Origin of the sequence: Flavobacterium microcysteis (genome assembly GCF_006385255.1) — a bacterium.
GTDB lineage: Bacteria > Bacteroidota > Bacteroidia > Flavobacteriales > Flavobacteriaceae > Flavobacterium > Flavobacterium microcysteis.
The window spans coordinates 1-57671 of the sequence record NZ_VFJE01000050.1 but is presented as its reverse complement, the minus strand read 5'-3'; the positions used below and the strand labels follow the sequence as shown (position 1 = coordinate 57671).

Genomic DNA, 57671 nt, shown 5'->3' with positions numbered 1-57671 from the left:
CGCCTATTTCCAGCATCAGTTGTAGTTATATGGGATATGAGAATTTTTCTACTCCGGTTTTAAAAAAGGACAGCGAGATAGTAATTGCTATGGTTCGCTCCAAATTTGATTTAAACGAAGTCGTCATTGAATCAGGAGAGAATCCTGCCAATGCTATAATGCGGAAAGTAATTGCCAACAAAGAATCCAATAATCCGGAAAACATCAATTCCTTTAAATACAGATGTTATAACAAACTGATTTATGATTTTAAGTCGGATTCGCCCGATAAAAAAGACAGTTTGGTAATCCGGCAAAAACTAAAAGGAAGTCACCTTTTTATGATGGAGTCGGTAACAAATAGAAAATTCATAAAACCCGATATTAGCGAAGAAGTTGTAATTGGCACTAAAGTTTCAGGATTCCAAAATCCAACCTTTGCTTCGTTAGCAACCGATTTTCAACCCTTTTCTTTTTACAAAGACAATATTAAGTTGTTTAATATCAATTACCTGAACCCGATTAGTAAGGGAAGCTTGAAGAAATACAAATTCCGTATTGAAGATACACTCTATCAGCAAAAAGACACGGTGTATATCTTGTCATTCCGGCCACAGGCAAACAAAAATTTTGATGGACTAAAAGGCTTTTTGTATATCAATACCAATAAATATGCGGTGCAGAATGTTATCGCTTCGCCTTTCGAGAAAGGAAAAATAGACATCAGGATACAACAGCAGTATGTTTTTGTAGACAATAAATACTGGTTTCCGCAGCAGCTCAACTATGCGCTGATTTTTAATGAATTTCCATCGAAAACCATCGGAATGATTATCGATGGGAAAAGCTATATCGATCAGGTTGAAGTCGATATACCGCTAAACAAAAAAGAATTTTCATTAGAAGCCATCCGCATGGATCCGGAAGCCGCAAAAAAAGATAGCCTCTTTTGGGATAGTTCGCGTGCCGAAAAACTGAACAGTGCCGAAATAACAACATACAGGGTTATTGACAGCATTGGGAAGAAAGCCAATTTTGACGGCTTCTTGACGTTTATGGAGAAATTTGCACAAGGACGTATTCCTGTTGGTCCAATCGACATCGACTTGTCAAAAACATTTAGCTATAATAAATACGAAAAATTAAGATTAGGGACCGGTTTTTATACCAATGAAAAGCTTTTCAAGGATTTGACTTTGGGTGGTTTTTTCGGATACGGAATGGAAGATCATGATTGGAAATATGGAGGCGAAATACTATATAGAATTTCCAAAGAAAACGAAATGATTGTGGGGGCAAAGCACCAGCAAAACCTGATGGAAACCGGAAATTATGGTTTGAATACCTATGAGCCGAGTCTTTATAATTTCAGAAACTATATTGGCTACCAATACGACATGATCCGACAAAACAACCTGAATTTTAGCTTTAGGACAATGCGGTATTTAAAATTCAAAGTCGATTTCAACCATACGAAAATTACACCTAAATATGAATATCTTTTCCACGATGGAAATCGGGATTTTCGTAATTATACAACATCTGACCTGACATTTCATCTACGGTTTGCCTACAAAGAAAAATTTATAAACAGCATGAACCAGCGCTATTCCATGGGTACAAAATATCCGGTCTTTAATTTGGCATATACCAAAGGAATCAAGGATTTTATAGATAGTGATTTTGATTACAATCGAGTTGAAGCTAGCGTGCAACAGTCCTTTTTTACAAAGAATTTTGGACAGACGGATTATCGTTTGGAAGCTGGTTTTATAGATAAGCCGCTTCCCTACGGACTTTTGTTTACAGGTGAAGGAAGTTATGATAGCAAATCAGCGATTATTATGAAAAACACTTTCCAAACACTGCGTCCGTATGAGTTTTTATCGAATAGTTATGCCAACTTATTTCTTTCGCACAATTTTGGTGGTTTGCTTTTCAAAACGGGCAAATTCCAACCTGGCGTGACCTGGCATAATAATTTTGGTTGGGGAAATTTGTCTGATAAAGGCGCCCATCAGCTCATCGGTTTCAAGACAAAAGATAAGATTTTTACAGAAACAGGTTTGCAGATTGACAATATCTTGAAGCTTAATTATATGAATGTTGCCTATCTCGGTCTTGGGTTTGGTGTCTATTACCGTTATGGAGCCTATTCGCATCCTGAATTTAATGACAATCTTGCGTTTAAATTCTCAATGTCAATGTCAATCAAGTGATGTGTCGTATTTCATCTTTCGCAAAATACGCATGGCTTCCTTAAAACTGACATAAACCGTAGGATTCTCAAAACTTTTCAGCAAAGGTTTGGCGTCAATAAGTTTTTGTTTTGCTTCTTCAAAACCGTTGAGGTAGCAAATCATAAAAGTAGAGGGAAGATTTTCCAAATCCTTTTTTTCTCTTTCAGAGAGGAAAAGCCCTTTGTCTAGTTTAGAAAGTAGGGACAGATTAGAATTGTAGATATGGAAAAGCATTTTACGATTGTATTGTGGAGGTTCAAACAGAAACAGCGTTTCGATTTTATAATAACCGTTGTCATAAAAGGAGATAGTCTGTTTTTCTAACGGATAATAAGTGGTCTTATCGTTTAACCCTAATGACAGGTATTCTGTTATGGAAAAAGTATGGTTGTCGTATTCAATAGAAACTTCATCCAATGCCGAATAAAAAAGTTTGACCTGTTCATTAACCAGCTCGATGTCAACACGGGAAAGATAAGTCATGTCTTTAACCTTTTTCTTATGTCCGGCCCAGCAAACCACAAACAGCTCTTTGAAGACTTTGTACTTTGGTGACATATCCTTATGTCGGTTGTTCATGAAATCGATAACGCCTTCCAAAGTATGCTCGATACTGTTCCGGGAATTGTTTTCAATGCTGATAACGGTTTCTACATTTTGGTAGTTTCGGCCAATATCACTTGGAATTTCATCAACGGGGACAGAGTTACTCCCAATGCGTATAAATATGGATTTAGCCAGGATGGTATGAATTCCTTTTTTGAAAAAAGAAACTTTCTTGCTAGGTTTGATGGTTACCAGTCCAATGACTTTATCTTTTGGAAGATTTGGAAAAGGGACATTCTCGTATTGGATTTTTGGCGGATTTTCCAGAAATGCATTAACAAGGTTCTGGATTCTGCTGTCGTCAAAAAAATCGTCACCTATAATTTCATTGTCATGATCTTCAACACCCACAACAATATAGGAGTTATTAGCGGGATTGGAATTTGACAAAGCGCAAATGTGTTTTAAAAACTTGCCTTTGCCTTCCCGGGTATGGAGATTCAACTGTCGCTTTTTGTCATAAAAGCTGCTCTCGTCATTATGAGCAAGTAGGTTTTTTATGAGCAGGCGCTTGTTGATCATGGAATAGAAAGTTAAAAGGCCGGGTTTTTAGTTCTTCGAACCAAAACCCGGCCATGCATCAATTTAGAGTATACGGTTTACTATGGTTGAGGAAGCCTGCGCCGTCGACATTACCATCAGGTCGGCAATGTTGACATGATAAGGCCTCGTAATTACAAATCGTATAATATCGGCTATGTCTTCCGGTTTTAAAGGTTCAAAACCTTTGTAAACATTAGAAGCTCTTTCCGCATCGCCTTTAAAGCGTACTTGCGAAAATTCGGTTTCTACCATGCCCGGATGAATACCACCAACCCGTATGCCGTATTGGTTGAGGTCCATTCGCATGCCCTGATTGATAGCATCAACAGCATGTTTTGTGGCGCAATACACATTTCCGTTTGGATAGACTTCTTTTGCGGCTGTCGACCCAATGTTGATAATATGGCCGCTTCTTCTTTCAACCATTTTCGGGATAACGGCATTCGAAACATACAAAAGCCCTTTGATATTGATGTCTATCATAGCGTCCCAATCTTCCAGGTCGCCATTTTGAATAGGATCAAGGCCATGTGCATTTCCTGCATTATTGATAAGGATATCGATCTCAGCAAATTCTTTGGGCAGCGAATCGATAGATTCTTGTACGGCTTTTTTCTTTCTTACGTCAAAATTAAGCGTGTGTACTTTGGTGCGGTGTTCCAGTTCAATTTGTAACTCAGCCAAACGATCTTCTCGTCTTCCGCAGAGAATCAATTTGAAATTGTGTTTTGCCAACTCAATAGCCGTAGCTCTTCCTATGCCGCTGGTAGCACCTGTTATTAATACTGTTTTCATTAATTTCTTGTCAGAATTTATAATTCATCCTATAATAGTTGACTTTTAAGGCACTTTGGTTCCCATGCTTTCCGTCCAGATAGCAAACCATTCTTCATTTTCTAATTTGAATTCGGTTGCCTTATAAAGTTGCTGGATTCTGGAAACATTCACAGTTCCTGCAATCGGAATGACTTTAGCTGGATGTTGCAATACCCATGACAATAGTATAGTATCTGAACCTACATGGTATTTTCCAACCAATTCAGCCAAAAGCGTTTTTAAACGTCGGGTCTGGTCAGTCTTTTCTCTGAAAACAGTTCCAAGCGGATTCCATGCCATAGGACGAATGTTATGTACCTGCATATGGTCGAGACTTCCGTCAGTCATAGCTTTAAAGTCGGTTGCAGAAAACTGTACCTGGTTATAGCTGACTTCTGTTTTGGAACGGATCAGATCCGTTTGTGAAGGCGTAAAATTAGACAGTCCGAAATCAAGAATTTTTCCTTCCGATTTTAATTTTTCTACAGCTTCTGCAATTTCATCGGCATTCATAAGCGGACTTGGACGGTGAAGCAAGAAAACATCCAGATAATCTGAATGTAAATTTTTCAGCGAATTTTCTACAGACCAGATAATATACTCTTTCGAGTAGTCATAATGCTTGATCTTATTATTCCTGTTTCCAAGCACATGTTGTATACCGCATTTTGAAATCAGCTGTATTTTTTTCCTGTCAATCTTGCTTTCGGAAAAAGCTTTTCCAAACTCAGCCTCAGTCGTATAGCCGCCATAAATATCGGCATGATCAAAAGTTGTGATTTTATTTTCAGAGCAAACGTGTATCAGGTTCGCCATTTCAGAAGTTGTGAGATTTTTGTCCCAGACTCCCCAGCTCATAGTTCCCGCAATAATGGGAGATAATGTTGTTTTCACGATGATTAGTTTTGAGATTTTAAATTTATGAAAACAAAATCATAAATCATCCTTAAAACCAAGGCATTCAACCATATTTTAACGTAACGTTAACAACTTGCATTTAAATAAATTTTCAATTTGCACTGTTAAAATTAAATACTAATTTCACGGCTTTTAAATTTTAGATTATGGAAGAAAATGCTACTGCATTAGACATTAGAGCAATTAATGAAAAAATAGAAAGAGAAAGTGCTTTTATCGACTTGCTGATGATGGAGATGAATAAAGTCATCGTAGGTCAGAAACACATGGTGGAGCGTTTATTGATTGGGCTTTTGGGACAAGGACATATTTTGCTGGAAGGTGTTCCCGGATTGGCAAAAACATTAGCGATTAATACACTTTCGCAAGCAGTTCAAGGATCTTTCAGTCGTATCCAGTTTACTCCGGATTTACTTCCTGCCGACGTTGTAGGTACCATGATCTATAATATTAAAGACAACGCATTTTCAATCAAGAAAGGGCCAATCTTCGCTAATTTCGTTTTGGCAGATGAGATCAACCGTGCTCCTGCAAAAGTGCAGTCGGCATTGCTTGAAGCCATGCAGGAAAAACAAGTTACAATTGGAGATACTACTTTCAAGTTAGATAAGCCATTTTTAGTATTGGCTACACAAAACCCAGTAGAGCAGGAAGGAACTTATCCGTTGCCGGAAGCTCAGGTAGACCGTTTTATGTTGAAAACAGTTATCGATTATCCAAAAATCGACGAAGAAAGAATGGTCATCCGCCAGAACCTGAAAGGATCTTATGAAAAAGTAAATGCGGTTGTTTCTACAGACCAGATTCTTCGTGCTCAGGAAGCGGTTCGTGAAGTATATATGGATGAGAAAATCGAAAAATACATCCTGGATATTATTTTCGCAACCCGTTATCCGGAAAAATACAAACTGGAAAGCCTGAAACCATTAATCAGTTTTGGAGCGTCGCCTCGTGGAAGTATCAATTTGGCTAATGCAGCTAAATGTTATGCCTTCATCAAACGCAGAGGTTATGTAATTCCTGAAGACGTACGTGCTGTTGTTCACGATGTACTTCGCCACAGAATTGGAATTACGTATGAAGCAGAAGCCGAAAACGTAACTTCTGTTGATATCATAAACAAAATCGTAAACGAAGTTGAAGTACCTTAGAAAGTTGATAGTTGACAGTGAATAGTTGATAGTTTATCGATAGTTCAAACTAACTATCCACTATCCACTAAAAACTATCCATTGTCATTGTCCACTAAAAATTATCAACTCACAAAAATGGATACAAAGGAATTACTCAAGAAAGTACGGAAAATAGAAATCAAGACCCGAAGATTGAGCGATCATATTTTTTCGGGTGAATATCATACATCGTTCAAAGGGCGAGGGATGACGTTTAGCGAAGTTCGTCAGTACCAATTTGGAGACGATGTGCGTGCTATTGACTGGAATGTTACGGCAAGATATAATGAGCCCTATATCAAGGTTTTCGAAGAAGAACGCGAACTGACCATGATGCTTATGGTAGACGTCAGCGGTTCGGAAAGCTTTGGAACGCAAAACGGTTTTAAAAAAGATATCGTTACTGAAATAGCCGCAACCATGGCTTTTTCTGCAACGCAGAATAATGATAAAATAGGCTTGATTTTATTTTCGGATGAAATAGAATTGTTTATTCCGCCTAAAAAAGGAAGATCACACGTTTTGAGAATCATCCGTGAACTGATAGAATTCAAACCGAAAAGCCATAAGACTAACCTTTCTCAGGCCTTACGGTTTTTATCTGGAGTCATGAAAAAGAAAGCTATCGTTTTTGTGATTTCTGATTTTATGGCAGATGATAATTATGAGCATACGCTGAAAATTGCAGGAAAAAAACACGACCTTACCGGAATACGTGTTTATGATGTAAGGGAAGAAAAAATGCCGAATATCGGGATGGTTAATATGCTGGATGCCGAAACAGGAGAGACCTTATTGGTCAACACCGGTTCAAAAGCGGTGCGTCTGGGATATGAAAAATACTATCAGGAAAAAATGAAATATTTTAAGGAAACGTTTAGCAGATGCGGTTCTGGAACAGTAAACACCAGAGTTGATGAAAGCTACGTGACAAAACTATTGGGCTATTTTAAATCGAGAGGATAATCTTTTTTCCCCTTTCATGAATTAAGATTAGGAACTAAAAATGAAAAACAACAAGCTTTACATACTATTTTTTTTATTGGTTGGAACGGTTGCTTTTGGTCAGCAGAAACGCGTAACCACAGCTGTAGATTCGACTAAGATAAAAATAGGAGCACAGATAAATCTTACGCTAAAAACTTCAGTAGATACTTTATCCAATGTAGTATTTCCTGAAAGCACCAATTTCGGACAATTAGAAGTTTTGGAATCCTATCCAACAGATACGGTCAAGCAAAAAGACCGCTATCTGCTTACCAAAAGATATGGACTTACTCAGTTTGATTCCGGAAAATACATGATCCCGAGCCTAAAAGTGCTCATCAACGACAAGCCTTTTTCTACAGACTCTATTTTTGTTTCCGTTGCTGGAATCAAGGTTGATACATTAAAACAAAAAATGTACGACATCAAAGGAATAGTCGAAGTCAAGCAATCCATGGGCAATTGGTGGAAATACCTTCTAGGGCTATTTCTTTTGGGCGGAATCGGATACCTGATTTACTACTTTTCTAAAAAATATAAAAAGAAAGAAAAACCGGAAGCAGTTGTATATGCAACACCAATAGAAAAAGCGGTAAGCCTTCTAAAAAGCCTGGAACAAAAGGAACTTTGGCAAAAAGGAGAAGTTAAAAATTACTATTCGGAACTGACCGATATTGCAAGAACGTATATTGAAGAAGAAATTCAGGTTCCGGCAATGGAAAGTACGACTTCCGAAGTTATTATAGGATTGAGAAATGCGGCTGTCCGCAAAAAAATGAAGATTTCTCAGGAAACGGTCGAAAATCTGGAGCGTGTTTTACGCCAGGCCGACTTGGTGAAATTTGCCAAATCGAAACCGCTTGATTTTGAAATCGCTGAAGACAGAAAAAAAATCGAAAAAACCATTTTCACGCTGCACAAAGCTGTACCTGAAGTAGAAGAAGAGGATGAAGAACTGTTACTACTTGATGCGCAGAAAAAAGAATTACTGTTAAAGAAAAAACGCAAACGTAAGATAGCAATTGCAACCTTTATTGGAGCATTTTTGGTAGTAGGAACATTAACTTATTTTATTACGACCAAAGGATTAGATTCAATTTTGGGCAATCCTACAAAAGAAATGTATGAGGGTGAATGGATTAAGAGTGATTACGGAAACCCGGCTGTGACTATAGAAACGCCAAAAGTATTAAAGAGAACACAACTTCCAAATGGCAGAAAAGAGGCAAGCGTAAAAGAAAGCCAGGCTTTTTCGTATGGAGATATGTTTGATGACCTTTCCGTAAATATTTCTACAACATCGTTTAAAGATACATTAAGCCGACCGTTGGAAAAAGTAATCGAAAAAGAAATCAAGTCGTTTGAGAAGAAATACAAAGCCAAAGATGTTTTTGTAAAGCAGGATCAATTTGACACCAAAGAAGGCATTTCAGGAATAAAAGCCTATGGAACGATGGTGATTTTCAAAGAAGACAGCGATAAAGGGATCAAAATCGGGTATGAGATTTTGGTATTTGCACAAGAAGGAGGTCTTCAGGAAATAATCATCACATACCGTGATAGTGATGAATATGGTTCCAAGATTTCAGATAGAATAGTAAACTCGGTCGAACTTAAAAAAGTAAACTAAGATGAAAAATGTTACCTTTTTAAATCCTGAGTTTTTCTGGCTGTTTATACTAATTCCGATTGCTATTGCGTGGCACATCTGGAAAGGAAGAAAACAAGCCTCGTTAAAAATAAGCTCATTAAAAGGATTCAAAGCCAAGCCCTCTTTTTGGTCGAAATTGAAACCGCTATTGTTTGTTTTCAGAATTCTTGCTTTAGGTTTTCTGATTGTTGCTATGGCAAGACCGCAAACCGTAGACATCAGCAATAAGACCAACATAACCAACGGAATTGACATCGTAATGTCTATTGACGTTTCGGGAAGTATGCTAACACGCGATTTAAAGCCAAACCGATTGGAAGCATTAAAACGTGTAGCTTCTGAATTCGTTGAAGCACGTCCAAACGACAGAATCGGATTAGTAGTTTATGCAGCAGAAAGTTATACGAAAACGCCGGTGACTAGTGACAAAGCAGTAGTGCTTGATGCTTTAAATAGCGTAAAATACGACCAGCTTTTGCAGGACGGAACAGGAATTGGTATGGGATTGGCAACAGCCGTTAACCGATTAAAAGACAGCAAGGCAAAAAGTAAGGTAATTATATTGCTGACGGACGGAGTCAATAACTCAGGTTTTATCGATCCGAGAATGGCTTCGGAAATAGCAAAAGAATACGGAATAAAAGTATATACGATTGGTATTGGAACAACAGGAATGGCGGAGTCTCCATATGCCATAGCTCCTAACGGAGAATTCGTTTACAGAATGATGCAGGTGGAAATCGATGAACAATTGATGAAAGAAATTGCAAGAAATACGGATGGGAAATATTTCAGAGCTAAAAATAACCAGAGCCTGAAAGCCATCTATGATGAAATCAACAAGCTGGAAACCACTGAAATTGAAGAACAGAAATTCTACAATTATGATGAAAGGTTTAGACCTTTTGCAATAGCAGCAGGAATACTTCTGCTACTGGAAGTTTTATTGAAAAATACGGTTTTTAGAAGCTTTATTTAAAAGATTATGTACGACGAATTAGACGAAAAAAAATATTTATACCTACTGATTGTCATACCAATTCTGGTACTGATTTTCCTATTCAATCTCTATTGGAAACGAAAAAAACAGAAAGAATTTGGGGACCTGAAACTGGTTAGAAAACTAACTCCGGAAAAATCGGTTTTTAAATCGACTCTGAAGATTACCGTTTTTCTTTTGGCATTGGCCTGCCTGATTTTAGGTTTGGTTAATCCTAAATTGGGAACCAAGGTAGAAACAGTTAAGAGGGAAGGTATTGATATTGTTTTTGCTATTGACGTTTCAAAATCAATGCTGGCAGAAGATGTAGCGCCAAACCGTCTTGAAAAAACCAAGCAGATTGTTTCGCAAATCATCAATCAGTTGGGCAGTGACAGAATTGGGATTGTAGCCTATGCTGGAAGTGCTTTTCCGGTATTGCCAATTACAACAGATTACAGCGTGGCCAAAATGTTTTTGCAAAGCATGAATCCGGGAATGGTGTCATCGCAAGGAACTTCGCTTGACGAGGCCATTCATTTGTCGTCAACTTTTTTTAGCGAAGACAGCAAAGTAAGCAAATTGGTGATCATGATTTCTGACGGTGAAGATCATTCTGAAGGAATTGAAGCAGCAACGGAAGAAGCGAATAAAAACGGATTAAAGATTATAACAATTGGTGTCGGTACTGAAAAAGGTGGCCCTATTCCGTTAAAAAGAAATGGTGTAGTTGAAAGTTTCCAGCGTGACCAAAACGGAGAAGTTGTAGTGACCAAACTCAATGAAGCTACTTTGAAAGAAATCGCAAAGAACACCAAAGGAGGTTATATAAACGGAAATAATACCAAAGAAGTAGTTGACTATGTAAAACACGCTTTGGAGAACATTGAAAAAAGTGAATTTGAAACCAAGCAATTTGCCAATTACCAATCGCAGTTTCAATGGCTTTTAGGAATAGCATTCTTTTTGTTTTTTATCGATATTTTCTTTTTGGAGAAAAAGACAAACTGGGTGAAAAAGATGAATTTATTTAATGAAAAGGAATAATATGAGACAGCTATTTATATATGCACTTCTACTTTTTTCCTTTGCAGCAATCGCACAGGAGAAAGATAAAAATCTGCCAAGAGGGAACAAAGAGTTTAAAGAAAAAAACTATGCAGATGCTGAAACTGACTACAGAATTTCATTATCCAAATCACCAACGAAGGCAATAGCATCGTATAATTTAGGAAATACTATTTATAGACAAAAACAACCAAGCGAAGCAAAGCTGGCGTATGTCAATACCATAGAAAATGCCAAAACCAAAGCTGAAAAACACAAGGCTTTTCATAATTTGGGCAATATTTTCATGACCGAAAAAAAATACACGGAAGCTGTTGACGCTTATAAAAATGCATTGCGAAACAATCCAAGCGATGAGCAGACCCGATACAATTATGCTCTGGCTAAAGAATATTTGAAAAACAATCCTCCGAAACCGCCAAAAGACGATAAGAAAAAAGACAAAAACGAGAAAGAAAAGGACAAGGATAAGCAGAATCAGAAGAAAGACGGAGATAAGGACGACAAAGACGATAAGAAAGACGACAAAGGCAAAGGCGACGATAAAAAAGACAAGCAGGACGGTAAAAATGATGAGGGAAAAAATAATAAAAATCCTGATCAGAAAGGCGAGCCAAAACCACAGCCAGGCAACAGTCCGTCTAAACAGCGAATCGAGAACTTACTCGATGCAGTAAACAATGAAGAAAAGAAAATTCAAGAAAAGGTCAATGCCAAAAAAGTAAAAGGCAAGCCGGTTCAAACAGAAAAAGACTGGTAAGATGTTGATTGCAATGAGAAAATATATAGTAGCATTAATTTTAATCTGTTTCCAGGGCCTTTCCGCTCAGGTACAATTTGAAGCGAAAGTCAGTAAACAGACACTCGGACTGAACGAAAGGCTCCGTATCGACTTCATCATGAATGAAGACGGCGATAACTTTACTCCACCTTCTTTTGAAGGTTTCCGTGTGGTTGGCGGGCCAAGCCAACAGGTGAGCCAGACCTGGATTAATGGCAGGGCGACTTTTAATAAATCCTATATCTATATACTGCTTCCATTGCAAAGAGGAACCGTTACCATCAAGCAGGCAACAATAGAAATCAAAGGGCAGACTTATAAAACAGCGCCCATAAAAATAAACGTAACAGCTCCGATTGACGAATCTAAAGATCCAAGTAGTCCGGATTATGTGCCAAGTGGAGGAATCCATCTTATTGCTGAAATATCGAATACCAATCCGTATCTCAACCAGCCAATCACGGTTGTCTACAAACTGTATGTCAGCAATAATGTGAGCGTTAGGAACTGGAAAGAAATAGACAGCCCAAAATTCAACGATTTCTGGAGCCAGAATATCGATATCAAGAATCTTGTCGTTGAAAATGGGAAATACAATGGCGAAGATTATCGCTATGTAGTGCTGCGAAAAACAGTATTATATCCTCAAAAATCGGGTAAGCTGACCATTGAGCCGCTTTCATTGGATATTGTTGTTGACCAGCCAACTAACAGGAGAGATATTTTTGGAAGAGTTCAATTTGTTACGACCAATAAAACCGTTTCGGCAGGAAGCAAGGCCATTGCCGTGAAGCCGTTACCGGAAGCTGGAAAACCACAAGATTTTACTGGAGCTGTAGGAAAGTTTGATTTCGTTGTCAAGCCATCTAAAACCGAATTAAAACACGGAGAGTCGCTTGATTTGGATATCAGCGTTTCCGGAAATGGAAACCTAAAACTATTTACCTTGCCAAAACCAATTGTGCCAAGTGCCTTGGAAATGTATGATCCGGTACACAGCGAACAGGTTACGACACCGCTTTCAGGAATGCAAGGAAAAATAGCGGATAAATACACTATCATCCCGCAATATCAAGGTAATTATACCATTAAGGGATTAACGTTCTCATATTTCGACCTGACTACAAAAACTTATAAGACGATAACTTCAAACGACATCGTCATTAAAGTTTTGGACGGACCAACATCTTCAGATTCTGCCTTAGCAGCAACTCCGGGAACTACAACAAACAAGCAGGCAGTAAAAAGCACAAATCAATTCCGATTTATTGCTCTTAAAACGCAGTTACATTCCACACATAAAGAACATTTCTTTGGTTCGGGATTATTCTATACGTTGTTATTCTTGCCGTTCCTTTTTATCCCGATAATTATTTTGGTTAAAAAGAGAAAAGAAGCGATTGATAGCGATGTTGTTGGAAACAAGAGAAAGATGTCTAACAGGCTGGCTAAAAAATACCTGTCTGAAGCTAAAAAACAAATCAATAACAAAGAGCCGTTTTATATTGCTCTTGAAAAGGCATTACACAACTTCCTGAAAGCCAAATTGCATATTGAAACCTCAGAAATGAGCAAAGACAAGATTCGTGAGATTCTTTTGGAGAGAAATGCAAGACCGGAAACGATAAATGATTTTATAAACCTTACGGAAAACTGCGAATTTGCAAGATATGCGCCTTATTCAAGCGTAGCCATCCAGCAGGATTTTGACAAGGCCGTGACCGTTATTTCCGAATTGGAAAAACAAATCTAACCATTGATAATTCACGTAAGGATTGAAAATTGAACAAAAAATGAAAAACATAGTCTACATACTGTTGCTTTTTACCCAGGTTTTTTGGGCTCAGGACAATTTTGAGGCAGGAAACAAGTTCTACCGCCAGGATAAGTTTGAAGATGCTGTAAAAGCCTATGAAAACGTTCTGAAAACAAAACAGCATTCGGCAGAATTGTATTATAATCTAGGGAATGCATATTACAAGCTGAATAAGACGGCTCCTGCGATTTATAATTATGAAAAAGCATTATTGCTTAATCCAGACTATTCTGATGCTAAAAACAACCTGCAGTTTGCCCAAAATATGACAATTGACGATATCAAGCCTGTACAGCAGGTAGGATTCGGAAAAATCATTCATGATTTTACTTCTTCCTATACTTATGACGGCTGGGCAAAAATCGCTATTGGTTTTTCAATACTATTCCTGTTGTTTTTTATTGGGTATTATTTTTCGGCCACAACTCTGCTCAAACGTATTTTCTTTGTTGGGTTGTTCGTAGCATTAATTGCATTGGTCGTAAGTGTGGTTTCTGCTATTGCTGAAAAAGCCAGCTATGAAAACGATAGACCGGCTATTATTTTTGCCGATTCAGTAGGCATTAAAAATGAACCGAAAGAAAATGCAGACAATGCCTTTATGCTTCACGAAGGAACAAAAGTCCAGATTATTGAAACGTTAGATAACTGGAGAAAAATTCAACTAGCCGATGAAAAAGAAGGCTGGGTGAATAAGGATGCCTTAAAGGAGATAAAGTAGATTTAGGATCTAAGATTTGAGATTTATGATTTGAGATTTATGATTTGAGTTTGGAGTTTGCAATCTGAAATTCGGCATCCTACTTTTTTAATGCATATATAAGATTTATGATTTTAGATTTAAGGTTTTTGTCTAGGGTTCGCAAACTAAAATCAAAAATCAAAAATCAAAAATCAAAAATTCTCTATTTTTTAGAAATAAAAACTTTTGATTTGCGGTCTAAATCTGCTAAGCACAGAAATCATAAATCTTAGATCCTAATCAAAAATTATTTCTTCAACTCCTCAAACCATTCTTCAAAAATAGGAAAGACAAATTCTGAAATTTTTAGAATCGGGTTGTAAAACAGTGAATCATCAAGTGTTTTCTTTTCTGCAAAAGTGTTGCTGGAATTTATTTTTTGGAATAGGGACAAGGCAAAACTCAGGATCAGGCACATTTTTAAGACACCAAAAATTCCGCCGACAATTTTGTTCAGCAATCCCAAGCTTGCAAAATTAGCAATAGAAGTAAAGAATTTTGCCAGCAGCGAAATAGCGATAACTACGCCAATAAAAGTCAGTACAAATGCCCAGATAGCAATGGTTTTTGGATTCCAGGAAAATGCATTTGCAAGGAATTCAGCGGTAACGAAAGAAAACTTTATAGCAATATAAATTCCTAAAAGCAGCGAAACCAAGGAAGCAAATTCTACAAAAAGGCCATTCCACAGCCCGCGAACCAATCCATAGACAAGGAAAATGCCTAAAATAATATCTAAAAATCCCATCAAAAAATAATAAGCAGCCAAGATAGATGACTTTGCATAGAAAAACAAAAATCAACAATGTATCTTTGCAGATTAAATTTACAGTTTGTGAGAGGAAATCCTCTAATCATAACTTAAAAAACTAAGATTCAAATGTCTAGAGATATACAATTAAAAGAACGATGGGAAAAGGTTGTCAGCCAATTATCCCATCAATTTGCCGAAGGCGATGATAACCTCGATTTAGATTCGATCATCTACCTTATAGGCGTGCAGGAACTGGGTAAGGTTCATAATAAATTCAAAAAAGACGAAAAGCTAAACCTGATGCATATTGCGATATGCCGCTTGCTTGAGCCATATGGTTTCTATGAATTTGATTATTTTGATAATGAAGGATGGCCGCATTATAAGGTTAAAGAAGAATTGCCGCCTTTGAAAGCAGGTGAACAATCAGTACTGATGAAAGAAGCAATCGTAAATTATTTTCTGGAAAGAGAATTTATCGATTAGAGACTGAAACGTTCGTTTAGAACGGGCTATTTTCATGGAAAAATATTAAATTTGCACCTTTACTAAAGAAGATGATAGACAAGATTAAAGAATATATTGGCGAAGTAGAAGCGTTTCAAACCCAAAATAAAGAGGAACTAGAAGCATTCAGGATAAAATTCCTGGGAAGCAAAGGCCTTATAAAAGATTTTTTTGCAGAATTCAAGAACGTTCCTAACGAACAGAAAAAAGAATTCGGGCAGGTTATCAATCAATTGAAAACTACTGCTGAAGATAAGCTAAAATCAATTCAGGAACTATTTGAAAGCAAAGAAGAAACCGTAGGTATATATGGTGATTTGACGCGTCCGGCAGAACCTGTGAAAATAGGTTCACGCCATCCAATTTCTTTGGTCAAAAACCAGATTATAGATATTTTCTCAAATATTGGTTTCAATGTTTCTGAAGGTCCGGAAATCGAAGATGACTGGCATAACTTCACGGCATTAAACCTTCCGGAATACCATCCGGCAAGAGACATGCAGGATACATTTTTTATCCAAACCAATCCGGATATACTGTTGAGAACGCATACATCATCAGTTCAGGTACGTTATATGGAAGAAAACAAGCCGCCAATCCGAACGATTTCTCCAGGACGTGTTTTTAGAAATGAAGCTGTTTCTTCACGTTCGCACTGTATTTTCCATCAGGTGGAAGGTTTGTATATTGACAAAGATGTTTCGTTTGCGGACTTAAAGCAGACGCTTTTATATTTCACAAAAGAAATGTTCGGAAAATCAAAAATCCGTTTGCGTCCGTCGTATTTCCCATTTACAGAACCAAGTGCTGAAATAGATATTTATTGGGGATTAAAAACAGAAACCGATTATAGAATTACCAAAGGAACTGGTTGGTTAGAAATTGGTGGTTGCGGAATGGTTGACCCAAATGTATTGAAAAACTGCGGTATCAACGCAGATGAATTTACAGGTTTTGCCTTCGGAATGGGTGTTGAAAGAATAGCAATGTTGTTGCACCAAATTGGCGACATCAGAATGTTCTATGAAAACGACGTACGTTTCCTGGAGCAATTTAAATCTTCTATCTAAGTCGTAAAGTCAATAAAGACAAAAGTCATAAAGTGATAAAGTCGAAAGTTGGAAAGTAAGTAGTCTTATTTTAGACGATTACTTTCCAACTATCCACTTTCAACTATCCACTATAAATTATCCCTTTCCATTATGAAAAAAGATATCGTTATCCCAAAAGTAGAAAACGTGTTTCTAGCTGCTGTCCAGGAATGGAACGACGACTTTATGGAAAAGGTATGGTATGTCTATCTGGTCAATGACAGCGATTTTGATCTGGATAGCGTCATGGTGGTGTCAAAGGCTTTCGGAACGATAGATGGTGAGATGAAAAAAACCTCACTTTTACGCCATGCATTTACGCAGGTTCCGGCAGTTTCTGTAGTAAAAGTAGAAATGGTTGAAAAGAGCGTTTTGGCCCTTAACAACGAATTCATGGTTACTTATTTTATAGGAAACACGCTGTATGACAAGAAATTCGTTTTCCGTACGAATACCATCAATGAGCGTGCTACAGAAGAAGTGCCTATTTTATTTGTAAACGGAGTTATCGTCAGATAAATCAGCCTTTCAAAATCTTAGTCTTTTCAGTATCGAACTCTTCCTGAGATAATATCCCGGCATCCAAAAGTTCCTTCAAATCCAACAAAGCTTGTTTTTTTGAAGCCATGTCTACAGGAGCAGAAGTTGGCGCAGTTTCCGTTTTTGAACTGTTTGGATTAGCAATATTCGATGGACTGTATTTCAGCAACAACTCTGTAATTTCATTAAATCCTTTAATATTCGAATAGTCAATTGCTTTTTGCTCTTTTGCATTTACTATCGAAGCATCTGCTTCTTTTTCCAATAGCAGCTTCACCATATCTTTTTTACCATTGGCTGCGGCATAATGCAAGGCAGTATTGCCACTTTCATCCTGAATATTGATATTGGCACCTTTATCTAAAAGTAGTTTGACCATACTAACATGGCCACTTTTAGCAGCAACATGTAACAAGCTTTCACCGCCATAACCATACGTAGTGTCTAAAGAAAAACTGCTGGAAATACTAAGGCTGTCTGCCGTTTCAACCCAATCCAGATAAGAATACATAGAAGTTTCGTTTCCGGTTACTGGTTTGGAATAATTGACATCAACACCATTTTCGATAAAAAGGTCGACGATTTCTTTTTGGTTATTGGAACAGGCATACCAAACAGGTGACAATCCGTTTTTTGAAGAAACAAAAAGATCAGCCCCTTTTTCTGCCAAAAGTTTGGTCAGCATTCGGTTACTGTCATAACAAGCCAGAAGCAAAGCACTTTCTCCAGAATGGTTGGTATGATTAATAGCCGCTCCATTTTCCAAAAGCAATTCAACCATAGGTTGGTTTTTGGATTTTACGGCAAACAACAAAGGCGAATTACCCTGCTTGTTAGTTGTATTGATATCGGCTCCGTTTTCTAATAATTTTTTGACAATTGCTGCATTTCTCCAACTAGCAGCTATAAGAAGCGGAGTTTCTGCTTCGTTATTTTCTAAATCGGCATCCAAGCCTTGTTCAAGTAGTTTTTCCAAAACCTCAATTTGTCCGGTTTGGGCTGTAAGATGCAAAAGACTATTGCCTTTGAAATCTTTACTGTCTGTTTTAGCTCCTTTTTCTAATAAGAATAATGCAGTCTGCTTTTGTTTTTGCAGGCAGGCAAAATAGAAAGGCGTTTCACCGGCATGGTCTCCATAATCAATGTCTGAGCCTTCATCAACGAGTATTTTTACCAGGTCGAGATAACCATGATGGGCAGCATAATGCAGTGCTGTCCGACCTTTTTCATCGGTATAGGTTACATCAACTTCTTTGTTGGCTAATAAAAGTTCGGCTATTTTTCTTTTTCCGCTTTCGCAGGCGATTATAAATGACATTGACATGATTCTTCTTTTTTGGATTAGGATTGCTTCATCAGCAGTTCGACAGTTTTTATTTTCAGGTTATCATCAGATGCCAGATCTAGCGCTTTCTGGTCTTTATCATTTGTGATTGATACATCAGCACCGTTTTCAAGAAGAAGCTTTACTTTTCGGTACATTTCCTTTGCTTTTTCAGTATCATAATTCACATTGTAGGCACAAACTTTATGCAATAGTGTATTTCCGCTATCATCTTGACGATTAATATCTGAGATTCCGATGTCCAATAGAGCCTGCAAGACTTCCGGTTTTTTTTCGGCAACCAAGTCAATTGGAGTAACATCTCGGCTATAATAGCTGCTGGTCTGATAAATATCAGCACCATCTTCAATCAGCTTTCGCAATAGTTCCAGGCTTTTTTCTGAAGTGTCGTACATCATTCTCATGTATTCGAACAACAGGGTAACCTGGTCTTTGTTGAGGATATCCAATTGCGGCATATCATAATTACGCAGCAGGTCGTATAGCCTTACATCTAGTTTATGGGCGACAGCATAGAAAAAGGCTGTATTTCCGTTTTTGTCTGCATGGTTAGGATTTGCTCCGTTTTGCAGAAGAAGATCGATATATTCGTTTCTATTGAATTCTATAGCTGTAATCAAAGGCGTTTTTTGAACGATATCCTGAGCATTGACATCTAAACCTTCTCCAATCAGAAATTCGAGGTAAGAAAGAGAAAGCTCCGGTTTCATCAGGTTGGTTTTAATAACCTGCTGCAGGAAATTTTCTTCGGCGTTGTTCTTAAAGTTTACATCGCATCCTGCTTCGACTAATATTTTGATGCTTTCAAGACTAGCACCCTTTTCGAAAAAGTAGCCCAATAAGGTTTTGGCACCGACTTCATCATTGATATTGTCAAATTTTGAAATAAATTCTCTGAAAAAGGCAAGTGATTCGTCATCTGTCTGCAAACCTCTGGTAACGCTTTGGAAAATGCTTTTATCAAAACTGTCGAATTCATAGACATCAGTCTCGATAACACCATTTTCTAAAAAGAGTCGGATGATTTCAAATTGTTTCTGTTGGAATAGTCGGTCGAAGATGCTCGACTTGCTGTATTCGTTTAGTGTTTTTGGAAGTTTTTCGCCATTGGCGATCTGATCTAAAACCTCAGAGAATTTTCCCGAGTTTAAAAGTTGTTCTAACATAGGTTGGATGGTTATTATTTATCATAATTACGAAAAATAATAACACCAGCCGAGAACTTTCACTTTATTTTCACAAATAGACTATTTTTCTTCTTTTACCGGAAAAGCCAAAGAAGCGAATACAGATAAAATCAACACACTTCCTACTACAGTTAAAGAAGCAGGCGAAGAAATGTGATAGAAAGGCTGTATAAGCATTTTTACACCTATAAAAGCCAGGATAATTGCTAATCCATATTTTAGTCTGCTGAACATATACATAAAGTTGGCCAACAAGAAATATAAAGCTCTTAGTCCTAAGATGGCAAAAATATTTGAAGTATACAGGATAAAAGGATCATTAGGTGCGATGGCAAAAATTGCTGGAATAGAATCGACTGCAAAAATCAAATCCGTAAATTCGATAACAGCTACAACAACCAAAAGTGGAGTTGCCATTTTGATTCCGTTTTCTACCGTAAAGAATTTGTCACCGTCATAATTCTCAGAGACCTTGAAGAAACGGTGTACCAATTTGGCTCCCGGACTTTTTGTAAAATCTTTGTTTTCGTCGTTGTCTTCTTTTGAGAACCACGATTTGAATCCGGCAAATACCAGGAAAAATCCAAATACAGATAAAACAACATTGATGCTAACCAATTTTCCAAAGATTTCCATTTCTGGAAGATAGGTCATGTTGATAAGCTCAACTCCGGAGAAAATAAAAATGGCCCTGAAAACCAAAGCCCCAATGATTCCCCAAAATAAAACTTTATGGTGTAAATGCTTTGGAACATTAAAAAATCCAAAGACAAGAATAAAAACAAAAAGGTTGTCAACAGAAAGCGCTTTTTCAATCCAGTAAGCCGATTGGAATTGCGTAAACTGTTCTATTCCCATCAAATAATAAATCACGCCGCTGAAGCCCATGGCTAGCGAAATCCACACGATTGACCAGATAGCTGCTTCTTTGTTAGAAACTACGTGGCTTTTTTTGTTGAACACTCCTAAATCAAGAAGCAACATAATGATGATTACAACAGAAAATGCGGTTAGGATTCCGGGATGGTTAATCAGGTGATCGACGTGGTTGTCTTGCATGACTGGAATTAATTAAGTTTTTCAGTTAATTTTTTAAATACTTTTTTAGGCTCTTTTCCTTCATATAAAATACTGTAAACAGCATCGATAATTGGCGTTTTGGCACGCAAACCTTGATTGAGTTTATAAGCACTGTTTGTAGCATAATACCCTTCCGCAACCATGCTCATTTCCATCATAGCCGATTTTACGGTATAGCCTTTTCCAATCATGTTTCCAAACATCCTGTTTCTGGAAAATATAGAATATCCGGTTACCAATAAATCGCCCAGATAGGCAGAATCATTGATGTTTCGTTTCATTTTATGGACTTTTCGGATGAATTTCTTCATCTCGCGTATTGCATTACTCATCAGCAGTGCCTGGAAGTTGTCGCCATAGCCTAAACCATGCGCCATTCCGGCTGCGATAGCATAAATGTTTTTTAGCATGGCAGCATATTCTGTTCCGATAATATCATCAGAAATCTTCGCTTTGATATAGTTACCGCTAAGATTGTTTGCCATGATTTTTGCTTTTTGCGAATCGCCGCAAGCAATGGTCAGATAAGAAAGACGCTCCATAGCAACTTCTTCAGCGTGACATGGTCCGGTTATGACTCCGATACTGTCATAAGGAATATTGTATTTTTCATGGAAATGTTCTCCAACAATCAGGCTGGTTTCCGGAACAATACCTTTGATGGCAGAAAAAATAATTTTCCCATCCAAGCTTTCTGTAAGGTGCTCCAGTTCGCCGCTTAAAAAAGCAGAAGGAATAGCGAAAATAATATAATCGGCATACTGTACCGCCTCGTTTATATTGCTGGTAAGTTTTAGTTTTTTGGTATCAAATTCAACAGAACTCAAATAATTAGGGTTGTGTTTGAATTTTTTGATGTGTTCAATCGCGCTTTCATTTCTCATATACCACGCAATCTCAGTGAGATTAACGCAAAGCATTTTTGCAATTGCTGTCGCCCAGCTTCCGCCGCCAATTACGGCAAATTTTGGATGTTCATTCATTTCGCTTCGTTTGTTTGCCAAAAATACTCAAATTAGTGGTAATCGGAAATTAATTTCGACCCTGTCACCTCTTTTTTGTCAGAAACCTACACCATAAAACAAACACGCTTATAATTTTAACTTAAAATTATGATTATCAATACAATGCAATGCCTGTGTTGCCGTTATTGATATTGAGTTGGTTAGATTACAATACACGTTGAATGATAATACGTCCTCGTATTATTAAGTTAGTTAAGATTTGTTTTTGGTGTTTTGAAAAAGGCACTCTTGAAAATTGTTTTCAGGAGTGCCTTTTGACTTTAAAATGAGTTGCTATTAGTAGCTCAGTTCAACAATGTTTTTTACTTTTTCAGGAGTAATATTCTTCTTCTCTCCTAAGCCTTTCCAACCTCTTTCTTCAAATCGCTTGGCTATGAAATCGGCAGTTTTTTCGTAGTCTTGGGTATATTCAGACAGTTTAGTCTGCATTCCCATACGGTGGAAAAATTCGACCGTTTTTTCGATGGCTTCGATAGCCATTTCTTCAACTCCCGCATCGGCAACATTCCAAACCCTTTTGCCATATTGTGCCAGCTTATCTTTTTTGGTTTCAAACATAACACGGTAAAGATTTGGGCCAATAATAGCTAGTGTTCTGGCATGATCGATTTCGAACAAAGCAGTCAGTTCATGGCCAATCATGTGTGTTGCCCAATCCGTAGGAACACCTTTTTGGATTAGTCCGTTCAGTGCCATTGTACAGCTCCACATATAGTTAGAGGCCAACTTATAGTCGGTTGGATTTTCTACTACTTCCGGTCCGATTTCGATTAGGGTTTGCAAAATTCCTTCAGAAATCCTGTCCTGTAACAAAGCATCGTGCGGATAAGTAAGATATTGTTCCAGTACGTGTGTATAGGCATCAATGATACCGTTTTGGATTTGTCTTTTTGGTAACGAAGCGACAACTTCCGGGTCACAGATTGAAAATTTAGGGAATAAGGCCGGACCTCCAAACGAAAGCTTCTCTTGAGTTTCATTAATGGTGATTACAGCTCCTGAATTCATTTCGCTTGCTGTTGCCGGAAGTGTAAGAACGGTCCCAAATGGAACGGTATTTTCAAGAATCCGTATTCCTTTTTGCAGGATATCCATCGGCTTCCCGTCAAATTTTACGGCAGCAGAAATAAACTTTGTTCCGTCAATTACAGATCCTCCACCTACAGCCAATATAAAATCCAGCTGTTTTTCATGGATGATTTCAACGGCTTTCATTAAGGTTTCATAACGAGGATTGGGTTCAATTCCTCCAAATTCGGTGATATCATAGCCATGAAGTGCTTTTCGCACCTGATCATAAACACCATTTTTGAAGATACTACCGCCACCATAAGTAATTAATACTTTGGCCTCTTTTGGGATGAGGTCTGAAATTTTTGCGATTTGTCCTTTGCCAAAAACAAGTTGGGTAGGGTTATATAATTCGAAGTTCAGCATGATTTTAAAATTTTATGTAAAATTACGAATCCGTCAGGCGAAAAGTGGTAAAGGTCTGTTAAGAAAATAACCTGAAAACGATATAAGAATGCTGCTTTATGGCAAACAATTTTTATATTTGTGTAAAAATTACGCATTTATTATGTCGCCAATTCAAAATATACGAGTAGCTGTTGATGCTATTGTTTTTGGTTATCAAAACAATAAGCTATATGTACTTCTGATACAGCAAAAATTTGGTTCAGAAAAAGCCTATTGGGCTTTGCCTGGCGGTTTGGTAAAAGAAGAGGAAACCTTAAAAGAGGCTGTTCAACGGGAATTGCAAGAGGAAACCAATGTGGCGATCAATTATTTTGAACAACTTTATACTTTTGGCGATGACATACATCGGGATTCCAGAAATCGTGTGATTTCTGTAGCCTATTTTGCTTTGGTTGACTCCTCAAAATTTGACATCAAGGCAGATTCAGATGCTGAAAAAGTAAAATGGTTTGAAATAGGAGCCGTTCCCCAACTCGCTTTCGATCATAATTTGATATTGGATAAAGCAGTGGAAAGAGTAAAAGCAAAATTGACCTATCAACCTGTAGGTTTTGATCTGCTTCCTGAAGAATTTATGTTTTCTGAACTTGAAAATTTATACTGCACCATTTTAGAAAAAGAAATCGACAGGAGAAATTTTCGCAAGAAGATTTTAAGCTTCGGGATTATTGAAGAAACCGAGAAGTTCTCACCTGTAAAAAGCGGGCGTCCAGCCAAGCTTTTCAAATTCAACAAGCAGAAATATTACGACCTTGAAAAAGAAGGCTTCCACTTCGAAATAAAATTTGCGTAAAAATTACACTAAATAATTTGACTGTTGTATTTTTTGTCTTATATTTGCGTAATAATTACACAAACTAAAAGACATGATACTCAATTTAGATACCCATTTCAATCCTTTTCCAGGCAAAAGAGAAATACAGTTCCAAAGCTTTACTTTTTCAGGAGGTGAACCTCATATCAAGATCAATCCTGATTTTGATGTTTCCGAAACGGTAACGATTACACATCGAATCAATTCTTTTAATGATTTTGGCTTGTTGCTTTTGGCAATCGATGCATTGAAAAGAATGGAGGTGAAATTAATCAATGTTTTTATTCCTTATTTTCCGGCTGCAAGACAAGATCGTGTGATGATTTCAGGAGAGCCATTGTCTGTAAAGGTCTATGCCGACATTTTGAATAGCCTGAAACTAAATAAAGTTACTGTTTTTGACGCACATTCTGAAGTAACTCCGGCATTACTTGACAACTGCGAAGTGATTTCAAACCATACTTTTATCGCAGAGGTTTTGAAAAAAATAGGTAAGGAAGTAAAATTGATTTCTCCTGATGGTGGTGCTTTAAAAAAGATTTATAAAGTTTCTGAGTATTTAGGAGGCGTTGAGGTAGTGGAATGCAGCAAAAGTCGTGATGTAAAGACCGGAAAATTGTCTGGTTTTAAAGTTTACAATGATGACCTTGAAGGAATAGATTGTTTGATTGTAGATGACATTTGTGATGGAGGCGGCACCTTCGTCGGACTTGCCGAAGAATTAAAAAAGAAAAATGCCGGAAAATTATATTTAGCCGTAAGCCATGGAATTTTCAACAAAGGATTTGATGTTTTTCAAAAAGATTTCGAGAAAATATTTACGACAAATTCTTTTAGGGAATTTGACAATGAGATGGTAGAGGTGGTAAAATTAAAATTATGAACAAAAATTATAGAGTAGAAATAGCAAATAAGACACTGGAAATCATCAAGAATGGTTTTTATGAGGTCAATGGAAAAAAAGTTAATATAGAAAAAGAGCTAAGGAGTTCAATAGAAAATACGGTTACAATAGCACCAGAGGATTGGGAGACTATTTTGAGAATTCCAATCGATAATAAGCACAATACAGAAATCAGCATTAAAAATTGTTCTACGATTGAAGCGATATTTCAAGAAAAAGAAGGCAAAATAGGAGTGTTGAATTTTGCTTCTGCAAAGAATCCAGGCGGTGGATTTTTGGGTGGTGCATCAGCACAGGAAGAAAGTTTGGCGAGGTCATCAAGTCTTTACGAATCGCAGATTAAAGACAAAAAAATGTATGACTTTAATAGAAGCCAATCGTCGTTTTTATATTCAGATTATATGATTTACAGCCCAGATGTTTTGTTCTGGAACGACGATAGTGGAAATTATTTTGGACAACCCTTAGTTGCAGATGTGATTACTTCTCCGGCTCCAAACAAAGGTGCTATGTTACAGCATAACAGAAAAGACGAAATCGAGAATATCGAAAAAGTTTTTAAAAGGAGAATGGATGAAGTGCTGGCAATTGCAGCCAAAAATAAGATTGAAACATTAATCTTAGGTGCTTGGGGTTGTGGTGTTTTTAGAAACGAACCCAAAGAAGTAGCGCAATTATTTAAAGAAATTATCTCAGAAAAATATTCTGGCGCATTTCAGAAAATCGTTTTTGCAGTATATGATACTTCAGAAAAGAAATCGAATTTTAAATTTTTTGAAGATATTTTTAAAGAATAACTGAAGAAAACTACAGCTTATACAAAGATTTATTAGCTTAGAATAGTATGAACGAACAATATAAAAGAAAAATAAGCGCCTTTATGAGTTTGGTACTCAGACACAAACCTCAGGAAATAGGATTGCTGTTGGATGAGAATGGCTGGGCATCAGTTTCAGAATTTTTATCTAAGATGAATGCCAAAGGAGGATTACTAGACTTTGAAAGTCTGGAAGAAATTGTTTTGACAAACGATAAGAAACGTTTTGCCTTTAATGATGACAAAACAAAAATCAGGGCAAGCCAGGGACATTCCGTAGAAATTAATCTGGATCTGAAAGAAATCACACCGCCAGAAAGTCTATATCACGGGACAGTAGAGAAATTCTTGCCCGAAATCAAAAATAAAGGACTTCTGAAAATGAGCCGCCAGCATGTTCATTTGAGTACTGATAAAGAAACCGCAATTAAAGTAGGAAGCAGGAGAGGAAATCCTGTCATTTTAATTGTCAACAGTGCTGAAATGCAGAAAGAGGGTTATAAATTTTACCAATCAGAAAATGGCGTTTGGTTGACAGATAATGTTCCTGCGAAATATATTCAATTTTAATCCATGAGAACTTTAGTTATAGGTGATATCCACGGTGGATTTAAAGCCCTGATTCAGGTTTTAGAACGAGCAAATGTCACGACTGATGACACCCTGATTTTCTTAGGAGATTATGTAGATGGTTGGAGTGAATCGGCTCAGGTTATTGATTATTTGATGGAATTGGATAAAAAACAAAAATGTATTTTTATTAGAGGAAATCATGATTTGTGGTGCGGGAGATGGTTGTTGTTAGGAGCTTCTAATCCTGTGTGGGAAGAAAATGGTGGAAGGGCTACCAAAGAAAGTTATTTGAAAACAGGTTTATTGACTCATCCAGAACACAAATCCTTTTTTGAAAACTTAAAAAATTTCTATATTGACGAAGAGGAAAGACTTTTTATTCATGCCGGATATACCTCAATCCATGGAGTTGAAAAAGAAGAGTATGAGTCCAATTATTATTTTGACAGGACTTTATGGGAAATGGTTTTAGCAATGGATAAAAATATTGACGAAGAGCTGTTTACTTATCCGAAACTATTACGCCATTATCACGAAATCTATATCGGTCATACACCAACAACAAATTTCAATAAGGATATTCCTATGAATGCTATGAATGTCTGGAATATAGATACAGGAGCTGCTTTTAAAGGAAAGCTCTCCGTTTTAGACATAGAATCAAAACTGTTTTGGCAAAGCGACCCACTTGTTGAATTATATCCAAATGAAAAAGGAAGAAATTAAAAATTACATAGAGAATCAGAATGAAATTATCGAATTGGTTTCAGAACAAGTTCATAACCATTGGATGATTTGGGCGAAAGAACTATTGCAATCAGAGCCTAATATCTCAATAGAAAGAAGAACTCGTTGGAAAGATGAATGTTTTATGGATTATAAAGATTTAAGTGAGGAAATGAAAAACCTCGATCGAAAATTTGCAACAGAAATAGTAAAAACAATATTCAAAAAATAAATATGAACCCACTCTTATTAACAGACGGATACAAAGTCGATCACAGAAGACAATACCCAGATGGAACAACACTCGTTTATTCTAACTGGACACCAAGAAAATCAAGAATTGAAAATGTAGAGGAAGTAGTCTTTTTTGGATTGCAGTACTTCATCAAGAAATATATTATTGAAGATTTTGAACGGGTTTTTTTTAAGCAACCAAAAGAGGAGGTCGTGAAAAAATATGCGCGAAGAATCAACAATTATTTAGGCGAAAATCAAGTCGGTACAAAGCATATTGAAGATTTGCATGATTTAGGATACATTCCTATGGTTTTTAAGGCTTTGCCTGAAGGAGCAAGTGTTCCTATTCGTGTTCCTATGTTTACGATGTACAATACGAAACCAGAATTTTTCTGGCTGACTAACTATTTTGAAACCTTGCTTTCTGCCGTAATTTGGCTGCCTTGCAATTCGGCAACCATAGCAAAACAATACCGAAAAGTTTTGGACCGTTTTGCAGAAGAAACTTCTTCTGTGCCGGAATTTGTAAACTGGCAGGCACACGATTTCTCTATGCGGGGAATGGGTGGAGTGGAAGCGGCAGTGACTTCTGCAGCAGGACATTTGCTGAGTTTTACGGGTACTGATACGATTCCGGCAATTGATTTTTTTGAAGAATATTATAATGCAAATTCTGATAATGAACTTATTGGCGGTTCTGTAGCAGCTACTGAACATTCAGTTATGTGTATGGGAACTACTGAAGGCGAGTTTGAAACCTTTGAACGACTGATTACAAAAGTATATCCAAAAGGTATTGTTTCTATTGTTTCTGATACCTGGGATTTATGGAAGGTTTTGACAGACTATTTGCCAAGACTTAAAAATGATATCATTTCCAGAGAAGGAAAAGTAGTAGTTAGACCGGATAGTGGAGATCCGATTCATATTTTATGTGGTAATCCTTATGGAAAAACCGAAGAAGAAAGAAAAGGGGTCATAGAGCTGTTATGGGATGTTTTTGGAGGAACTACTAATGATAAAGGTTATAAAGAACTAGTGTCGCAAATAGGAGCGATTTATGGCGATAGCATCACAGTTGAACGAGCAACAAAAATCTGCGAAAAGCTAAAAGAAAAAGGTTTTGCTTCTACGAATGTGGTTTTGGGAATAGGATCGTTTACGTACCAATACAATACCAGAGATACTTTTGGTTTTGCGATGAAAGCGACTTATGGAGAAGTAAACGGAGAAGGAAGAGCTATTTTTAAAGATCCGATTACAGATGACGGAACAAAAAAATCAGCAAAAGGATTGATGAAAATTGAATTGGAAAACGGAACCTATAAACTCGTAGATCAGGTTTCTTGGGATGAAGAAAGAAAAGGCGAGCTGAAAGAAGTTTTCAGAGATGGAAAACTACTCGTTAATCACTCTCTTGCGGAGATTCGGGAGACGATTAAAAAATAATAATAAAAAAAGCCTAAACGGTAACGTTTAGGCTTTTTTTATTCATGAAATTATTTCCCCAGCGATTTCAGCTCTTTTAAAATGGCTTCTCCAACACCTTTTGCGGATTGCGGATTTTGGCCAGTTATCAGTCTTCCATCAACCGTAACATGAGGCTGCCATAATCCTGATTTTTCAAATTTTGCACCACGCTCAATCAGTTTTGTTTCCAAAGCAAACGGAACCACTTTTTCTAATTTAACTGCGATTTCTTCCTCATTTGTAAAGGCGTTTACTTTTTTACCGTCTACTAAATACTTGCCATTGCTTAATTTAATATTTACTAATCCGGCTGGTCCGTGGCATACGGCTCCAACAACCCCATTGTTTTCATAAATAGCAGTTGCGATTTTAGCAATTTCTGTATTTTCTGCAAAATCCCACATAGCACCATGTCCACCAGCATAGTAAATAGCAACATATTCTTTCGGGTTTACTTGTGACGGTTTCATCGAATTATTGATTTTGCTGTGGTAAACAGTATCATCCCAAAATTGCTTGTTAATAGGGTCGTTCAAGTCAAAACCGTCAACAGGTGGTGTTCCGCCTTTTGGGCTTACGAAATCAATTGTATAGTCATTTTTTAAGGCTTCCCAGGCATGGGTAACTTCTCCCAGATAATAACCGGTTGGTTCGCCTGTGCTTCCTTTTTTGTCATGGCTCGAAACCACAAATAAGATTTTCTTTTCCATCTTTTTTGATTTTTTAGTTTGTGCGTTTGCAAAATCAGGGTTTAAGAAAAGGGCAAAAAATGCAATAGCCATCAAACCCGGAGTGATTATTTTTCTCATAGTAACTTTCTTTAGAATTAAGTTACAAAATTCAGAAGAAATTTAGGGTCTGAAAAGGTAAAAAGTCACCAATTTGAAGTGACAATTGTCACACTTATGAACTAAAACGGCTCAGGGTTTCTCTTGAAACGCCCAGATAGGAAGCAATCAGTTTTTTAGGGACTTTTTGGAATAAGGCAGGATAGAGCTGAAGTAATTTTTCATAACGTTCCTGCGGATTGTTATTCAGCATGGACAAGATTCTCTGCTGTAGGGCGATGTATCCGGAATTGGATTTTCTGCGAAAAAAATGCTCAATCTTATGCATTTCAGAGCAGAGCTTTTCTCGGTTGTATAGAGAAAGACAAAGTACCTCTGTGTCTTCTATACAGTCAATATTTAGGGTAGCTTTTGTCTGATTGAAATAAGCGTTGAAATCACAAATCCACCAGTCTGGAAGTGCAAATTGAAGAATATGTTCTTTTCCGTCCTGGCTAACATGATAAGCTTTTAGGCAACCGTCTAAAACGAAAAAGTCGTTAGGGACATCTTCGCCTTCCTGGATTAAAAATTGGTGTTTTTTGTATTTTTTGGGAGTAAAATGCGACAGTATATAATCGAATTCGCCATCAGTTAGCGGCGTGATTTTCTCGATTTGCTGACGTAATAGTTGACTCATTTTTTTAGCCTTTATAATGGGCGGTTAAAATCTACTTTTTTTGCCACTGATTGAAATGATTTCCACTGATTTTGTCGTGCTGATAAAATCATTTTAATCTCATAATCTGTGGCATAAACTTACTTCTTATTTTTAGCCGTAGATTGGAATGATTCTCGCTGATTTTGCTACTGATAAAATTATTTTAATCTCATAATCTGTGGCTGAAATCTACTTTTTGTAAAATAAATTATGATCGATATAATCCCATACCTTTTCAGGAAGCATAGGTCTTGCATTTTTTCCATTTTTGATACTTTCCCGAATTTTAGTCGAAGAAATTTCGACTACTGGAGCGTCAATGACATGGATTTTTGGATGCCCTGTAAATTCCTGACTGATAATCTCATCAGAAATTCTCGGATAAACATAAATATCATGATTTTGGAGGATAACATCATAGTTTTTCCACTTATGGAAAGAGTTGAGGTTGTCTTCGCCCATAATTAAAGAAAATTCATATTGGAGAAACTTTTCCTGAAGATAGGCTAACGTATTTACCGTATAATTTGGCTGTGGCAGCTTAAATTCAATATCGGAAGGTTTTAACTTTGGATAGTCTTCCGTTGCCAGAAAAACCATCTGAAGCCTATGATGGTCTTCCAGCAAAGTACTTTTTTTCTTGAGAGGATTATGTGGCGTCACAACCATCCATACCTGATCTAGATCTGAAAATTCAGCCATGTGGTTGGCAATAATCATATGACCTACATGGATTGGGTTAAACGTTCCGAAGTATAATCCTATTTTCATTTGTTAAGGCTCTAAGCGACTAAGGTTCTGAGTTGCTAAGGTCCTTAGAACCTTAATGCCTCAGCACCTCATTAAATCATTTTCAAATAATCGTAAACCAACTTATAAGCGTCATTTTTCGCTATTTCAAGGTCGTAATTTTTTAGGATTACGTCAAATTCTTCGGCTTTGGCAATTTCTTTCTCGGCTTTAGCAATACGCATTTGTATCTTTTCGTCGGTTTCAGTCTGACGAAAACGAAGTCTTCTTTCCAATTCTTCTACAGATGGAGGACTCACAAATACTGCTAAGGTCTGTTTTGGGTATTGCTTTTTTATATTCAGGCCACCGATTACGTCAATGTCAAATATGACATGCTTTCCGTCTGCCCAGATTCGTTCCAGTTCGCTTTTTAGGGTGCCATAATAATTGTCTTTGTAAACTTCTTCGTATTCGACAAAAGCATTTTCCTGTATTTTTTTTTGGAATTCTTCTGCAGATAGAAAATAATAATCCCTGCCGTTGATTTCTTCTCCTCTTTTTTCACGCGAAGTTGCCGAAATAGAAAAATCCAGGTGCAGTTCTTTTTGAGCTAAAAGGTATCGTACTATCGTAGTCTTTCCAGAGCCAGAAGGAGCCGAAAATACTATTAATTTGCCATTATTCATTGTTGCGTTGTTGTTTGTTTTTACAAAACGTTCAAAACTTGTTCTTTGATTTTTTCCAGTTCGTCTTTCATCTGGACGACAAGCTTCTGCATTTGTGCATGGTTGGATTTGGAACCCATTGTATTGATTTCTCTACCAATTTCCTGAGTAATAAAGCCTAATTTTCTACCATTGGCTTCGTTTCCTGCCAATGTTTCCATGAAATAATTCAAGTGGTTTTCCAAACGTACTTTTTCCTCTGTAATATCGTATTTTTCAAGATAGAAAATAAGTTCCTGCTCAAAGCGATTTTCGTCAACATTGACATTCAGTTCTTCGATAGCAGTTTTTAGGCGGTTTTTTACCGTTTCAATCCTTTCGCCATCTAAAGCTACAGTCTCTTTCATTAACGCAAGAATGTTGCCAATTCTGATAAGGAATTCTTTTTCAAGCGCAATACCTTCTGAAGTTCTGAATTCCTGAATGTTTTTCAATCCTTGGTCAATAACACCTTGTATGATTTTCCATTCATTTTCGTCTAATTCCTCACGTTCGGTTTTTAGCGCATCCGGCATTCTGACAGCCATTTTGAGTAGTTCCGTATCATCACCATCAACAACTTGTCTCAGCTGATTGATATAGGCTTTTACGATAGGCACATTGATCTTGGACGAAGTTTCTTCGCCGGTGATTTCTATAAATAAAGAAAAGTCTACTTTTCCTCTTTCTAATTTCTGAGCAATCTGATTTCGGAGCGTCAATTCCATTTCGCGATAAACATAAGGCGTTCTCACATTCAAATCCAAACTTTTGCTGTTTAAGGATTTGATTTCAACGGTAATTTTTTTGTTAGGCAATTGCAAAGTTGCTTTGCCGAAACCAGTCATTGATTGTATCATATTCCAATTTAAGTAGCTACAAATGTAATAAAAAGTATTGAGTCCGTTTTCAGACGCTTGAAATTAGATTCTTATCCAATTAAGGATTTGAATCAGTTTGTTAGTATGTTTTTTTTCTTTTGCGTTACAAGATAGATTCCCAGAAAAATCATTCCGGCAGAAATTATCTTAATCAAACTCAGTTGGTCTTTTCCTAAACCAATAGCGAACAGTGTTGCGAAAAACGGCTGCAAATAGATAAAAACAGCCACAATCGTAGGCTTGAGTTCTTTCATTGACAAAAGATTCAGCAGATAGGTCAGGAATGTAGATATTACAACAACAAAAAGGATTTTAGCATATACAGGTGTTGGAATAACGGCCCATTCTATTTCTTGAACCTGTTTCCATCCAAAAGGCAGTACCATAATAAATCCGAAAAGGTAAATCCATTTGACGAATGAAAAAGCACTGTATTTTTCCATTAGTTTTTTGACGATAATCAGGTAAAAACCATAAGAAACAGCATTGACAAAAACCAAAAAGTTGCCCCACATGGCATTGGAAGCATTGCCTACGCTTTTTCCGTATAAAATCAACAGTAAAGTTCCTGCCAATCCCAATAGAATCCCGAAAGCTTTCCATTTCAGAATTTTTTCCTTCATGATTATGGCGGAAAGAAGCAGTACAATCATAGGTGTCGTAACCATAATTACCGAAGCCATAATTGGCGAAGTAAGACTTAATCCTTCGAAAAAAGTAAGCATGTTAAAAGCCACCCCAAAAAAAGCTGAAGCAATGATTCTTGGGAAATCATTTAAGGCAATTTTTTCTGTTTTTAAGAAAAGTGCGACAAGCCAAAACAGCAATGTTGAACCGCCAACCCGCAAGACGATAAATCCGAAAGGCTTGACAAACTCCGGCATTACATCTTTGGCAATCGTAAAGGTCACGCCATAAATAATCGAAACCATCAGGGCGCCTAATAAGGCCCAATTTCGGGTAGACATCTTACGAAAGCACTTTGGTCACTTCAAGGATATTCTTCTGGCTATTGCCGATATAGATTTTTCCATCAATGATAAAAACCGGACGGCTCAAAAAAGTATAATGTTCCAGAAGGTATTTTTTAAAATCAGCTTCCTGCAGATTTTTGTTTTTCAAATCCAGTGATTTGTAAAGCTGTGCCTTTTTGCTGAATAGTGCCTCATAGCTTCCAGACAGCTTGTACATTTCTTCTAATTCTGCTTCAGTAATAGGATTTTGGCGGATATCATGAAATTCCAGCCTGTCCGTATTAGGAAGCGACTTTATGATTTTTCGGCAGGTATCGCAAGAGCTTAAGTAATATATTTTATTGTTCATTGGAGTGAAATTTAATAGTACAAAGAAAAATCATTTAAAGTTTAAAAGCTGTATTTTTATCAAAATTATCGGCAAATTATAAATATGAAATCTAAGATTATCGGCGGACTCCTTCTTGGAGGAATTATGGCAATTTTATTTGGTTGCGCTAAAAAAGAAACTATTGACTTGAAATTAAAACTTGAGGTTGGACAAGTAGATAGAGTATATGTAGCTACGGTAATAAAAGGGAGTCTTGTAAACAGTCAGAGTATTATAGAGATGAGGTTCACAACAGAAGCTGTAAAACCTGACAGGAATGTGATTGGTGTAAAAGTTGCCAGGCTGAGTATGACTTCAGGGGCTTTTGGAGAAAATGGGAGTTATGATTCTAATAAGGATATTAACGAAATGACGGATGAAGAAAAAAACATGCATCAAGAACTTCAACAGATATTGAATCAGTCCTTTCAGGTTTCCGTAAATAATAAAGGAAAAGTAATAGAATCTTTCAGAAACAAAAACGGAGAGAGACGCAGACCTACGGATCAGATTATTAATATTTCTAATATCTATATTCCTTTTCCGGAAGAACCGGTTGGGATGGGTTCTGAATGGGAAGCAGAACGGGAAGAACCGTTGGCAAAAATTAAAACTACCTCTACTTATAAAATAACAGAGATTAATGACAAAGAGATTATTGTTTCTATAACTTCAAGGCTTAAAAATGAAAAAGGCTATTTCGATAATGTAGCGACAGGGCAGTATGTTTTGGATAGAAAAACATGTAAGATGATTTCAGGTGATCTTTCACTGGATGTGAAAGACAATGGAGAGAAAGGGAAAGTGTTTTTCAAAATCCGCTCAATACCAGATTAAGAAAAAAACAGCGGTCTCATTTCAAAAACAACTTTTTAATTAATAAATACCATGCACGAAGCATTCAATATCACTCTGCAGAACAGAAAAGTTTTAGAAAACTATCTGCAAAATTATTCTTTAGAACAACTAAACAAAGTTCCTGAAGGTTTTAATAATAATTTGATCTGGAACATTGGTCATATTATTGTCGTACAGCAATTGTTGGTTTATAAATTGTCCGGACTTTCTACAATGATTTCTGACGAAATGATTTCGAAATACCAAAAAGGAACCAAGCCGGAAGCTGATGTGACGCAAGAAGAAGTCGATGAGATAAAGCGACTACTTTATGTAACTGTCGAGCAAACCCAAGCTGATTTTGACAACCAGATTTTTAAAACCTATCACGAATTCACAAATAATTTAGGATTTACAATCCGAAGTGCAGAAGGCGCAATTGCCTATAATTATTATCATGAAGCCATGCATTTGGGAATGATGATGAGCATTCGCAAATTTGTGTAGCCTTATTTGATAAGAAGATAATTTTTTAGCTGGTCGTAAGGCAACAATAGTTCTTTAGGGCCGTCAGCATAAGAAGCAATTTCGTAGGTGTTATAATATAACAGCAGTCCTTTTGGTGTGAAGAAAATACTTTGCGGAAGGTCAAAGACTTCATTTTCAAACATCAGTCCTGTTGCATTTATGGCACCTGCGGGAATCTTATATTTTGCTCGGAATTCCTTTTCGGCAAAAGCCTTAAAGTCGGCTTCATCTTTCAGGAAATCTTTTCGGGTCAATTCTTTTCCTGTTTCAGGATTAAAAAGCAACGAACGGTTTCCATCATAACCATGGGCACCGCCTGTGTAGGTGTAATGATGCAATTTGATATTTAAGACTTTGTCTGAAGTGTAATCTACTTTGGCATCTATTTTTGCTTCCCAACCTAAAGTTTCATCAGGAAATTCTTTTTTCAACTCCTCATACGAATTGATAAAGGAAGCCATGATTTCTTCATAGTTTTTTCCGTTGTATGGCTTCTCACCAAAATAGACAATACCACGAACCGTATTGAAGATTTTCTTATTGATGCTGTCTGCTACTACCGGAACAGCAGAAGCTTCCGGAACCGTTATCTTTACTTCGGCACAAAGATCGCCCTTGCAAGGCAGTGTTGTCTTCTTTTCAAAAGTTTTGGATTGGAAATCAACTGTTTTCAATTCAGATCCTTCTTTTTTGTCTTTCTGACAGCTTGCAAAAACAAGCGGTATTGCGATAAATAATAAGAGACGTTTCATGACTGCAGTGTTAATTATTTATAAATATAGCGTTTTTAGAATAAAATTAAAAGGTAAATTTGTCCAAAATATTGATACTTAAATAATCATTTATATGAAATTTAACACTAAAGTGATCCATGGCGGACAGCATCACGATCCTAGTACAGGAGCCGTAATGCCGCCAGTTTACCAGACTTCTACCTTTGTACAGTCAAGCCCAGGACAGCCTATTGGAGATTATGAATACAGCAGAGCAGCCAACCCAACTCGTACGGCCTTAGAAAATGCTTTGGCAAGTATTGAAAACGGAGTAAAAGGTCTTGCTTTTTCTTCAGGATTAGCAGCAACAGATTGCGTTTTGAGATCTTTCCAGGCAGGAGATGAGGTTATTGCCATGGACGATTTATATGGTGGAACTTACAGAATGTTTACGAGAATTTATAAAAATTCTGGCATCAAGTTTCATTTTGTTGATATGAATGATTTGGAGAAATTCAAATCGCTAATCAACGAAAATACAAAACTGGTATGGGTAGAAACACCAACCAATCCTTTGATGAAATTAGCAGATATTGAAGCTATTGCCAAAATAACAAAAGAACACAAGCTGCTTTTTGCTGTCGATAATACTTTTGCTACTCCATACTTACAAAAGCCATTGGATTTAGGAGCAGATATCGTTATGCATTCGGCAACAAAATATCTTGGTGGGCACTCTGATGTTATTGCAGGTGCTTTGGTTGTGAAAGATGAGGCTTTGGCAGAACAGTTGCATTTCCAACAATTTGCTACTGGTGCTACATTGGGTCCCCAGGATTCATTTTTAGTATTGAGAGGAATCAAGACTTTGCATTTAAGAGTTCAGAGACATTGCGAGAATGGAGCAAAGGTTACGGAGTTTTTGAGCAACCATCCAAAAATAAAAACTGTTTTTTATCCGGGATTGGAATCGCATCCGTTCCACGAAATTGCTAAAAAACAAATGAAGAACGGTTTTGGAGGTATGGTTTCTTTTACTTTTGAATCAGGAAAAAAAGAAGATGCTGTTCGTTTCTTGGAAAAACTACAAGTATTTACTTTGGCTGAATCTTTAGGAGGAGTGGAATCATTGGCAAACCACCCAGCTCTGATGACACACGCTTCTATTCCGGAAGATAAAAGAAAAGAAATAGGAATTACAGATGACCTGGTTCGTTTAAGTGTAGGTATCGAAGATATCGATGACTTGATTGAAGACCTAAAACAGGCATTGCAATAAAAAGAAAAGTCCCGATGAAAATCGGGACTTTTTTATTTTGGGATATTTTATTTTAATTCAAATAGTAGATATAACCTACGTTAAACCAAACCAACCAGTCATTGGCTTTGTTTTCTGAATAACGAGCTGGATCTGGTCGTAATCCGTCAACCCAGTCAGAGAAATAATACTGGAATCTCAAGTCTACCATCAAATCTGATAATTCATTCAGTTTGTATCGGGTTCCTACACTTGAAACGACAGACCATACAGTTCCTGATTCGTTTTTAAAAGCATCACGGTATTTTACAGGTGTATTGATAATTGTTAACGGGCCAGTTGTAGACTTCGCTTCCGGATTGTAATGGCTGAATTGAGCCCCTAAGCTCACAAAAGGCGCCCAGCTTCCATTAGAAGCCGTAAAGTCACGGATACTTAGCGGATAATATTCAAGCTGCATTCCGATATTCGTAATAGCAGTGCTTCCTCTCATGTTTCTTAGCTGTTGAGCTGTAACACTAGTTTTGCTGTCATCTACCCATTTTCCGAAGTGCTGCAAATTAGTCTTGCTGTAAGACAATTCTGTTCTCACTTTAAAGTGGTCGTTGAAAAATGTCTCACGTGCATAACAGTTACATTCTGCTTTATAAGAAAAGTTAAGGTAGTGAATAATTCCAACCCCAATTCCTGTGTTTCCAGCGTTTGTGCTTAAGTCATGGCGCTCTCCATAGTCTGATTGCAGTGCTACAGGACCCACGATTACACCAATCTCATGCGAAAAGCCAAATTGGGCAAAAGCCGTATTCAGCCCTCCAAAAGCTAATGCTAGAATTAAAAAATAGATTCTGGGCATCTAATCAAATTTAAAGAATTCGAGACAAATATATAAAAACATCAGGCACTTATAAAAAAAAAAGAAAAATAGTTTTTTGCCTCGAAAAATATCATAAAAACTCTAAAATCACCCCGCTAAAAATGGATTTGTTTAAGATTTTCTCATAAAAAAATAAATCTATTGATAATCAAAAAAAAAACTTCACGTATTTGGAGAAGATGTATCTTTGTGCTATCAAACGAAAACGTTTTCATTGAAAACGTTAATAACTACTTAATAATCATGTCAGAAAGTATTAACTCTTTTGTTGAAGCAGTTGCTACAAGAAATCCTAATGAGCCTGAATTTCTACAGGCTGTAAAAGAAGTTGCAGAGACTGTAATTCCTTTTATCGAAGAAAATAAAAAATACCAAAACAAGATGCTTTTGGAAAGAATGGTCGAAGCTGAACGTGTTGTCATGTTCAGAGTAAGCTGGATGGATGATGCCGGAAATACTAAGGTAAACCGTGGCTACAGAATCCAGATGAATTCGGCAATCGGACCTTACAAAGGAGGTATCCGTTTCCATCCTTCCGTAAACTTAAGTATCTTAAAATTCCTTGCTTTTGAGCAGACATTTAAAAACAGCTTGACCACATTGCCAATGGGCGGTGGAAAAGGTGGTGCTGATTTTGATCCGAAAGGAAAATCAGATAACGAAATCATGAAATTCTGCCAGGCATTTATGACGGAATTGTCAAAGCATATTGGTGACAACACTGACGTTCCTGCTGGAGATATTGGTGTTGGAGGAAGAGAAGTAGGCTATATGTTTGGCCAGTACAAAAGACTTAGAAATGAATTTACAGGTGTTTTGACTGGTAAAGGAATTTCTTTTGGAGGTTCTCTTATTCGTCCTGAAGCTACAGGTTATGGCGATGTGTATTTTGCACAAAGTATGCTTCAGACTAAAGGACAAAGTTTTGAAGGCAAAACGGTTGTGGTTTCCGGTTCTGGAAACGTAGCCCAATACGCAGCAGAAAAAGCAACTCAATTAGGTGGTAAAGTAGTTACATTGTCAGATTCGGCTGGATACATTTATGATGCAGACGGAATTGATGCTGAAAAACTAGCGTATGTTATGCAACTTAAAAATGTAGACTATGCGAGAATCAGCGAGTACACTAAAAAATATCCAAGCGCAAAATATGTGGCTGGAAAACGTCCTTGGGAAGTAAAATGTGATATCGCTTTGCCATGTGCAACCCAAAATGAATTAGACGGAGAAGAAGCAAAATTATTAGTAGCAAACGGATGTATCTGCGTAGCCGAAGGAGCTAACATGCCTTCAACGCCTGAAGCAGTTGAGGTTTTCCAAAAAGCTAAAATTCTTTTTGCTCCGGGTAAAGCATCAAATGCTGGTGGAGTAGCAACTTCTGGTCTTGAAATGTCTCAGAACTCATTGCGTTTGAGCTGGACTTCTGAAGAAGTTGACGAAAGATTGAAAAGAATTATGCTTGATATCCACACATCATGTGTAAAATATGGTTCTGACGGAACAGGATATGTTGATTACGTAAAAGGAGCAAACATTGCAGGCTTTGTAAAAGTAGCCGATGCGATGTTGGCACAAGGAGTTGTATAATCGGAAATCCTTACTATACTATAAATGCCCTCAGTTAGAGGGCATTTTTTTTGCCTGTTTCAGACATAAAATATATGAAAAGGGAAATATATCCGTTTGTATTATATTTGTATGCAATTCCTAATCGATAATGAAAAAGCAATTCCTAATTTTTCTTTTTTCTTTTTTTATACAAATCGCTTTTGCCCAGAACAATCAGTTATGGAAGGGCTATTTCTCCTATAATGAAGTAAACGATCTTACAGAATCACCTACAAGAATAACGGGTGCTACACAAAAAAGCTTGTTTTCCAAAAATTTGGCTACCAATGAGCTAAAGACTGTAACCACAATTAACGGACTTTCTGGTCAGGATATTACAGCCGTTTATTACAGCCCGACTTTTAATAAAACAATTATAGGCCATGCTAACGGATTGATACTTATCCTTACGGAAAGCACCGGAAATATTTTGATTGTTCCAGGAATCCGTGATCAGGCAGGGCTTACGCCAAACCGAAAACGAATCAACCATTTTTTTGAACATGATGGAAAGATTTACATTTCCTGTGATTTTGGGGTAGTACAATATAATCTGGCAACGCTTGGATTTGGCGATACCTATTTGCTGGGAACTGCCGGACAAGAGGTCAAAGCCTACCAGTCTACAGTTTTAAATAACTTTATTTATGTGGCCACCGCAGAAAACGGTATTAGAAGAGCCGACCTATCCAATCCAAATCTTAATGATTTCAACCAATGGCAGACTTTTGACAACGGTGTTTGGACAGGAATCGTAACGCATAATAACCAAATTGTAGGGATAAGTGCTAATAGAGTTGCCAGGCATACGGGAGCGGCATTTGCTACCATAACAAGCCTGATGCAGCCTGGGGTAGATATTAGATCGTATCAAAATAATCTGATTGTGACCACTGAGAATCACGTTTACACCTATAATGAAAACCTTTCACAAACAGCCCATATAGTTAGTACCAGTATTCCGGAAATGACAGCTGCTTTCAATTGTGCAACCGTTATTGATGGCACAATTTATATTGGTACGAAAGAAAACGGGATAGTCTCGACAGAGGTGCTAAATACGGCTACATTTAGGGTAATCAAGCCTGACGGACCGTCAAAGAATAATATTTTTGCCATACAAACAACACCAACAGGTAAGCTTTGGGCAGTGTATGGAGGTTATAATGTGTTTTATGTTCCGGATGTGAGCTCAAACGGAATCAGCAAATTTTCTGAAAATGGTTGGCTTAATATTCCCTATAGTGATGTTTTACAAGCCCATTCGCTTTCAAGAATTACCATAAATCCATCTAATGAAAACCAGGTGTATGTAAGTTCTTTTCATTCTGGATTATTGAAAATAGAAAATGATGTGGTGGTGACAAAATATGACCATACTACACAAAACGGCCCGGAATCACTTTTATATACTCCGGATCCAAATTATAAATCAGTTCGTATTAATGGTGCCGGATTTGACAGATCGGGGAATTTGTGGTTTAATAATTCAAGGGTTAAGAATGCGATAAAAGTTTTGAATGCTAGCGGTTCCTGGCAGTCCTATTCTATTGATGGTTTTGCCACCGGTTATTTAGAACAGGATTACGGGCGTATGGCAATCGATAAAAACGGAACAAAATGGTTTGTGTCTTCTCTAAACGGAGTTATTGGTTTTAATGAAAATGCCACCGCCAAATTCAGATTGGCAGCCTCACAAGAAGATGCCGGAAATCCGCTTATAAAAAATGCTATAGCTGTAGCAGTTGATAACAGAAATCAGCTTTGGATAGGTACCATGCAAGGATTAAGAGTCTTGCCAAGCGTTGACCGTTTTATGGGAGAAGGTGATTTGGAAACCAATCCGATTATCATCATTGAAGATGGACTTCCCCAAGAATTGCTTTATGAGCAGTTTATTACAGATATAGTAGTTGATGGAGCTAATAACAAATGGATAGGGACGGCCGATTCAGGTGTTTTCTTAGTGTCTTCGAACGGGCAAGAGACAATTCACAGGTTTACGAGAGACAATTCACCGTTGCCAAGCAATTCGATTAACGATATTGATGTTAATGCAGTGACAGGCGAAGTGTTTTTTGCAACTACAGCAGGTCTTGTTTCTTTCCAAGGTACTTCAACTAAAGGCAATGATGACCTTTCTCAGGTGTATATTTATCCGAATCCTGTACGCCCGGAATTTCTAGGGACAGTTAAGATAAGCGGCCTGATTAACGATGCCAATATTAAAATCACTGATATTGAAGGCAATCTTGTTTATGAAACCACTTCCGAAGGAGGAACTATTGAATGGGACACTAAAGCTTTTGGAAAATACAGGGTAGCTTCTGGAGTCTATATGGTATTCATTTCTTCTAAAGACGGTTCTGAAACCAAGGTCAAAAAAGTCATGATAATTAGATAAATTACGAATTACAAATTAGGAATTAGAAATTCCATAGACTATCGTAATTCATAATTTCAAATTCGTAATTCCAAAAATGTTAGTCAAGACAAAAGCCATAGTTATCAGTTCACTCAAATATCAGGAGAAAAGTCTAAGGCTTTCGGAAAATACAGAGTAGCTTCCGGAGTGTATATGGTATTCATGTCTTCTAAAGATGGTTCTGAAACCAAGGTCAAAAAAGTCATGATAATAAGATAAATTACGAATTACAAATCAGGAATTCCATAAGACTATCGTAATTCATAATTTTAAATACGTAATTCCAAAATGTTAGTCAAGACAAAAGCCATAGTTATTAGTTCGCTCAAATATCAGGAGAAAAGCCTGATCGTAAAGTGTTTTACTGAGACTGATGGACTGAAATCTTATTTTGTTCATAACGCTTTTTCCGGTAAAAATAACAAGCAGAAAATTGCCTATTTCCAACCGTTAAATATCCTCGAGATTGAAGCGGCGCATAAAAATAAGGGAACGCTGGAAAGCTTTAAGGAAATCAAACTTTGGGCTGCTTATCATACTATACATATCGATATTGTAAAAAGCACAATTATTATCTTTCTTTCAGAAATGTTGCACCACAGCATTCGTGAAGAGGAAAATAACGAGGATCTTTTTCATTTTTTGGAAACGGCTCTTTTATGGCTCGACAGCCATGACGAGATTGCCAATTTCCACTTGATACTGCTTTTGGAAATTACCAAATTCCTAGGATTTTACCCTGATGCCTCTACTAACGATTATGCTTTTTTTGAAATGACAGAAGGTATTTTTACGCCTTTCCAATCGTTGTCTTGTCTTTCGGAAAATGAAACGACCTTGTTTAGGAAATTACTTGCCTTGCGATTTGATAGCAACCAGCAGGTTTTTAACGGAAAGGAGAGGCAGCAATTGCTAAAGATCATCCTTGACTATTACAGTTTCCATCTGGACGGCTTTAAAAAGCCAAAATCATTAGAAGTGCTTAAAGAAGTTTTTTCTTAGCGAAATCTTCCTTTTTAATTTTATAAAACAATCGTCCGGAATGTCAGATTGACTCTTGGTCGTATTATTTTTTTTGATGGCGGCAGGCGGTGCAACCAGTGGCTTTGGGTTTCGTCTTTCATCACCAGCAGACTTCCGTGTTCCAATTGTACAGAAACCGTATCTTTTGTCTGTTTGTGCTTGAATGAAAATTTTCGTTCTGCACCAAAGCTTAGTGAAGCGATAGTCGTGTTTTTACCCAAAGATTTCTCATCATCGCTATGATAGGCCATGCCTTCGTTTCCATCATGATATAAATTCAAAAGGCAGGAATTAAAGGATGTCCCTGAAATTTCTTCGGCCAATTTTTTCAATTCCAATAACTCTTTCGTCCACGGCAGTGCTTGTTTGGTAGTATTGGAATATGTATACAGGTAATCGCTGTCGCCATACCAGGCCACTTTTCTTTTGGTAATGATAAGCTTTCCAAAAATGATGGCTTCGTCATTTTTCCATTCAATATCGTTAAGCAATCTTTCCAAATACAGTTGCGCCTGGGCATGATTCATGACTTTTCCATAGTAAACTACGGTTCCATCATAAGGTAACAGATTGGCTGTTATGTCATCGTTAAATAAATCCATTACTGTTTTTAGTTTTCCAGATTTTATATTTTTCTGAAAGGCAGTGACCACAAGGCCTGTAGCCATTTTGCAAAGCTTCTTCTTCAGAGTTGAAGAAAACCCTATTCTTTCGCAGCATTCTTTTTCCAGACTGGCAGTGCAAGGTACCGTAAATTTTCAACTTCTTATTTCCTCCCAATGTGATTTCCTTCCGCATTATTTTTCTGCGGAGCAAGACATCTGTAATCTGTTCGTGTATTGTCATAATCAACTTAAGGCATCGTGAAAAATAATGCCAAGCGTATGTCGTTTCCCCGAATGGAGTTCGCTTACACCATGTTTCATGTTCACTCTGTAATAGCCTTTGGAACCCTTGACAGGTCTAAAATTAGTAGTGAATACCAATGCATCGCCTTTTTTAGGCTTTAAGACAATTGCTTTAGATTGCGCTCTTGGTGTCTGTTGCGTTAATACAAATTCGCCTCCAGTATAATCTTCATCCGGATTGTCTAAAAAAAGCACGGTCTGCATCGGAAAAAAGATATCTCCATATAAATCCTGATGTAACGTATTATGTCCGCCTTTGCCATATTTCAAAATCAATACCGTTGGTTTTAATTGGTTATTTGCATGGCAAAGTGCTTGCAGTTCCTTAAAATGAGACGGAAAACGGGAATTTATGTTCAGCACTTTCATCCATAAATTAGCAATTGGAGCTAATTTTGGATAGAGATTTTCTCGTATGTTTTGAATCAGGTCAGGAAGCGGATAATTAAAATATTTATATTCCCCTAAACCAAAACGATAACGTTCCATAACAACGGTTTTTCGATAGCCAGAAGGATTGTCATAATTTTTAATCAGTTCATTGCACTGCTGTTCTGTAATCAGCTTAGGAATGATGGCATATCCTTTTTCATTCATTTCATCGTTAAATGCAGCCCAATCAAGTGCTGTAAATCTTTCGTGTATGTTTTCCATGGCTTATAGTTTTGAAGCATGTGATTGTGCAGCTTCCCATCCGATAATAGCTGTTTTTCGGGTATTGCCCCACATATAGCCTCCAAAATGTCCGCTGGATTGAATGACACGATGACAAGGAATCAGGAAAGCTACTGGATTGTTTCCAATTGCTGTTCCAACTGCTCGGGAGGCTCTCGGTTTATGGATTTTTTCGGCAATCTTGCCATAGGTAGCTAATTCTCCCATTGGAATTTTTAGCAAGGTTTCCCAAACTTTCAACTGGAAGTCGGTTCCTTTCAGATGCAGTTTTACCTGATGGAGCTTATCCCAATCATGCGTGAAAATATACAAAGCATTTTGTTGTATAAGATCAAGCTTTTGTTTAAGAATTGCATTAGGGAAATGGCTTTTCAGGTCAGATAAGGACTGGTCTTCATTTTCAGAAAAAGCCATATAGCATATGCCTTTTGGTGTTGATGCCACGATAATATTGCCAAACGGACTTTCGGCATAGCTATAGTTGATAGAAAGATTTTCGCCGCCGTTTTTAAATTCTCCGGGTGTCATTCCTTCAATCTTGATAAAAAGGTCGTGTAATCTTCCAGTACCTGATAATCCCGTTTCGTAAGCAGCGTCAAACAATGTCGTTTCTTTTTCTTTTAGCATGTGTTTTGCATGCTCAACGCTGATGTATTGCAGGAATTTCTTAGGACTGACACCGGCCCATTCCGTAAAAAGGCGCTGAAAATGGAAAGGACTCAGATGTACCTTTGCAGCCACATCATCTAAGTTGGGCTGGTCTTTAAAATTTTCACGGATATATTCGATGGCTTCTGCTATCCGAATATAATTGATGTGTTCTTGCTCATTCATTTCTTTGAAATTTATGATACAAAGCTAGTGAGAGCCTCTGCGTCCTGAAACCCGAAACTTGCGGGATTATTCTTTTTCTCTGGATTGTTTCATGGCTTCGGCAGTAGCCTTTGACATAAAATCAGGACTGCTTTCCAGTTGATTGACAATAGTATGAAAATCTGTGTCTTTTCGGGTTTGGGATAATTTATAAGTTGCCTGGATTTCTGAAATAATGATTTTGAAACCTACAATCCCGTTGACCTGTCGCATCGTTTTTTCAGAAAGATTTTCTACCGAAACCGGATGTTCTGAAGCATGTTCATATGTGTCGACTAATTTTTTCAGCGAATCCATTAATTCTGCACCTTCAATAATCTGTGCTTTTCCATAAGCATGCACAGCGATATAATTCCAGGTAGGCACATCTTCCTTTTCGTACCATGAAGAAGAGACATAACTATGTGGTCCGTGGAAAATTGCCAGAACTTCTTCGCCAGAAGCAAAATTTTCCCATTGCGGATTGGCTTTAGAGATATGGCTATACAGGATAGCGGTGCCATTTTCATCAAAATCAAGTTCCATCGGAATATGAGTTCCCCACAGCCTTCCCTTAGTCTGACTAACCAATATACCAAAGCTGTTGGCCTTAATAAATTCCCGGACTTCATTAATGTTTTCGTTTTTATAGTGCTGAGGAGTGTACATATTCAGTAAATATTGGAATTGTAATATTATTGTGGTTTGTTTATTGTTTCAAGTGCTTTGTACAGACAATTGTGCAGTATAGTAAGATGATTTTCTTCTGACATTTTTACAAAGGAAGAAACAAGATTGTCATTTGATTTTGCCAGAATTTCCGAAAGCTGAAAAGCATCGTCTTCCATTTGTTTTCCTTCGGCACCAACAGCTACAAACACCTGAATTTTTTTGTCTCTCTTTTTTGCTAATAATTCTGGGGCTTTAACCAATAAAGATTCGTCATCCCACCATAGACTTGGGCTTATAATGATATAATTGTCAAAAAGGTCTGGTTTTTTAAGAAGTGTTTCCGTCACAAAAAGCCCGCCTAGCGACTGGCCGGAAATTGTTGAAGTACTGGTGCGGTATTGTTTTTTGATGTATGGAATCAGTTCTTTTTCGACAAAACTCAGAAATTTTTCAGAATGACCCGTAGTTGGGAAATCTTTTTTGTCCTGGGCATTGGTTGTTGGAAACGTGAAGTCTCTTTTTCTATCGATATTGGCTATTCCGACAATAATTGATTCAGGCATTTTTTGAATCATAGTAAGAAATTGTACGAGCCCGGTAACATGAATAAAATCTTCGTTGGCAGAACCATCCAGAAGATAAATAATAGGATAAGCAGTTTTTGGATTTTTATTATAGCTGTCAGGAATATAAATGTTCAGTGTTCGGGTTTCATTCAAAACATTTGATTTGATTTTTTCAATTCGGCCCAAAACAAAAGGCTCGGTTTTCGGATTTGTTTTTTGTGCAAAAGAAAAATAGGTAATTGCAAAGGAAAATAATAGCGTTAAAAAGGATTTCATAAAATTATTTGGAGTTATTAATTGTATTAATGGTCAGGCCATAAAATTCTTCAAAGCGAAGTAAGGCTTTTTCAAATTCGGATTCTTGCTTTTTGTCTGGTTGTTCAAGAAATTCATATTCGAGATCAATTACTTTTGGTTTTATTTTTCTTCTCCAGGAACCGATAACCTGTCCGTCAAATAGCAGAGTATTATCATATCGGAGTCTTTTTCCGGGTTGTACGGAATTTCGGTGCTGCATCAATGCATCCCTGTTTTTATATCCCATAATCATTTCATCATAAACAGGAAGCAATTGTAATTGCCCGAAGCTTCCCATATCCAGATTTAATTTTGGAGAGAAATAATAGGTTTCGGATTCTATTTTTTCCTCTGCCAGTTGTGCTTTGACCATTTCGATTCCTTTTTTACAGTCGGTGAGACTTAATCCTGACCAGGTTGAAAAATCTTTGGCTGTTGCTGGACCATGGCTGATAAAATAACGTTGGGAAAGTTCGGCTAGTGCCTCATCTCGGTCTTTTTTCGTGACTAGCGAAACTCTTTCTTCAAGCAGAGCATAGGTAAACTGATTGCCTTGTCTGGCGCCACTGCAAATTAATCCTTCGAGTTCAGCCTTCATCATGATGCAGACTAAGCGAGTGCCATCTGCTTGTATGTTGTTTTTTAGAAATTCCTGGCTCAATGCTTCACGGGTCAGATGTTTTCCACCTTCAAGGGCACGCTGCATGATCGTATTGCATTGGTTAAAAGTGGTGCTATCCAATTCCATCTTTCGGTACATGTAAGCATTTATTGCTTCCACTCTAGGGCCTGTCAGCATCAACATCCATCGAATATCTTCTGGTGCTACAAAATGCCAGGTAGGTCGTAGAAGGTGCGTTCTTAAAATTCTGCCTTCGTTGAGGTCTTTCTCAATATCGACATCATTCAAATGCGGTATCCGTATGCCTAGTGACCATTTTGTTTGGGCATATTCTTGTCCTTGAATGGCTCCAAAATAGGCCACCATTTCTGGGGCAGATTTTAGCTCCGGTTTGGTAATTTGCTGTGATAGCAGCCGGAATTTTGCAATGTCGTGCTGGGTCATGGAGTTGTTTTTTAGGCCAAGCTAATTTACAAAAAAAGAGGAGTGATTAGAGGTGTACTTTGGAGTGAGTATGTAAAAAATAATAATGCTGTCGGTTCTGTTCTATTTTAACGTAATTCAGGTGTCTAGCTTTGTTTAAAAATAGAAACATAATGGAAACAAAACAGATTTTAGTATTAGGCGCAAACGGAAAAACAGGAAGTCGGGTAGTGGAACGATTGGAAAAACTTAATTTGCCAGTCCGAAAAGGCTCCCGTTCAGCGGTTCCTAAATTCGACTGGGAATATTCAGAAAACTGGAAAGAAGTATTGAAAGGTGTCAGCAGCATATATATTACTTTTCAGCCTGATTTGGCTGTAGAAGGTTCAGATGATGCGATACGGTTGCTTTCAATATTAGCAAAAGAAGCGGGTGTTGAAAAGCTGGTACTTCTTTCGGGTCGAGGTGAAAAAGAAGCCGAAGTATGCGAGAAAATCATCATGGAAAGCGGCTTGAAATGGACTATTGTAAGGGCCAGCTGGTTCAGCCAGAATTTTAGCGAGAGCTTTTTCCTGGATCCTATTTTGCAAGGGCATGTTTCTTTGCCTGTAGGAGATGTAAAAGAACCTTTTATTGATGCTGATGATATTGCTGATGTAGTTGTTGCATCGCTTACCGAAGAAGGACACGATGGAAAACTCTACGAAGTGACAGGCTCCAAATTGTTGAGCTTTAGAGAAGCGGTTGCTGAAATTTCTGATGCAACAGGCAGGACAATTGTTTATGAACAGCCTTCAATAGAAGAATATGTTGCTCAAATGGCTGCCTATCAAATCCCGAAAGAGTATATCGATTTGTCTACCTATCTTTTTACTGAAGTACTAGACGGGAGAAATGCCTCCATAAGCCATGGAATCGAGGAAGCCTTGGGACGAAAACCAAAGGATTTTTCAGAATATGTAAAAGAGATTGCGGCAAGCGGTTTATGGAACCCGCAAGGTTAATGTAGATAGTTACTAATTATTGAAATAGAATTCTCTTTTAAATAATCGTCTTCATTTCTTTGTAAGAACAAAAACGCCGGACAATAATCCGGCGTTTTAATAATTTATTTTTTTATAAGTTTTTTTGTGAAAGAAGCTCCGTCGGTTGTAAGTCCTTTTAGGAAATAAGTTCCGGCAGAAAGTGAACTCACATTGATAGTCTGGCTGGCTTCAGTCTGCATCACTTTTTGTCCGGCTATATTATAAATAGAAGCTCCAGATAGTGTAGTATTAGCTGGTAATTCTATAGAAACTATGTCTTGGGCCGGATTTGGATATACAGAATAAGAAATTGCCTCAAAAGGTTTTGTGCCCAGATTTTCACTTGTAATTACGAAATTATCATAAAAAGCATTGTTGCCATAATTGTTGTGGAGCATATTAAACCCTACGATATTAAGCTCTGTATAGTTGGCAATAGTTTTTTCAAGCGTATTATTAATATAGTATTTGATTTCACTGGCAGTAACTTCAATTTTAATATTAACCCATTGGTTCGGAGCCCATTCTGTAACGGCATAATCAAAACCATAGTCAACATTCTTGATTAGATAGATGAATCCTCTGTTTTCAATTCCTACGCCTGCAACAGGTACATATTCTTCGTTACTGTCAATAGCGAATAGTGTAAACTCAAAATCGGAACCCAATTTTGCTGAAGCCATCACATCATAAGAAATAGTAAAATTGTTATAGCTCTTAGGAGAGTCAAATATTTTGGAAGCACCAAATATTGGGAAATATTGCCAGTCAAAGCTAGGCTCATAAGCATTCTTAAAAGAATAACTACCCGTTGAAGCGGCTTCGTTACTCACGGTTTGATTGGCAATATAGCCGTCGGAACCTTCTGTGACTTCCCAGCCATTTTGTTGGTGAAGGGTACCGGGCTGATATCCTTCAGAAGTTTCAAAGGAAATAGTCTGTTGCGCCCATAGCGTTGTAGAGGCTAATGCAAGTAATAAAGTTTGGATTTTTTTCATAGCTGTTTTTCGTTTTTAGGGCTATAAAAATAAGCAATATATACGCTTTGACGTAACAGTACTGGTGTTTTTATGTTTTTGATGAAATTTTAGGAGTCTTAGTGGCTGTATTTTATTTTAAAGTAGCTGTGTGTATTGGAATACTTGAGATTTTATATAGTATAGGGCGTTTTATGATAAGATAAGGTCTTGCTTTATCCTGTTTTTTGAGCATGCTTGACTAATAGTATGGTATATTGCCATTTGATTGAATTGTTTAAAAAAAACTGGGACATCTTCCGATGTCCCAGTTATAAATGGTTTTGATGTTAATTCAAATTTTAGTTTTGCAATTTTGAATTCGAAAGTCCATCAGAATTTACATGATTACCATTTAACAAAAAACAGCATTTAGTTTTTACACTAAACACTGTTTTTCAATAATTTAATTTTAAAATTTAGTAGATGCCATAATTTGATCCATTACCCATGAGGCAAAAAGCAGTTTTCTGCATAATTTTAAATTTTAAAATCTACATTAAGTCAATCAAGAATTGTAAATTTTTCTAAAAATGGAAATTATACAACCTATAAGTCCAATTATTGCGATTAAGTATATTCTAAAGCTCAGAGAAATTGTATAGTAGTTTTTTGTATTATTTTTTTTGTGGTTTTTGTCTGTTCTATATATATAATATATTATAAATAGAAATAGAACTGCACCTAACACTAGTCCAATTATACTTTCATTTTTCATCTTTGTCCTCTTTTTGAATTTAATTCGTTTGTATAGTCAATCCATTTATCGGATGCCGTAGAACCCATTTCAATAAGCGCATTATCCATTTCAAAAGCGCTATTAGGAACTATTTTGTTATAAGCCGATGGAAGCACTTGTAAAGAAGCTTTAACAATAGTTTTACTTACGCTGAACTTGTCATACGATATATCAGTTGCGATTTCTATACCAGTACCAATTCCAGATACAACTCCTCCAAGTGACATAAGCGCCCCCCCAAGAGGTAAGCCTACACCAGTAACAGATATAAGAAATCCTGCAGCTGAGATTAAATCTCCAGTATTTTGTAATCCTCCTGCAAAATCTCTCCAACGTTTTTCATTTCTCTCACTACGTAATTGTTCATAATATTTGCTTTTGTCATAAACATGCTCTTGTAATATATAACTAGCACCTATTGTATTGCCTCGGTACAAAGTTACTTCAACTTCATCAAGAGAAACTGACGGAGTAAATATTCCTGTGTCAGTATCAACTGTGCCCTTGCCATGATTATCAGAAAAATAACCAGTAAAACTGTTGTTCCAGTATGTCCATCCAGTAGAAGCGCTGTTATCCCAAATACTGCGGATAAAGGTATCGCTTAATAGACCACTAGGGTCTGTCCAATATACAGGATTTCCATAGCCGAAATGATAGGGTGTCCGCGAATACTGTATTTCGGCCAATGCATCCATTCCATTAAATCTTCCAAGCGCATTGTCATACTGCCTGAAGTCCATGGCCGTCACGTTCAGCCCAAGCTCCTCCTGGAATTCCTTTCCGTTGAACTTGTAGTTGTAGGAGTACGGTAACGGGCAGCCCGGGCAGAATTCTATGACTCCGCCGCCCATCCTGTCGTACATCCTTTTGGTGGTATTGTAGTTCTTGTGGGTGAGCCCGAACGGGTAATAGTTATTCTCTTCTATGATGACCACCTGCTCCGATACCGGGTCCTTGGTGTAGCTGAGCCTGATGTTGCCCAGATGATCCTTATAGTTGTAGATGTAGTTGAAAGCGGGCCTTGTCCCGTCGCTTGTCGCCTTCACATAGCCTTCGGCCGTATGTATGGCTTCCAACGTGCCGTTGGCATAGTCGAAACCGTCCAGGTATTCCTGTGTTTTGACATTAGGGCTCTCGGTCACGGTCTTCCTCAGTTTTTTCCCTCCGGCATTGTAAAGGTACTCGATGGTCGCAGCACCTTCCGCAAAGCTGATCCTTATCGGCAGGTTGAGGTGGTTGTATACAATCTGGTCGATGTTCTTGTTCTGGTCGAAAGTCATGTTTCCGCTCGAGTCGTAATTGTAATCGTCTTCTGAGTCATTAGTGTCTTGAATGTCGTCCCTAAAGCCGGCAGGGCTGCCGGTATGATCGGTGACCTTGGCGATCTTGTTGGAATTGGCTTGGTAGGTATAATCCAAGTCATCGACCATCATGGCGGTTATGGCATCGTCAAACTCCCCGAAGCGTTGGAGCTTCCTTATGTTCCCGTTCTTGTCGTACTGCTGGCTCTCCTTGTAAGAATCAGGAGCCGACACGCTTTCAGGCTTGTGGTAGGAGGCAGATGTCAGGCGTCCCATACTGTCGAACTGGTAGGCATACCTGCGAAGTATGTTGTCGTTAGCCGTCCTCCAATAGGTCTCGGATATGTTCCCGTTGAACTGAGGCTGTGCCGCCAGCGGATTCTCATAGTTTATCTTAAAGGCGAACAAGTCTGCAGGGTCTCCTTGCTTAGCGAGTGCTCCCGTATCGTTGATTTCCTTGAGCCATCCACGCACGTTATAGGCATAGTCAACCTTCTGCAGTGGTGCAACAAGGGCGGATCCGCCCGTCTTCTTGGAGATGAGCTGCCCCAGCTCATCATAGGTGTTTTGCGACAGTAGTTCTGCTGCCCTGTTCCCGATCTTTTGGCTGCGGGTGAGAAGTCGGTCCTGGCTGCTATAGGTGAAGTCCTCTCTTACGATAATAGGCGAATCTGAACCCGTACGCTTGTGCCCGGTTACCGTATAGAGTATCTTTCCTGAAAAGTTAAGTTTTGCATCCGCCTGGGTATAGCCTCCCATATGGTTAAGCATATGGGTACGTATAGGCCTTGCCTTATAATCGTATAAGGTGTAGGAAAGCTCCCCGTTAACGACGGCAGGGACTTCAAGGACCCTTGTCCAGGAACCTGTTGGCAGGCCTTTTGGAAGTACCGAAAGGTTGTAGTATACGGGCTGTCCTTCCACATCAGCAAAGCCAGTGGGTGCACCTGGAAAATCATAGTTGTCATAGTAATTTACGGAAAGGATATGCCATCCGGAACCTGTAGGCCATGTCTGGTTGGTATATCGGAATGTTACCCCGCTGACACTATTGTCGGAAACCGTCTTGGCCTCGCTCAGGTTGGTTGTTTGGGCATTCCGATCAGCCTGCAGGGTATTCCTGTTCAAGCTGGTCACATTAGCCTGCATCCATCCGGTATAGGCGATGCGTCCGAAGGCATCGTATTTGGTAAACAGCCACCCGACAGCACCTGCCATATTATTGAAAGGCGAACGGGCTGGCCCTGTAGCTATGATTCGGTCAAGATTGTCATAGACGATGAACTCCCACTGCTTTCCGGGAAGCCTCTTTTCCACGAGCCTTTTGCGTTCGTCGTAGCGGTACTGGTAACAGAGCCCGTTCAGGTCAGCCTGGCTTCCGCTCCCGTCAGATAATGGGGGTAGCACGAAGGCCAGGTTCCCGTAATTGTCATAGACGTAATAGGTGTCGTGCCAGCCTTCGGTAGACACATTGTTTACGATGGATGAACCCCAGACCCTTTTTAAGACAATCTGTCCTTCCTTGTTCTTGAATTCCTGCATGGTATGGCTGTTGCCGGAAGAAATGGTCCAGTTCTCATCCTTTACCAAGGTCTTGTATAGCGCTCCTGCAGGATAGGTTCCTTGCTGGGATAGCGAAGCGGGGTAATAGCCTCCTGAAAGAATGCCGTTTGTGGCCTTGTAGAGCTTTACGGCATCGATAGCCGAATTGGAAAGGTATTCGGTGCGTATGGTATGGTCGGTGTCGGTAGGTGATTCTGGCATCTTCCATGTGCTTCCAGGCGCTGCCTGTTTCAGGACACGTCCCAAGGGAGATGCCTCGAACTGCTTCTCTGTGTAGGGATTTCCAGTGGCCTCAAAATTAGGGTTTCCGGTCCTTGCCAGAGAGGGAGAGGCATAAAATGTGGAGACTTCCGTTGCGGCATTGGGGTCGTATCCTAACGGGACTGACTGGCTTGGGTAAGGTAGAAATTCCTTTGCCTTCTTTCCTGAGGCATCGTATTCGATGTGGGTCACGATATCTTTGCCTGAAGGGGACATCTGGTGTGCCAGCTGCTGTATGGGGCGTCCGAGCCCGTCAAAATAGGTGATGGAGGCTGCAGGCCTTCCGTTTCCGGCTTCCCTGTAAGTGGTCGTTTTCGTGTAGTTCTGCGTGGCGGTCTGTGCCATTGCGGCGGCAGGCGCTAGGGCCAGCAACAGGCATGCCCTGAGTATCTTTATATTTTGTATCATGGCTGTCATGGTTTAGGGTCTGTAATTGTATTGGTTCTCGGCAAGGGTATTGCCGCTTTTGTCCTTAACGGCCTTGGGCCTTCCGAAGGAGTCGTACTCATAGGTAACTCTGTCGCCTTTCGGGTCTGTCACTGTGGTTACTCCCACCAGCGGCCTGTAGGTATAAGTAGTCAGCATCGCACCAGCCAGTGCCGGGCTGCTGCGTAGCAAGTCAAGCTTCTGCAGCACCGTGGTTTCCGTTCCGCTGTTTGTGGCTGTCTTTATCTCGTCGATAAGGCTTTGAGGAATACTTGCATAGGCCATGTTTTCTATCTTGGCAACTATCTGTGTATTGTTATAGCCCCATATGTAGCTCGTCTTCGTTCCGTTGGACTGCTCGTTTTCGAGCAGGTTGCTGTTCTTGTCGTAGCGGTTAAATCTTGCCTTGGTGACAAGCGGCGTGCTTCCCGTTGAGGCGGAAACTGCAGAGGGCAACCAAGACACGTTATCGGGCCAGTTGTTGGAATAGTCCGTCTTGCTGGTATTGATAAGGCTTCCGTTCCTGTAGTCTTCGACCTTCTCGATTATGGAGATCCTGTTCTTTGACAATGTCGAGTTACCCGTATGGTAATAGTATTTGGACTTGAGGGCTTCACCGGCTGAAGAGGTGGCCGTTTTTGACTCAAGGTTTCGGTTGATATCATTATAGTAATCGTATACCGTGATTTTTGAAATCGGGGTTGAGTTGGTAGGGTAGGAAGTAGTAGACTCTGCCAAAAGCCTTGACTTTCCTGTTCTATCCACGACAGTTCTATTATCAAAATAGCTTACCTGGTAGTTCTCATCAAAGAAGATGTACTCGTAGTTTGTGCTTTGTACTACGGCACCATTCCTGTCATAGTCCCTCCTGTTTTTCAACAGGCCACGCTTGTAGTCTGAGGATTGACTTTCCCCTGTGCCGACTAAGCCGTTGGGATAGTCAAAAGCGGAAGTGAAGGTATATTCTGTCTTCCCGTTGTTTCCACTGTCGGTCACCGTAACGTTGCTGTAGCCGACGAATTCCACTTGGCCATACTTGTCGGAAAAGCCTTCATAGCTGTCGGCCACCAGATTTCCGCTGCTTCGGTTAGGCTCGTTAAACAGGTTGTAGGAATAATAGGTTTCCTTTACGGGCACGTATTCCTGTGGATAAAAGCCGGGACCCTTTCTGAAAAGATCGGCCGGGGCATTCGTGTCGAAGTAGGCGATCTTCTTGATGCGCCTTCCTCCACCGTACTTCCATTTCTTGACATCCGGGTTCCTGCGGATACGGCTTATGATATAATCGGCACCATCGCCCTGTTCTGTGAAATTGCCCACCTGTATTGTATGTCGTCCTGGATTAAGCACAAACCCCCTGCCATAACCGTAATTTTCGAGATTGTATGGCCTGTAATGAGGGAAACTTGAACCTGGTCCGGATATATTTACAGGAGGATAGACCCATGTAAGGCTAAGGTTGCTGTAATATTGTCTGGGTCTGACGGATATGTGGATCGTCTGCGGTCCGACCCCATCCACATCAAAGAAGGAAAGCATTCCCATGCTGCCTCTTTTTATTTCCTCAACGATATGGTTATATGCAAACGTGGTCTCATAGTCCCAATAGTTGTAATAGAAATCGGGATCCTCCTGGAATGTATTTCCTATCAGGAATTCTGAGATGGATGTTCCCTGAAAGTAGGAATAGGTGTTTGATTCGTATTCATACAATATTGATCCTCCAGTAGGTAGCCCTATCTTTTCCAAGACCCCTCTGGTAATTATATTCGGATTGACGGAATTGGTGATATATGCCCCTTCATCCATGTAGCTGCCTTCATAGAGATGAAAGGGAATAAAATTTGGATAGCCGAACTTGTCGATACGATGTAGGCCGCGTTCGGCATCGTAGTTTCCGTATATCCCGTCGCTGTAGTAGAAACGGTACTCCTCATTCTTGGCCTGTGCAACATCTCTGAATACCAGTTTTTCGGAATCCCTGAAATCGATCCTCTTGACCACATTCGTATTAAGGTCTGAAAGGGTAATTTCGTCTACCTTTCTTCCTTCATATAGTGGCGAATAGGTGAATTGAGCCTTTCCGAAGCCTTCTGACTCTACTATGGACGTTATGTTGATGTATTCCTTTTTACTTGAGCCCGGATCCTGTTGGAACTTTTCGGTATAGGTGATCCCAGCAAGTTTCTGCCCGTTGTTGTCATATATGGCTGTTAATCTGAAACTAGTTCGGGTCTCTTTCGTCATGCTTAGGCCAGGAATAGTAGTGATGTTTTTGTCATATACGCCAAAGACAAACTTATATCCCTTGGTGTCGTAGGCTGTAAAAGAGTTTATGAAATAGGTAGTGGGATTATAGTCCACATCTATTTTTATGTACTGACCTTTGTTAAATAATATTGACGGGACGAGAGTGTTGTCGGGCTGTTTCTTTAGGACAAATGATCCGGAATGCCCCATGAAGCTAAACTTGTATACATCACTGGAAATCCTAGTGTTGTTGGCGAATCCAGATTCGTTGGTCCTAAATTCAAAAGAGGAGTTTTCGATGACACGGGTGATAACCCCACCATGGGTGATATTCCATCCGCTTCCTGAAGGGTGGTAATTGTATGTCATGTCAATGGAAATGTCCTTGCTGCGGGTAGGTAGCGATAGTAGGGGTATGGACACGTCGGGCACGCCCGTGTAGAGGCTCACCGGCACGTCGTCGAACTTGAACATAGACGAGGTTTCTTTTGGTAGACTTCCCGAGCCGTATTCCAGCGTGGCCGGCAGTTCCTGGGCCTGGGCTGCCATTCCCAGCCCTATTGCCAAAAGTGCATATATTTTTTTCATGTGTAGTGTATTTTTATTGTTTGTTTATGGCTTTTACGACCTTGACGGAGTCGTTCTGCACGTTTGTGCGTATCTCGATGATGTAGATCCCTTCGGGCATTCCTCCCAGGTCAACGGGCACGGTGCGGTCGGTAATGTCGAAGTGCTGCAGCTGCCTTCCGGAGAGGTCGTATACGGTGGCTGTCCCTTTTTGGAACTCGTAGCCCACCAGCACGTTGGTGT

General features: G+C 38.4%; 55 protein-coding genes (1 of these 55 running past the window's edge). 26 read left to right on the top strand and 29 right to left on the bottom strand.

The window, feature by feature from the left end:
• A protein-coding gene (locus tag FJA49_RS02980; protein WP_139998707.1) for a DUF5686 family protein crosses the window boundary here: on the top strand, positions 1 to 2198 show its 3' portion. It extends 196 nt beyond the left edge of the window; 2198 of the gene's 2394 nt are visible here — the last part of the coding sequence; its start codon lies beyond the left edge, outside the window; it ends in the stop codon at positions 2196 to 2198.
• On the opposite strand, the gene FJA49_RS02975 is transcribed toward FJA49_RS02980, so the two are convergent.
• The 3 genes from FJA49_RS02975 to FJA49_RS02965 form a co-directional block, all read right to left on the bottom strand.
• Positions 2187 to 3347, bottom strand: coding sequence for an ATP-binding protein (locus FJA49_RS02975; protein WP_139998705.1), 1161 nt, complete (start codon positions 3345 to 3347; stop codon positions 2187 to 2189). The genes FJA49_RS02980 and FJA49_RS02975 overlap by 12 nt on opposite strands.
• Before the next feature lie 63 nt (positions 3348 to 3410).
• Positions 3411 to 4163, bottom strand: a complete 753-nt coding sequence (locus FJA49_RS02970; RefSeq protein WP_139998703.1) for an SDR family NAD(P)-dependent oxidoreductase — start codon at positions 4161 to 4163, stop codon at positions 3411 to 3413.
• 45 nt (positions 4164 to 4208) lie between these two features.
• Positions 4209 to 5081 carry an aldo/keto reductase gene (locus tag FJA49_RS02965; RefSeq protein ID WP_139998701.1) on the bottom strand — a complete coding sequence of 291 codons (873 nt, stop codon included), beginning with the start codon at positions 5079 to 5081 and terminating at the stop codon, positions 4209 to 4211.
• Between the two features lie 167 nt (positions 5082 to 5248).
• Between FJA49_RS02965 and FJA49_RS02960 the strand changes: the two genes are divergently transcribed.
• The 8 genes from FJA49_RS02960 (at position 5249) to FJA49_RS02925 (ending at position 14277) form a co-directional block, all read left to right on the top strand.
• The gene (locus FJA49_RS02960; protein ID WP_139998699.1) at positions 5249 to 6253 is read left to right on the top strand and encodes an AAA family ATPase; all 1005 of its coding nucleotides are present in this window, start codon (positions 5249 to 5251) and stop codon (positions 6251 to 6253) included.
• Between the two features lie 117 nt (positions 6254 to 6370).
• The gene (locus tag FJA49_RS02955) at positions 6371 to 7240 is read left to right on the top strand and encodes a DUF58 domain-containing protein (protein WP_139998697.1); all 870 of its coding nucleotides are present in this window, start codon (positions 6371 to 6373) and stop codon (positions 7238 to 7240) included.
• A gap of 40 nt (positions 7241 to 7280) precedes the next feature.
• Positions 7281 to 8891, top strand: a complete 1611-nt coding sequence (locus tag FJA49_RS02950) for a hypothetical protein (RefSeq protein WP_139998695.1) — start codon at positions 7281 to 7283, stop codon at positions 8889 to 8891.
• Position 8892: 1 nt separating this feature from the next.
• The gene (locus FJA49_RS02945) at positions 8893 to 9891 is read left to right on the top strand and encodes a vWA domain-containing protein (protein ID WP_139998693.1); all 999 of its coding nucleotides are present in this window, start codon (positions 8893 to 8895) and stop codon (positions 9889 to 9891) included.
• A gap of 6 nt (positions 9892 to 9897) precedes the next feature.
• The gene (locus FJA49_RS02940) at positions 9898 to 10938 is read left to right on the top strand and encodes a vWA domain-containing protein (protein WP_139998691.1); all 1041 of its coding nucleotides are present in this window, start codon (positions 9898 to 9900) and stop codon (positions 10936 to 10938) included.
• A 1-nt stretch (position 10939) separates the two neighbouring features.
• The gene (locus tag FJA49_RS02935) at positions 10940 to 11719 is read left to right on the top strand and encodes a tetratricopeptide repeat protein (RefSeq protein ID WP_139998689.1); all 780 of its coding nucleotides are present in this window, start codon (positions 10940 to 10942) and stop codon (positions 11717 to 11719) included.
• A gap of 13 nt (positions 11720 to 11732) precedes the next feature.
• Positions 11733 to 13493 (top strand): BatD family protein, encoded by a 1761-nt coding sequence (locus FJA49_RS02930; RefSeq protein ID WP_139998687.1) that lies wholly within the window; start codon positions 11733 to 11735, stop codon positions 13491 to 13493.
• 40 nt (positions 13494 to 13533) lie between these two features.
• On the top strand, positions 13534 to 14277 hold the full coding sequence (locus FJA49_RS02925) for an SH3 domain-containing protein (RefSeq protein WP_139998685.1): 744 nt from the start codon (positions 13534 to 13536) through the stop codon (positions 14275 to 14277).
• Between the two features lie 268 nt (positions 14278 to 14545).
• Here FJA49_RS02925 and FJA49_RS02920 read toward each other — a convergent pair whose 3' ends face one another.
• On the bottom strand, positions 14546 to 15046 hold the full coding sequence (locus FJA49_RS02920; RefSeq protein WP_139998683.1) for a CvpA family protein: 501 nt from the start codon (positions 15044 to 15046) through the stop codon (positions 14546 to 14548).
• A gap of 132 nt (positions 15047 to 15178) precedes the next feature.
• On the opposite strand from FJA49_RS02920, the gene FJA49_RS02915 reads away from it, so the two are divergent.
• The 3 genes from FJA49_RS02915 to FJA49_RS02905 all read left to right on the top strand — a co-directional run bounded on the left by FJA49_RS02915 (position 15179) and on the right by FJA49_RS02905 (position 17169).
• A complete protein-coding gene (locus tag FJA49_RS02915) occupies positions 15179 to 15538 on the top strand; it encodes a hypothetical protein (RefSeq protein WP_139998681.1) in 360 nt (119 codons plus the stop codon).
• A 71-nt stretch (positions 15539 to 15609) separates the two neighbouring features.
• Positions 15610 to 16629: a phenylalanine--tRNA ligase subunit alpha gene (gene pheS / locus FJA49_RS02910; protein WP_139998679.1), complete on the top strand. Its 1020-nt coding sequence runs from the start codon at positions 15610 to 15612 to the stop codon at positions 16627 to 16629.
• A gap of 132 nt (positions 16630 to 16761) precedes the next feature.
• Positions 16762 to 17169 (top strand): hypothetical protein, encoded by a 408-nt coding sequence (locus FJA49_RS02905; RefSeq protein WP_139998677.1) that lies wholly within the window; start codon positions 16762 to 16764, stop codon positions 17167 to 17169.
• A 1-nt stretch (position 17170) separates the two neighbouring features.
• Here FJA49_RS02905 and FJA49_RS02900 read toward each other — a convergent pair whose 3' ends face one another.
• The 5 genes from FJA49_RS02900 to FJA49_RS02880 form a co-directional block, all read right to left on the bottom strand.
• Positions 17171 to 18514, bottom strand: coding sequence for an ankyrin repeat domain-containing protein (locus FJA49_RS02900; RefSeq protein WP_139998675.1), 1344 nt, complete (start codon positions 18512 to 18514; stop codon positions 17171 to 17173).
• A 17-nt stretch (positions 18515 to 18531) separates the two neighbouring features.
• Positions 18532 to 19701 carry an ankyrin repeat domain-containing protein gene (locus tag FJA49_RS02895; RefSeq protein ID WP_139998673.1) on the bottom strand — a complete coding sequence of 390 codons (1170 nt, stop codon included), beginning with the start codon at positions 19699 to 19701 and terminating at the stop codon, positions 18532 to 18534.
• A gap of 81 nt (positions 19702 to 19782) precedes the next feature.
• Positions 19783 to 20781 carry a TerC/Alx family metal homeostasis membrane protein gene (locus FJA49_RS02890; protein WP_139998671.1) on the bottom strand — a complete coding sequence of 333 codons (999 nt, stop codon included), beginning with the start codon at positions 20779 to 20781 and terminating at the stop codon, positions 19783 to 19785.
• A gap of 8 nt (positions 20782 to 20789) precedes the next feature.
• Positions 20790 to 21785: an NAD(P)H-dependent glycerol-3-phosphate dehydrogenase gene (locus FJA49_RS02885; protein ID WP_139998669.1), complete on the bottom strand. Its 996-nt coding sequence runs from the start codon at positions 21783 to 21785 to the stop codon at positions 20790 to 20792.
• A gap of 318 nt (positions 21786 to 22103) precedes the next feature.
• The gene (locus FJA49_RS02880; RefSeq protein ID WP_139998666.1) at positions 22104 to 23264 is read right to left on the bottom strand and encodes an iron-containing alcohol dehydrogenase; all 1161 of its coding nucleotides are present in this window, start codon (positions 23262 to 23264) and stop codon (positions 22104 to 22106) included.
• A gap of 142 nt (positions 23265 to 23406) precedes the next feature.
• On the opposite strand from FJA49_RS02880, the gene FJA49_RS02875 reads away from it, so the two are divergent.
• From FJA49_RS02875 to FJA49_RS02845, 7 genes are all read left to right on the top strand, one after another.
• Positions 23407 to 24099, top strand: coding sequence for an NUDIX hydrolase (locus FJA49_RS02875; protein ID WP_139998664.1), 693 nt, complete (start codon positions 23407 to 23409; stop codon positions 24097 to 24099).
• A 73-nt stretch (positions 24100 to 24172) separates the two neighbouring features.
• Positions 24173 to 25003: a ribose-phosphate diphosphokinase gene (gene prs / locus FJA49_RS02870; protein ID WP_139998662.1), complete on the top strand. Its 831-nt coding sequence runs from the start codon at positions 24173 to 24175 to the stop codon at positions 25001 to 25003.
• Complete coding sequence (locus FJA49_RS02865) at positions 25000 to 25821, top strand: TIGR02452 family protein (protein WP_139998660.1); 822 nt, start codon at positions 25000 to 25002, stop codon at positions 25819 to 25821. The genes prs and FJA49_RS02865 overlap by 4 nt, the downstream gene beginning before the upstream one ends.
• A gap of 47 nt (positions 25822 to 25868) precedes the next feature.
• Positions 25869 to 26411, top strand: a complete 543-nt coding sequence (locus FJA49_RS02860) for an RNA 2'-phosphotransferase (RefSeq protein ID WP_139998658.1) — start codon at positions 25869 to 25871, stop codon at positions 26409 to 26411.
• Positions 26412 to 26414: 3 nt separating this feature from the next.
• Positions 26415 to 27140 carry a metallophosphoesterase family protein gene (locus FJA49_RS02855; RefSeq protein WP_139998656.1) on the top strand — a complete coding sequence of 242 codons (726 nt, stop codon included), beginning with the start codon at positions 26415 to 26417 and terminating at the stop codon, positions 27138 to 27140.
• Positions 27121 to 27372 carry a RyR domain-containing protein gene (locus FJA49_RS02850; protein WP_139998653.1) on the top strand — a complete coding sequence of 84 codons (252 nt, stop codon included), beginning with the start codon at positions 27121 to 27123 and terminating at the stop codon, positions 27370 to 27372. Before FJA49_RS02855 ends, FJA49_RS02850 begins: the two co-directional genes overlap by 20 nt.
• A 2-nt stretch (positions 27373 to 27374) precedes the next feature.
• Positions 27375 to 28826 carry a nicotinate phosphoribosyltransferase gene (locus FJA49_RS02845; protein ID WP_139998651.1) on the top strand — a complete coding sequence of 484 codons (1452 nt, stop codon included), beginning with the start codon at positions 27375 to 27377 and terminating at the stop codon, positions 28824 to 28826.
• A gap of 50 nt (positions 28827 to 28876) precedes the next feature.
• Here the strand turns inward: FJA49_RS02845 and FJA49_RS02840 are convergent, their stop codons facing one another.
• The 7 genes from FJA49_RS02840 to FJA49_RS02810 all read right to left on the bottom strand — a co-directional run bounded on the left by FJA49_RS02840 (position 28877) and on the right by FJA49_RS02810 (position 33975).
• On the bottom strand, positions 28877 to 29656 hold the full coding sequence (locus FJA49_RS02840; protein WP_233590059.1) for a type 1 glutamine amidotransferase domain-containing protein: 780 nt from the start codon (positions 29654 to 29656) through the stop codon (positions 28877 to 28879).
• A gap of 94 nt (positions 29657 to 29750) precedes the next feature.
• Positions 29751 to 30314, bottom strand: coding sequence for a Crp/Fnr family transcriptional regulator (locus FJA49_RS02835; RefSeq protein WP_139998649.1), 564 nt, complete (start codon positions 30312 to 30314; stop codon positions 29751 to 29753).
• A 210-nt stretch (positions 30315 to 30524) separates the two neighbouring features.
• Positions 30525 to 31106: a nicotinate (nicotinamide) nucleotide adenylyltransferase gene (nadD, locus tag FJA49_RS02830; RefSeq protein ID WP_139998647.1), complete on the bottom strand. Its 582-nt coding sequence runs from the start codon at positions 31104 to 31106 to the stop codon at positions 30525 to 30527.
• A gap of 71 nt (positions 31107 to 31177) precedes the next feature.
• The gene (gene gmk, locus FJA49_RS02825; RefSeq protein ID WP_139998645.1) at positions 31178 to 31753 is read right to left on the bottom strand and encodes a guanylate kinase; all 576 of its coding nucleotides are present in this window, start codon (positions 31751 to 31753) and stop codon (positions 31178 to 31180) included.
• 20 nt (positions 31754 to 31773) lie between these two features.
• Positions 31774 to 32631, bottom strand: coding sequence for a YicC/YloC family endoribonuclease (locus FJA49_RS02820; protein ID WP_139998643.1), 858 nt, complete (start codon positions 32629 to 32631; stop codon positions 31774 to 31776).
• Between the two features lie 92 nt (positions 32632 to 32723).
• Positions 32724 to 33620: a DMT family transporter gene (locus FJA49_RS02815; RefSeq protein ID WP_139998641.1), complete on the bottom strand. Its 897-nt coding sequence runs from the start codon at positions 33618 to 33620 to the stop codon at positions 32724 to 32726.
• 1 nt (position 33621) lies between these two features.
• A complete protein-coding gene (locus tag FJA49_RS02810; protein WP_139998639.1) occupies positions 33622 to 33975 on the bottom strand; it encodes an arsenate reductase family protein in 354 nt (117 codons plus the stop codon).
• A gap of 84 nt (positions 33976 to 34059) precedes the next feature.
• Between FJA49_RS02810 and FJA49_RS02805 the strand changes: the two genes are divergently transcribed.
• On the top strand, positions 34060 to 34833 hold the full coding sequence (locus FJA49_RS02805) for a hypothetical protein (protein WP_139998637.1): 774 nt from the start codon (positions 34060 to 34062) through the stop codon (positions 34831 to 34833).
• Between the two features lie 51 nt (positions 34834 to 34884).
• Positions 34885 to 35340, top strand: coding sequence for a DinB family protein (locus FJA49_RS02800; protein ID WP_139998635.1), 456 nt, complete (start codon positions 34885 to 34887; stop codon positions 35338 to 35340).
• 2 nt (positions 35341 to 35342) lie between these two features.
• Here FJA49_RS02800 and FJA49_RS02795 read toward each other — a convergent pair whose 3' ends face one another.
• Entirely contained in the window at positions 35343 to 36113 is a 771-nt protein-coding gene (locus FJA49_RS02795) for a DUF3298 and DUF4163 domain-containing protein (protein WP_139998633.1), read from the bottom strand.
• Positions 36114 to 36207: 94 nt separating this feature from the next.
• Here FJA49_RS02795 and FJA49_RS02790 point away from each other — a divergent pair, with 94 nt between their 5' ends.
• The gene (locus FJA49_RS02790) at positions 36208 to 37353 is read left to right on the top strand and encodes a cystathionine gamma-synthase (RefSeq protein ID WP_139998631.1); all 1146 of its coding nucleotides are present in this window, start codon (positions 36208 to 36210) and stop codon (positions 37351 to 37353) included.
• Positions 37354 to 37405: 52 nt separating this feature from the next.
• Here the strand turns inward: FJA49_RS02790 and FJA49_RS02785 are convergent, their stop codons facing one another.
• On the bottom strand, positions 37406 to 38185 hold the full coding sequence (locus FJA49_RS02785; protein ID WP_139998630.1) for a THC0290_0291 family protein: 780 nt from the start codon (positions 38183 to 38185) through the stop codon (positions 37406 to 37408).
• Positions 38186 to 38449: 264 nt separating this feature from the next.
• On the opposite strand from FJA49_RS02785, the gene gdhA reads away from it, so the two are divergent.
• The 3 genes from gdhA (at position 38450) to recO (ending at position 43241) form a co-directional block, all read left to right on the top strand.
• On the top strand, positions 38450 to 39793 hold the full coding sequence (gene gdhA / locus FJA49_RS02780; RefSeq protein ID WP_139998628.1) for an NADP-specific glutamate dehydrogenase: 1344 nt from the start codon (positions 38450 to 38452) through the stop codon (positions 39791 to 39793).
• A 130-nt stretch (positions 39794 to 39923) separates the two neighbouring features.
• Positions 39924 to 42218, top strand: a complete 2295-nt coding sequence (gene porZ / locus FJA49_RS02775) for a type IX secretion system anionic LPS delivery protein PorZ (RefSeq protein ID WP_139998626.1) — start codon at positions 39924 to 39926, stop codon at positions 42216 to 42218.
• Between the two features lie 309 nt (positions 42219 to 42527).
• Positions 42528 to 43241, top strand: coding sequence for a DNA repair protein RecO (gene recO / locus FJA49_RS02770; protein ID WP_139998624.1), 714 nt, complete (start codon positions 42528 to 42530; stop codon positions 43239 to 43241).
• Between the two features lie 20 nt (positions 43242 to 43261).
• Here recO and FJA49_RS02765 read toward each other — a convergent pair whose 3' ends face one another.
• The 7 genes from FJA49_RS02765 to FJA49_RS02735 all read right to left on the bottom strand — a co-directional run bounded on the left by FJA49_RS02765 (position 43262) and on the right by FJA49_RS02735 (position 48298).
• Entirely contained in the window at positions 43262 to 43864 is a 603-nt protein-coding gene (locus FJA49_RS02765; RefSeq protein ID WP_139998622.1) for an alpha-ketoglutarate-dependent dioxygenase AlkB family protein, read from the bottom strand.
• The gene (locus FJA49_RS02760; RefSeq protein ID WP_139998620.1) at positions 43851 to 44108 is read right to left on the bottom strand and encodes an Ada metal-binding domain-containing protein; all 258 of its coding nucleotides are present in this window, start codon (positions 44106 to 44108) and stop codon (positions 43851 to 43853) included. The genes FJA49_RS02765 and FJA49_RS02760 overlap by 14 nt, the downstream gene beginning before the upstream one ends.
• Positions 44109 to 44110: 2 nt before the next feature.
• Positions 44111 to 44824 (bottom strand): 2OG-Fe(II) oxygenase, encoded by a 714-nt coding sequence (locus FJA49_RS02755; protein WP_139998618.1) that lies wholly within the window; start codon positions 44822 to 44824, stop codon positions 44111 to 44113.
• 3 nt (positions 44825 to 44827) lie between these two features.
• Entirely contained in the window at positions 44828 to 45679 is an 852-nt protein-coding gene (locus tag FJA49_RS02750) for a bifunctional helix-turn-helix domain-containing protein/methylated-DNA--[protein]-cysteine S-methyltransferase (RefSeq protein ID WP_139998616.1), read from the bottom strand.
• A 66-nt stretch (positions 45680 to 45745) separates the two neighbouring features.
• Positions 45746 to 46366, bottom strand: a complete 621-nt coding sequence (locus FJA49_RS02745; protein WP_139998613.1) for an FMN-binding negative transcriptional regulator — start codon at positions 46364 to 46366, stop codon at positions 45746 to 45748.
• Between the two features lie 26 nt (positions 46367 to 46392).
• Positions 46393 to 47211 carry an alpha/beta hydrolase gene (locus FJA49_RS02740; protein WP_139998611.1) on the bottom strand — a complete coding sequence of 273 codons (819 nt, stop codon included), beginning with the start codon at positions 47209 to 47211 and terminating at the stop codon, positions 46393 to 46395.
• A 4-nt stretch (positions 47212 to 47215) separates the two neighbouring features.
• Entirely contained in the window at positions 47216 to 48298 is a 1083-nt protein-coding gene (locus FJA49_RS02735; RefSeq protein WP_139998609.1) for a winged helix DNA-binding domain-containing protein, read from the bottom strand.
• A gap of 152 nt (positions 48299 to 48450) precedes the next feature.
• Between FJA49_RS02735 and FJA49_RS02730 the strand changes: the two genes are divergently transcribed.
• Complete coding sequence (locus tag FJA49_RS02730) at positions 48451 to 49281, top strand: NmrA family NAD(P)-binding protein (protein WP_139998607.1); 831 nt, start codon at positions 48451 to 48453, stop codon at positions 49279 to 49281.
• A 104-nt stretch (positions 49282 to 49385) separates the two neighbouring features.
• Here the strand turns inward: FJA49_RS02730 and FJA49_RS02725 are convergent, their stop codons facing one another.
• The 4 genes from FJA49_RS02725 to FJA49_RS02710 form a co-directional block, all read right to left on the bottom strand.
• The gene (locus FJA49_RS02725) at positions 49386 to 50300 is read right to left on the bottom strand and encodes a T9SS type A sorting domain-containing protein (protein WP_139998605.1); all 915 of its coding nucleotides are present in this window, start codon (positions 50298 to 50300) and stop codon (positions 49386 to 49388) included.
• A gap of 732 nt (positions 50301 to 51032) precedes the next feature.
• Positions 51033 to 54593 carry a DUF6443 domain-containing protein gene (locus FJA49_RS02720; protein WP_158629437.1) on the bottom strand — a complete coding sequence of 1187 codons (3561 nt, stop codon included), beginning with the start codon at positions 54591 to 54593 and terminating at the stop codon, positions 51033 to 51035.
• Positions 54594 to 54605: 12 nt separating this feature from the next.
• Entirely contained in the window at positions 54606 to 57449 is a 2844-nt protein-coding gene (locus FJA49_RS02715; protein ID WP_139998601.1) for an RHS repeat domain-containing protein, read from the bottom strand.
• Positions 57450 to 57462: 13 nt separating this feature from the next.
• On the bottom strand, positions 57463 to 57671 hold a 209-nt coding region (locus FJA49_RS02710; RefSeq protein WP_139997643.1), incomplete at its 5' end, for a T9SS type A sorting domain-containing protein.

Coding starts and splice junctions, on each gene's coding strand:
- FJA49_RS02890 (WP_139998671.1), bottom strand. CDS start 20,781: ATGCAAGACAACCACGTCGATCACCTGATTAACCATCCCGGAATCCTA.
- FJA49_RS02750 (WP_139998616.1), bottom strand. CDS start 45,679: ATGAATGAGCAAGAACACATCAATTATATTCGGATAGCAGAAGCCATC.
- FJA49_RS02960 (WP_139998699.1), top strand. CDS start 5,249: ATGGAAGAAAATGCTACTGCATTAGACATTAGAGCAATTAATGAAAAA.
- FJA49_RS02740 (WP_139998611.1), bottom strand. CDS start 47,211: ATGAAATCCTTTTTAACGCTATTATTTTCCTTTGCAATTACCTATTTT.
- recO (WP_139998624.1), top strand. CDS start 42,528: ATGTTAGTCAAGACAAAAGCCATAGTTATTAGTTCGCTCAAATATCAG.
- FJA49_RS02765 (WP_139998622.1), bottom strand. CDS start 43,864: ATGGATTTATTTAACGATGACATAACAGCCAATCTGTTACCTTATGAT.
- FJA49_RS02790 (WP_139998631.1), top strand. CDS start 36,208: ATGAAATTTAACACTAAAGTGATCCATGGCGGACAGCATCACGATCCT.
- pheS (WP_139998679.1), top strand. CDS start 15,610: ATGATAGACAAGATTAAAGAATATATTGGCGAAGTAGAAGCGTTTCAA.
- FJA49_RS02735 (WP_139998609.1), bottom strand. CDS start 48,298: ATGACCCAGCACGACATTGCAAAATTCCGGCTGCTATCACAGCAAATT.
- FJA49_RS02800 (WP_139998635.1), top strand. CDS start 34,885: ATGCACGAAGCATTCAATATCACTCTGCAGAACAGAAAAGTTTTAGAA.
- FJA49_RS02935 (WP_139998689.1), top strand. CDS start 10,940: ATGAGACAGCTATTTATATATGCACTTCTACTTTTTTCCTTTGCAGCA.
- FJA49_RS02845 (WP_139998651.1), top strand. CDS start 27,375: ATGAACCCACTCTTATTAACAGACGGATACAAAGTCGATCACAGAAGA.
- FJA49_RS02815 (WP_139998641.1), bottom strand. CDS start 33,620: ATGTCTACCCGAAATTGGGCCTTATTAGGCGCCCTGATGGTTTCGATT.
- FJA49_RS02905 (WP_139998677.1), top strand. CDS start 16,762: ATGAAAAAAGATATCGTTATCCCAAAAGTAGAAAACGTGTTTCTAGCT.
- FJA49_RS02810 (WP_139998639.1), bottom strand. CDS start 33,975: ATGAACAATAAAATATATTACTTAAGCTCTTGCGATACCTGCCGAAAA.
- FJA49_RS02860 (WP_139998658.1), top strand. CDS start 25,869: ATGAACGAACAATATAAAAGAAAAATAAGCGCCTTTATGAGTTTGGTA.
- FJA49_RS02715 (WP_139998601.1), bottom strand. CDS start 57,449: ATGAAAAAAATATATGCACTTTTGGCAATAGGGCTGGGAATGGCAGCC.
- FJA49_RS02730 (WP_139998607.1), top strand. CDS start 48,451: ATGGAAACAAAACAGATTTTAGTATTAGGCGCAAACGGAAAAACAGGA.
- FJA49_RS02885 (WP_139998669.1), bottom strand. CDS start 21,785: ATGAATGAACATCCAAAATTTGCCGTAATTGGCGGCGGAAGCTGGGCG.
- FJA49_RS02950 (WP_139998695.1), top strand. CDS start 7,281: ATGAAAAACAACAAGCTTTACATACTATTTTTTTTATTGGTTGGAACG.
- FJA49_RS02795 (WP_139998633.1), bottom strand. CDS start 36,113: ATGAAACGTCTCTTATTATTTATCGCAATACCGCTTGTTTTTGCAAGC.
- FJA49_RS02855 (WP_139998656.1), top strand. CDS start 26,415: ATGAGAACTTTAGTTATAGGTGATATCCACGGTGGATTTAAAGCCCTG.
- FJA49_RS02975 (WP_139998705.1), bottom strand. CDS start 3,347: ATGATCAACAAGCGCCTGCTCATAAAAAACCTACTTGCTCATAATGAC.
- FJA49_RS02760 (WP_139998620.1), bottom strand. CDS start 44,108: ATGACAATACACGAACAGATTACAGATGTCTTGCTCCGCAGAAAAATA.
- FJA49_RS02945 (WP_139998693.1), top strand. CDS start 8,893: ATGAAAAATGTTACCTTTTTAAATCCTGAGTTTTTCTGGCTGTTTATA.
- FJA49_RS02940 (WP_139998691.1), top strand. CDS start 9,898: ATGTACGACGAATTAGACGAAAAAAAATATTTATACCTACTGATTGTC.
- FJA49_RS02865 (WP_139998660.1), top strand. CDS start 25,000: ATGAACAAAAATTATAGAGTAGAAATAGCAAATAAGACACTGGAAATC.
- FJA49_RS02900 (WP_139998675.1), bottom strand. CDS start 18,514: ATGTCAATGTCATTTATAATCGCCTGCGAAAGCGGAAAAAGAAAAATA.
- FJA49_RS02880 (WP_139998666.1), bottom strand. CDS start 23,264: ATGCTGAACTTCGAATTATATAACCCTACCCAACTTGTTTTTGGCAAA.
- FJA49_RS02925 (WP_139998685.1), top strand. CDS start 13,534: ATGAAAAACATAGTCTACATACTGTTGCTTTTTACCCAGGTTTTTTGG.
- FJA49_RS02840 (WP_233590059.1), bottom strand. CDS start 29,656: ATGAGAAAAATAATCACTCCGGGTTTGATGGCTATTGCATTTTTTGCC.
- FJA49_RS02850 (WP_139998653.1), top strand. CDS start 27,121: ATGAAAAAGGAAGAAATTAAAAATTACATAGAGAATCAGAATGAAATT.
- FJA49_RS02745 (WP_139998613.1), bottom strand. CDS start 46,366: ATGTACACTCCTCAGCACTATAAAAACGAAAACATTAATGAAGTCCGG.
- nadD (WP_139998647.1), bottom strand. CDS start 31,106: ATGAAAATAGGATTATACTTCGGAACGTTTAACCCAATCCATGTAGGT.
- gmk (WP_139998645.1), bottom strand. CDS start 31,753: ATGAATAATGGCAAATTAATAGTATTTTCGGCTCCTTCTGGCTCTGGA.
- gdhA (WP_139998628.1), top strand. CDS start 38,450: ATGTCAGAAAGTATTAACTCTTTTGTTGAAGCAGTTGCTACAAGAAAT.
- FJA49_RS02725 (WP_139998605.1), bottom strand. CDS start 50,300: ATGAAAAAAATCCAAACTTTATTACTTGCATTAGCCTCTACAACGCTA.
- FJA49_RS02895 (WP_139998673.1), bottom strand. CDS start 19,701: ATGTTAGAACAACTTTTAAACTCGGGAAAATTCTCTGAGGTTTTAGAT.
- FJA49_RS02785 (WP_139998630.1), bottom strand. CDS start 38,185: ATGCCCAGAATCTATTTTTTAATTCTAGCATTAGCTTTTGGAGGGCTG.
- FJA49_RS02805 (WP_139998637.1), top strand. CDS start 34,060: ATGAAATCTAAGATTATCGGCGGACTCCTTCTTGGAGGAATTATGGCA.
- FJA49_RS02915 (WP_139998681.1), top strand. CDS start 15,179: ATGTCTAGAGATATACAATTAAAAGAACGATGGGAAAAGGTTGTCAGC.
- FJA49_RS02755 (WP_139998618.1), bottom strand. CDS start 44,824: ATGGAAAACATACACGAAAGATTTACAGCACTTGATTGGGCTGCATTT.
- porZ (WP_139998626.1), top strand. CDS start 39,924: ATGAAAAAGCAATTCCTAATTTTTCTTTTTTCTTTTTTTATACAAATC.
- prs (WP_139998662.1), top strand. CDS start 24,173: ATGATACTCAATTTAGATACCCATTTCAATCCTTTTCCAGGCAAAAGA.
- FJA49_RS02835 (WP_139998649.1), bottom strand. CDS start 30,314: ATGAGTCAACTATTACGTCAGCAAATCGAGAAAATCACGCCGCTAACT.
- FJA49_RS02930 (WP_139998687.1), top strand. CDS start 11,733: ATGAGAAAATATATAGTAGCATTAATTTTAATCTGTTTCCAGGGCCTT.
- FJA49_RS02970 (WP_139998703.1), bottom strand. CDS start 4,163: ATGAAAACAGTATTAATAACAGGTGCTACCAGCGGCATAGGAAGAGCT.
- FJA49_RS02920 (WP_139998683.1), bottom strand. CDS start 15,046: ATGGGATTTTTAGATATTATTTTAGGCATTTTCCTTGTCTATGGATTG.
- FJA49_RS02820 (WP_139998643.1), bottom strand. CDS start 32,631: ATGATACAATCAATGACTGGTTTCGGCAAAGCAACTTTGCAATTGCCT.
- FJA49_RS02955 (WP_139998697.1), top strand. CDS start 6,371: ATGGATACAAAGGAATTACTCAAGAAAGTACGGAAAATAGAAATCAAG.
- FJA49_RS02875 (WP_139998664.1), top strand. CDS start 23,407: ATGTCGCCAATTCAAAATATACGAGTAGCTGTTGATGCTATTGTTTTT.
- FJA49_RS02720 (WP_158629437.1), bottom strand. CDS start 54,593: ATGATACAAAATATAAAGATACTCAGGGCATGCCTGTTGCTGGCCCTA.